The organism is Pseudomonas sp. NPDC089395 (genome assembly GCF_044749525.1).
Taxonomy (GTDB): domain Bacteria; phylum Pseudomonadota; class Gammaproteobacteria; order Pseudomonadales; family Pseudomonadaceae; genus Aquipseudomonas.
The window spans coordinates 1-40,450 of the sequence record NZ_JBIVID010000021.1; the positions used below are offsets into that span (position 1 = coordinate 1).

At 63.2% G+C, this 40,450-nt stretch carries 31 protein-coding genes and 2 pseudogenes; 25 read left to right on the top strand and 8 right to left on the bottom strand.

What is annotated here, in order from left to right:
• Positions 1-94: 94 nt before the first annotated feature.
• Entirely contained in the window at positions 95-496 is a 402-nt protein-coding gene (locus ACIPZG_RS26045; RefSeq protein ID WP_400718257.1) for a lysozyme inhibitor LprI family protein, read from the bottom strand.
• Positions 497-782: 286 nt separating this feature from the next.
• Here ACIPZG_RS26045 and ACIPZG_RS26050 point away from each other — a divergent pair, with 286 nt between their 5' ends.
• The 7 genes from ACIPZG_RS26050 to ACIPZG_RS26080 all read left to right on the top strand — a co-directional run bounded on the left by ACIPZG_RS26050 (position 783) and on the right by ACIPZG_RS26080 (position 10,033).
• Positions 783-1,760 carry a dipeptidase gene (locus tag ACIPZG_RS26050; protein ID WP_008091517.1) on the top strand — a complete coding sequence of 326 codons (978 nt, stop codon included), beginning with the start codon at positions 783-785 and terminating at the stop codon, positions 1,758-1,760.
• Between the two features lie 77 nt (positions 1,761-1,837).
• On the top strand, positions 1,838-2,368 hold the full coding sequence (locus ACIPZG_RS26055) for a DUF5943 domain-containing protein (protein WP_008091518.1): 531 nt from the start codon (positions 1,838-1,840) through the stop codon (positions 2,366-2,368).
• A 15-nt stretch (positions 2,369-2,383) separates the two neighbouring features.
• Positions 2,384-4,447: a dimethylglycine demethylation protein DgcA gene (gene dgcA, locus ACIPZG_RS26060; protein ID WP_400718259.1), complete on the top strand. Its 2,064-nt coding sequence runs from the start codon at positions 2,384-2,386 to the stop codon at positions 4,445-4,447.
• A 209-nt stretch (positions 4,448-4,656) separates the two neighbouring features.
• The gene (gene dgcB, locus ACIPZG_RS26065; protein ID WP_400718261.1) at positions 4,657-6,609 is read left to right on the top strand and encodes a dimethylglycine demethylation protein DgcB; all 1,953 of its coding nucleotides are present in this window, start codon (positions 4,657-4,659) and stop codon (positions 6,607-6,609) included.
• Positions 6,609-7,841, top strand: a complete 1,233-nt coding sequence (locus ACIPZG_RS26070) for an electron transfer flavoprotein subunit alpha/FixB family protein (protein WP_400718263.1) — start codon at positions 6,609-6,611, stop codon at positions 7,839-7,841. The genes dgcB and ACIPZG_RS26070 overlap by 1 nt, the downstream gene beginning before the upstream one ends.
• Before the next feature lie 10 nt (positions 7,842-7,851).
• On the top strand, positions 7,852-8,622 hold the full coding sequence (locus ACIPZG_RS26075) for an electron transfer flavoprotein subunit beta (protein ID WP_400718265.1): 771 nt from the start codon (positions 7,852-7,854) through the stop codon (positions 8,620-8,622).
• A 640-nt stretch (positions 8,623-9,262) separates the two neighbouring features.
• Complete coding sequence (locus ACIPZG_RS26080) at positions 9,263-10,033, top strand: RHS repeat-associated core domain-containing protein (RefSeq protein WP_400718267.1); 771 nt, start codon at positions 9,263-9,265, stop codon at positions 10,031-10,033.
• A gap of 46 nt (positions 10,034-10,079) precedes the next feature.
• Here ACIPZG_RS26080 and gbcA read toward each other — a convergent pair whose 3' ends face one another.
• A complete protein-coding gene (gene gbcA / locus ACIPZG_RS26085; RefSeq protein ID WP_400718269.1) occupies positions 10,080-11,372 on the bottom strand; it encodes a glycine-betaine demethylase subunit GbcA in 1,293 nt (430 codons plus the stop codon).
• Between the two features lie 272 nt (positions 11,373-11,644).
• Between gbcA and gbcB the strand changes: the two genes are divergently transcribed.
• Entirely contained in the window at positions 11,645-12,745 is a 1,101-nt protein-coding gene (gbcB, locus tag ACIPZG_RS26090; RefSeq protein WP_400718271.1) for a glycine-betaine demethylase subunit GbcB, read from the top strand.
• 125 nt (positions 12,746-12,870) lie between these two features.
• Here the strand turns inward: gbcB and ACIPZG_RS26095 are convergent, their stop codons facing one another.
• Positions 12,871-13,926, bottom strand: coding sequence for a methyl-accepting chemotaxis protein (locus tag ACIPZG_RS26095; RefSeq protein WP_400718305.1), 1,056 nt, complete (start codon positions 13,924-13,926; stop codon positions 12,871-12,873).
• 75 nt (positions 13,927-14,001) lie between these two features.
• Positions 14,002-14,496 (bottom strand): annotated as a pseudogene (locus ACIPZG_RS26100) (MCP four helix bundle domain-containing protein); the annotation flags it as partial.
• Between the two features lie 253 nt (positions 14,497-14,749).
• On the opposite strand from ACIPZG_RS26100, the gene ACIPZG_RS26105 reads away from it, so the two are divergent.
• From ACIPZG_RS26105 to ACIPZG_RS26120, 4 genes and pseudogenes are all read left to right on the top strand, one after another.
• Entirely contained in the window at positions 14,750-14,980 is a 231-nt protein-coding gene (locus ACIPZG_RS26105) for a hypothetical protein (protein WP_400718274.1), read from the top strand.
• Positions 14,977-15,279 carry a cell division protein ZapA gene (locus tag ACIPZG_RS26110; protein ID WP_400718276.1) on the top strand — a complete coding sequence of 101 codons (303 nt, stop codon included), beginning with the start codon at positions 14,977-14,979 and terminating at the stop codon, positions 15,277-15,279. Before ACIPZG_RS26105 ends, ACIPZG_RS26110 begins: the two co-directional genes overlap by 4 nt.
• Positions 15,280-15,478: 199 nt before the next feature.
• Positions 15,479-16,507: pseudogene (locus ACIPZG_RS26115) on the top strand (cache domain-containing protein); the annotation flags it as partial.
• A gap of 135 nt (positions 16,508-16,642) precedes the next feature.
• Positions 16,643-17,371, top strand: a complete 729-nt coding sequence (locus ACIPZG_RS26120; protein WP_400718307.1) for a methyl-accepting chemotaxis protein — start codon at positions 16,643-16,645, stop codon at positions 17,369-17,371.
• A 45-nt stretch (positions 17,372-17,416) separates the two neighbouring features.
• Here ACIPZG_RS26120 and ACIPZG_RS26125 read toward each other — a convergent pair whose 3' ends face one another.
• Positions 17,417-19,867, bottom strand: coding sequence for a penicillin-binding protein 1A (locus tag ACIPZG_RS26125; protein WP_400718309.1), 2,451 nt, complete (start codon positions 19,865-19,867; stop codon positions 17,417-17,419).
• Positions 19,868-20,048: 181 nt separating this feature from the next.
• On the opposite strand from ACIPZG_RS26125, the gene pilM reads away from it, so the two are divergent.
• The 11 genes from pilM to ACIPZG_RS26180 all read left to right on the top strand — a co-directional run bounded on the left by pilM (position 20,049) and on the right by ACIPZG_RS26180 (position 35,034).
• Positions 20,049-20,903, top strand: coding sequence for a type IV pilus biogenesis protein PilM (gene pilM, locus ACIPZG_RS26130; protein WP_400718278.1), 855 nt, complete (start codon positions 20,049-20,051; stop codon positions 20,901-20,903).
• Positions 20,903-21,439, top strand: a complete 537-nt coding sequence (locus ACIPZG_RS26135; RefSeq protein WP_400718280.1) for a PilN domain-containing protein — start codon at positions 20,903-20,905, stop codon at positions 21,437-21,439. The genes pilM and ACIPZG_RS26135 overlap by 1 nt, the downstream gene beginning before the upstream one ends.
• 155 nt (positions 21,440-21,594) lie before the next feature.
• The gene (locus ACIPZG_RS26140) at positions 21,595-22,434 is read left to right on the top strand and encodes a pilus assembly protein PilP (RefSeq protein WP_400718282.1); all 840 of its coding nucleotides are present in this window, start codon (positions 21,595-21,597) and stop codon (positions 22,432-22,434) included.
• Positions 22,385-23,632, top strand: coding sequence for a type IV pilus secretin PilQ (locus ACIPZG_RS26145; protein WP_400718311.1), 1,248 nt, complete (start codon positions 22,385-22,387; stop codon positions 23,630-23,632). Before ACIPZG_RS26140 ends, ACIPZG_RS26145 begins: the two co-directional genes overlap by 50 nt.
• A gap of 4 nt (positions 23,633-23,636) precedes the next feature.
• A complete protein-coding gene (gene aroK, locus ACIPZG_RS26150; protein WP_400640204.1) occupies positions 23,637-24,155 on the top strand; it encodes a shikimate kinase AroK in 519 nt (172 codons plus the stop codon).
• A gap of 94 nt (positions 24,156-24,249) precedes the next feature.
• On the top strand, positions 24,250-25,347 hold the full coding sequence (gene aroB, locus ACIPZG_RS26155; protein WP_400718285.1) for a 3-dehydroquinate synthase: 1,098 nt from the start codon (positions 24,250-24,252) through the stop codon (positions 25,345-25,347).
• Positions 25,348-25,362: 15 nt separating this feature from the next.
• Positions 25,363-26,964 (top strand): SPOR domain-containing protein, encoded by a 1,602-nt coding sequence (locus ACIPZG_RS26160; RefSeq protein WP_400718287.1) that lies wholly within the window; start codon positions 25,363-25,365, stop codon positions 26,962-26,964.
• A 373-nt stretch (positions 26,965-27,337) separates the two neighbouring features.
• Complete coding sequence (gene gltB / locus ACIPZG_RS26165; RefSeq protein WP_400718290.1) at positions 27,338-31,783, top strand: glutamate synthase large subunit; 4,446 nt, start codon at positions 27,338-27,340, stop codon at positions 31,781-31,783.
• Positions 31,784-31,889: 106 nt separating this feature from the next.
• Entirely contained in the window at positions 31,890-33,308 is a 1,419-nt protein-coding gene (locus tag ACIPZG_RS26170; protein WP_008093019.1) for an FAD-dependent oxidoreductase, read from the top strand.
• A 196-nt stretch (positions 33,309-33,504) separates the two neighbouring features.
• Positions 33,505-34,569, top strand: coding sequence for a uroporphyrinogen decarboxylase (gene hemE / locus ACIPZG_RS26175; RefSeq protein WP_008093137.1), 1,065 nt, complete (start codon positions 33,505-33,507; stop codon positions 34,567-34,569).
• 117 nt (positions 34,570-34,686) lie between these two features.
• Positions 34,687-35,034 (top strand): YgiW/YdeI family stress tolerance OB fold protein, encoded by a 348-nt coding sequence (locus ACIPZG_RS26180; RefSeq protein WP_400718292.1) that lies wholly within the window; start codon positions 34,687-34,689, stop codon positions 35,032-35,034.
• A gap of 101 nt (positions 35,035-35,135) precedes the next feature.
• Here the strand turns inward: ACIPZG_RS26180 and ACIPZG_RS26185 are convergent, their stop codons facing one another.
• Positions 35,136-36,380 (bottom strand): MFS transporter, encoded by a 1,245-nt coding sequence (locus tag ACIPZG_RS26185; RefSeq protein ID WP_400718294.1) that lies wholly within the window; start codon positions 36,378-36,380, stop codon positions 35,136-35,138.
• Positions 36,381-36,488: 108 nt separating this feature from the next.
• Here ACIPZG_RS26185 and ACIPZG_RS26190 point away from each other — a divergent pair, with 108 nt between their 5' ends.
• Together ACIPZG_RS26190 and ACIPZG_RS26195 are read left to right on the top strand one after the other, a co-directional pair.
• Complete coding sequence (locus ACIPZG_RS26190) at positions 36,489-37,388, top strand: LysR substrate-binding domain-containing protein (protein WP_400718297.1); 900 nt, start codon at positions 36,489-36,491, stop codon at positions 37,386-37,388.
• 162 nt (positions 37,389-37,550) lie between these two features.
• Positions 37,551-38,324, top strand: coding sequence for a ParA family protein (locus tag ACIPZG_RS26195; RefSeq protein WP_008093147.1), 774 nt, complete (start codon positions 37,551-37,553; stop codon positions 38,322-38,324).
• On the opposite strand, the gene trxC is transcribed toward ACIPZG_RS26195, so the two are convergent.
• Both trxC and selO read right to left on the bottom strand, forming a co-directional pair.
• On the bottom strand, positions 38,321-38,755 hold the full coding sequence (gene trxC / locus ACIPZG_RS26200) for a thioredoxin TrxC (RefSeq protein ID WP_400718299.1): 435 nt from the start codon (positions 38,753-38,755) through the stop codon (positions 38,321-38,323). The genes ACIPZG_RS26195 and trxC overlap by 4 nt on opposite strands.
• 56 nt (positions 38,756-38,811) lie before the next feature.
• On the bottom strand, positions 38,812-40,272 hold the full coding sequence (selO, locus tag ACIPZG_RS26205; protein WP_400718302.1) for a protein adenylyltransferase SelO: 1,461 nt from the start codon (positions 40,270-40,272) through the stop codon (positions 38,812-38,814).
• Positions 40,273-40,450: the final 178 nt, after the last annotated feature.

Sequence of the window (40,450 nt, forward strand, 5' to 3'; positions counted from 1 at the left end):
CAGCGGCCCCAAGATCTTCGCAGCAGCACAGATCTTGGGGCCGCTGCGCGGCCCTTTCGCGACACAAGGCCGCTCCTACAGGCGATAGCGGCACTTATTGCTGCCCGATGGTCTGCAGATACTCCGAGCGATCATCGCTACGCTGCGCCACGCAGGTATTCCACGCCGCTTCAAAGGCCTCGCTGCCCGGCTTCTCGGCATAGGTCTCGACCTTGCAGTCGGCATCGCGCAACTGCGCCCACAGCTTCTCGGCCGCCTCCATGCGCCCGGTGAGCGACGTGGCCTGATCCGCCTCGTCGGCATACTGGTCGCGAATACGCTGGATCAGCTCGTCATAGGCCGACTTCAACTCACGTTCGGCAGTCTGCTTGTTGAACGCCGCGCAGGCGTAAGTCTGCTGGTCGCTTTCAACGTTGTCGCATGGCGTGCTTTCTTCCTCACCAGCCTGCGCCCCACCGACGACGGCCAGCAGTACCAGCCATGCCATTGATTTCATCCGTTTTCCCCTTAACAGACTGACGAATGGCTGGGATTCTCGCTCAGCCAAAGGCAAGACGATAGCTTCCTGAAGAAATGTTCATGTAGGACCTGTGCAGGTCGTTATCGAGACTGTCTCTCATCCCCGAACGGCGGGCCAGACGGCCTGATGTCGCGCATTGACGCTTTCGGCAAACCCCCTGTCGTTTTTGCATCGGGGCGCCTTTGGGCACAGGCATATGCTGGCCCCAAAGCGCCGGCAGAAGGTTTGGCGCAGCCCAACTGAATAAAAAGGGGACAGCCTGATGAGCCCAGCCGAACTTCACGCCGACAGCATCGTCATCGACGGCCTGATCATCGCCAAATGGAACCGCGAACTGTTCGAGGACATGCGCAAGGGCGGGCTGACCGCGGCCAACTGCACGGTGTCGGTCTGGGAAGGCTTCAAGGCTACCGTCGACAACATCGCCGCCAGCCAGAAGCTGATCCGCGAGAACGGCGACCTGGTGATGCCGGTGCGCACCACCGCCGACATCCGCAAGGCCAAGGAACTGGGTAAGACCGGCATCCTCTTCGGCTTCCAGAATGCCCATGCCTTCGAAGACCAGATCGGCTACGTCGACGTGTTCAAGCAGCTGGGCGTGGGCATCGTGCAGATGTGCTACAACACCCAGAACCTGGTCGGCACCGGCTGCTACGAGCGTGACGGCGGCCTGTCGGGCTTCGGCCGCGAGATAGTCGCCGAGATGAACCGCGTGGGCATCATGTGCGACCTGTCCCACGTCGGCTCCAAGACCTCCGAAGAAGTCATCCTCGAATCGAAAAAACCGGTGTGCTACTCCCACTGCCTGCCCTCGGGGCTGAAGGAGCACCCGCGCAACAAGTCGGACGAAGAACTGAAGTTCATCGCCGACCACGGCGGCTTCGTTGGCGTGACCATGTTCGCGCCGTTCCTGGCCAAGGGCATCGACTCGACCATCGACGACTACGCCGAAGCCATCGAGTACACCATGAACATCGTCGGTGAAGACGCCATCGGCATCGGCACCGACTTCACCCAGGGCCATGGCCAGGACTTCTTCGAATACCTGACCCACGACAAAGGCTACGCCCGTCGCCTGACCAACTTCGGCAAGATCATCAACCCGCTGGGCATCCGCACTGTCGGCGAGTTCCCCAACCTCACCGAAACCCTGCTCAAGCGCGGCCACTCCGAGCGTGTAGTGCGCAAGATCATGGGCGAGAACTGGGTCAACGTCCTCAAGGACGTCTGGGGCGAGTAAGCCGCTCTCCAAGCCTGATAGCCCCTGCCAGCAACGCCGGGGCACCCACATGAAAATTTTTATGGAGTTGAGTTTCCATGGCCAAGATCGCCCCGCAATTGCCAATCGAAGTCGACAGCGAGACCGGTGTCTGGACCAGCGACGCCCTGCCGATGCTGTATGTGCCGCGCCATTTCTTCGTCAACAACCACATCGGCATCGAGGAAGTGCTGGGCGCCGACGCCTACGCCGAGATCCTCTACAAGGCTGGCTACAAGTCGGCCTGGCACTGGTGCGAGAAAGAAGCCGAGTGCCACGGCCTTGAAGGTGTGGCGGTGTTCGAGCACTACATGAAGCGCCTGTCGCAACGTGGCTGGGGCCTGTTCGAGATCCAGGACATCGACCTCGACAAGGGCACCTGCAGCGTCAAGCTCAAGCACTCGGCCTTCGTCTACGTGTATGGCAAGTGCGGGCGCAAGGTCGACTACATGTTCACCGGCTGGTTCGCCGGTGCCATGGACCAGATTCTCGCTGCCCGCGGCAGCAAGATCCGCACCGTGGCCGAACAGGTCTATGGCGGGTCGGAAGAAGGCCACGAAGATGGCCTGTTCGTTACAAAGCCGTTGTAAGCCGGAGAGAGCGTCATGGCATTCGAAGCAATGTTCCAGCCGATCCAGATCGGCAAACTGACCATCCGCAACCGCGTGCTCAGCACCGCGCACGCCGAGGTCTACGCCACTGACGGCGGCATGACTACCGACCGCTATGTGAAGTATTACGAAGAGAAAGCCAAGGGCGGCATCGGCCTGGCGATCTGCGGCGGCTCGTCGGTGGTGGCCATCGACAGCCCGCAGGAGTGGTGGGCCTCGGTCAACCTGTCGACCGACCGCATCATCCCGCACTTCCAGAACCTGGCCGACGCCATGCACAAGCATGGCGCCAAGATCATGATCCAGATTACCCACATGGGCCGTCGCTCGCGCTGGGACGGCTTCAACTGGCCGACCCTGATGTCGCCGTCGGGTATCCGCGAACCGGTACACCGCGCCACCTGCAAGACCATCGAGGTGGAAGAGATCTGGCGCGTGATCGGCAACTACGCGCAAGCCGCGCGCCGTGCCAAAGAAGGCGGCCTGGACGGCGTCGAGCTGTCGGCCGTGCACCAGCACATGATCGACCAGTTCTGGAGCCCACGGGTCAACAAGCGTACCGACGAATGGGGCGGCACCTTCGAGGGCCGCATGAAGTTCGGCCTGGAAGTGCTCAAGGCCGTGCGTGCCGAAGTCGGTGACGACTTCTGCGTGGGCATGCGCATCTGCGGTGACGAATTCCACCCCGATGGCCTCAGCCACGAGGACATGAAGCAGATCGCCGCCTACTACGACGCCACCGGCATGATCGACTTCCTCGGCGTGGTCGGCTCGGGTTGCGACACCCACAACACCCTGGCCAACGTCATCCCCAACATGAGCTACCCGCCGGAGCCGTTCCTGCACCTGGCGGCCGGCATCAAGGAAGTGGTCAAGGTCCCGGTGCTGCACGCGCAGAACATCAAGGACCCGAACCAGGCCACGCGCATCCTCGAAGGCGGCTACGTGGACATGGTCGGCATGACCCGCGCGCACATGGCCGACCCGCACCTGATCGCCAAGATCAAGATGGGCCAGGTCGACCAGATCAAGCAGTGCGTCGGTGCCAACTACTGCATCGACCGTCAGTACCAGGGCCTGGATGTACTGTGCATCCAGAACGCCGCGACCTCCCGTGAATACATGGGCGTGCCGCACATCATCGAGAAGACCACCGGCGCCAAGCGCAAGGTGGTGGTGGTGGTCGGCGCCGGCCCTGCGGGCATGGAAGCCGCCCGTGTGGCTGCCGAGCGCGGCCACGACGTGACCCTGTTCGAGAAGAAAGACCAGATCGGCGGGCAGATCACCATCGCCGCCAAGGCGCCGCAACGCGACCAGATCGCCGGCATCACCCGTTGGTACCAGCTGGAACTCGCGCGCCTGAAGGTCGACCTGCGTCTGGGCACCTTTGGCAGCGTGGAGGCCATCCAGGACCTGCGCCCGGACATCATCGTGCTGGCGGTAGGCGGCCATCCGTTCGTCGAGCAGAACGAGCACTGGGGCGCCGCCGAAGGGCTGGTGGTGAGCAGCTGGGACGTACTCGACGGCAAGGTCGCACCGGGCAAGAACGTGCTGGTGTACGACACCATCTGCGAGTTCACCGGTATGTCGACGGCAGACTTCATCGCCGACAAGGGTAGCCAGGTCGAGATCGTCACCGACGACATCAAACCGGGCGTGGCGATGGGCGGCACGACCTTCCCGACCTACTACCGCAGCATGTACCCGAAAGAAGTGATCATGACCGGCGACATGATGCTGGAGAAGGTCTACCGCGAGGGCGACAAGCTGGTGGCGGTGCTCGAGAACGAGTACACCGGCGCCAAGGAGGAGCGCGTGGTCGACCAGGTCGTGGTGGAGAACGGCGTGCGTCCTGACGAGCAGCTGTACTACGCGCTGAAGGACGGTTCGCGCAACAAGGGCCAGATCGACGTGGAGGCGCTGTTCGCCATCAAGCCGCAGCCGATCCTCAGCCAGCCGGGCGAGGGCTACCTGCTGTACCGCATCGGCGACTGCGTGGCCCAGCGCAACGTGCATGCGGCGATCTACGACGCCTTGCGCCTGTGCAAGGATTTCTGATCGCTCCGCCTCTCTAGAGACGGGACTGGCCCCCCTGTAGGAGCGGCCTTGTGTCGCGAAAGGGTCGCGAAGCGGCCCCAAGATCTTCGCAGCAGCACAGATTTTTGGGGCCGCTGCGCAGCCCTTTCGCGACACAAGGCCGCTCCTACAGGGGTCCGCGCCGCCTTTGAGACGGCGCAAGAATTCAGCTGTTGTTGTGGGAGCCTCCCATGTTGAACACCCTTCTACCCATCCTGCTGTTCGCGGCCCTAGGCCTGGCGGTGCTCGGCGCCCTGCGCCGGGTGCGCATGTGGCGACGTGGCCGGCCCTCTCAGGTCAATCTGCTCGGCGGCCTGCTGGCGATGCCGCGACGCTATCTGGTGGACCTGCACCACGTGGTCGAACGCGACAAGTACATGTCCAAGACCCACGTGGCCACCGCAGGCGGCTTCGTGCTGTCGGCCGTGCTGGCGATCCTGGTGCACGGCTTCGGCCTGCAGAGCAAGATCCTCGGCTACGCCTTGCTGGTGGCCACGGTCATCATGTTCAGCGGTGCCATCTTCGTCTTCAAACGCCGCCTGAATCCGCCCTCGCGCCTGTCCAAGGGCCCGTGGATGCGCCTGCCGAAAAGCCTGCTGGTATTCGCGGCAAGCTTCTTCATCGCCACCTTGCCGGTCGCGGGCATCCTGCCGGCCAACACCGGTGGCTGGGTGATGGTCGCCGTGCTGGGCCTGGGCGTGCTGTGGGGCGTGTCGGAGCTGTTCTTCGGCATGACCTGGGGCGGCCCGATGAAACACGCCTTCGCCGGTGCCCTGCACCTGGCCTGGCACCGCCGCGCCGAGCGCTTCGGAGGCGGCCGCTCCACCGGTCTCAAGCCGCTGGACCTGGAAGACCCGAACGCACCCCTGGGTGTGGAAAAGCCGGTGGACTTCACCTGGAACCAGCTGCTCGGCTTCGATGCCTGCGTGCAGTGCGGCAAATGTGAAGCCATGTGCCCGGCGTACGCCGCCGGCCAACCGCTGAACCCGAAAAAGCTCATCCAGGACATGGTCATCGGCCTGGCCGGTGGTACTGACGCGCAGTTCGCCGGCAGCCCGTACCCAGGCAAGCCGATCGGCGAGCACGGCGGCAGCCCGCACCAGCCGATCGTCAACGGCCTGGTCGACGCCGAGACGCTGTGGTCGTGCACCACCTGCCGCGCCTGCGTCGAGGAATGCCCGATGATGATCGAGCACGTCGATGCCATCGTCGACATGCGCCGCCACCTCACCCTGGAAAAGGGCGCGACCCCGAACAAGGGCGCCGAGGTACTGGACAACCTGATCGCCACCGACAACCCGGGCGGCTTCGCCCCTGGCGGGCGAATGAACTGGGCCGCCGACCTCAACCTGCAGCTGCTGTCGGAGGTGAAGACTACCGAGGTGCTGTTCTGGGTGGGCGACGGTGCCTTCGACATGCGCAACCAGCGCACCCTGCGTTCGTTCGTCAAAGTGCTCAAGGCCTCCGGCGTGGACTTCGCCGTGCTCGGCCTTGAAGAACGCGACAGTGGCGACGTGGCACGGCGCCTGGGCGATGAAGCGACCTTCCAGCAATTGGCCAAACGCAATATCCAGACCCTGGCCAAGTACAAGTTCCAGCGCATCGTGACCTGCGACCCGCACAGCTTCCATGTGCTGCAGAACGAATACGGCGCCCTGGGCGGCCACTACGAGGTGCAGCACCACAGCACCTATATCGCCGAACTGATCGCGGCCAAGAAGCTCAACCTCGGCCAGCACAAGGGTGGCAGCGTCACCTACCACGACCCGTGCTACCTGGGCCGTTACAACGGCGAATACGAAGCCCCTCGCGAAGTGCTCAAGGCGCTGGGGATCGAAGTGCGCGAGATGCAGCGTTCGGGCTTCCGTTCCCGTTGCTGCGGCGGTGGCGGCGGTGCGCCGATCACCGACATCCCGGGCAAGCAACGCATTCCCGACATGCGCATGGATGACATTCGCGAGACCGAGGCGGAGCTGGTGGCCGTGGGCTGCCCGCAGTGCACCGCGATGCTCGAAGGCGTGGTGGAACCGCGCCCACAGATCAAGGACCTCGCCGAGCTGGTCGCCGATGTGCTGATCGAAGAGGAAACCGCCGCGACCCCAAAGTCGCCAACGGTCAAACGTGAACCTGCGGAGGTGCACTGATGAGCGACATCATCCGCCGCGACCCACGCGCCGAGTGGATCGCCCGTAACCGTCTGCATCCGCTGCACGCGGCGATGCAGACGCAACAAACCCGCTGGATGGGCCCCAACGGCCTGCTGCGCAAGAACCCCCATGCCATCGCCGCCGGTTTCATCGGCCCCAATGGCATCAAGCGTATCGACCGCAGCGGTGCCCAGCAGGGCACCGGGATCGGTGGGCGGCGCAGCGCGGCTGCCGAAGTGCAATTGCCGCTGCACCAGGTGCCAGCGCCGGCGTTCTACATCGCCGTGGTGCCGGACATGGTCGGCGGCCGCCTGAGCAGCCACGACCGCGATCTGCTCGGCCTGGCCCATAGCCTGGCCGGCAGCGACGGCGCCGTGCTGGCCGTGGTGTTCGGCGAGCACAAGGAAAACAACTTTTCTACAGCCGGCGTCGACCGCTTGCTGGTCATCGAGGGCGAAGCCTTCGAAGGTTATGCACCGGAGCAGCTTGTTCAGGGCCTGCGGGCTGTGGATAACCAGTTCACCCCGCGCCATTGGCTGCTACCCGACAGCCGCAGCGGCGGCGGCGAACTGGGCCGTCGGCTTGGCGCCGCGCTGGGCGAGCGCCCGGCGACGCGGGTCTGGCAGGTCAAGGACGGCCAGTGCATTGGCCGTGCCGGTGCCGGTCAGCAAGACCTGCAGCGTGCGGTGCCACGCTTGATCCTGGGCGCTGCAGAGTGCGCCGAGCCGGTCAGTGAAACCCGTCATGAGGCGCTGCCGGTGGAGTTGTCCACAAGCGTGGCGCGCAGCCTGTCGCGCATCGAAGACCTTGGCGCGGTCGCCGTCGACCCGGCCACCATCGCCATGGCCGAGGCGGAGTTCATTGTCTCGGGCGGTAACGGGGTGAAGGACTGGGACCTCTACCACAAGGCCACGGCGGCCCTTGGCGCCACCGAAGGCGCCTCGCGGGTGGCGGTGGACGATGGCTTCATGCCGCGCAACCGCCAGGTCGGTGCTACCGGCACCTGGGTCACGGCACGGGTCTACATGGCTGTGGGTATCTCTGGCGCGATCCAGCACCTGCAGGGCATCGGCGCCTGCGACAAGGTGGTGGCGATCAACATGGACCCGGGCTGCGACATGATCAAACGGGCCGACCTGTCGGTGATTGGCGACAGTTCGGCGATTCTCCAGGCACTGATCGAGGCTGTGGATAATTTCCGCAGTGGCGGCCAGCGCGACGCGGCATAAGGGCATGAGCATGAGTACGAAAGTCATCAGCCTGGTTTCCATCGGTGCCCACCCCAGTTCCGGCCGCGCCCGCCGCGCCGAGCAGGATGCGCGTGCCGTGGAGCTGGGTTTGCAGCTGGCTGGGGATAACTTGCAGGTGGTGCATGCCGGCGACCCGAGGCAAGAGGCGCTGCGGGCTTACCTGGGTATGGGCCTGGATCATCTCGACGTGCTGGAGCAGCCGGCTGGCGCGGATGTACTGGCTGTGCTTGGTGACTACTTGCGCGATGCCGGTGCCCAGTTGGTCCTGACCGGTAGCCAGGCCGAAACCGGTGAAGGTTCGGGCATGCTGCCGTTCCTGTTGGCCGAGAAGCTTGGCTGGCCGCTGGTGGTGGGGCTGGCTGAAGTGGAGTCGATCGACAACGGCAGCGCCCAGGTCCTGCAGGCACTGCCCCGTGGGCAACGGCGCCGGCTGAAGGTACGGCTGCCGTTCCTGGCGACTGTGGATAACGCTGCACCCAAGCCACGTCAGAGCGCGTTTGGGCCGGCTCGCCGGGGTGTGCTGGCGGCGCGCAATGTGGCGATTGTCGAGGATGAACTGCTGGCGCAAGCCGAGCTACAGCCCGCGCGGCCACGGCCCAAGCGGCTAAAGGTGATCAAGGCCAAGAGCGGTGCCGACCGGATGAAGGCGGCGACGGCCAAGGCCAGCGGCGGGGGTGGCAAGGTATTGAAGGATGTTTCTCCACAGGAGGGCGCCGAGGCGATTCTCAAGCTGCTGGTGGAGGAGGGGGTGTTGCGTTGAACCTGTAGCGGCCTCATCGCCGGCAAGCCGGCTCCCACAGGGTCCCTGCACAAGTCTCAAGTACTGTGAATATCTTACTTGTGGGAGCCGGCTTGCCGGCGATGAGGCCGGTGCAGACAAACTTTGCCCACCGAATCTGTTCGCCAAGGTGTGGATAAAGTGTTCATCCATCGCTACAGCCACCATCTGCCAAGGCCTGCAAGCTTTTGAGCGAAAAATGACCAGTCCCCTCGCACGTGCTTGCCCAGTCCTCCGGCCCAGACGGGTTAAAGTTTCCCACAATCGCTGTTAGCGCCTCTGTGGATAATATGTTCGGTAGCTGCTGTGAGCCACGTATATCAAGGCTTGCACCGATTCGATCAAAAAACGCTCAATCCGTCTTTAAATCCTCTTGATCAATGGAAATCAGGGCTTTGAGTGGGTTACCCACAGCCTGGTGGCTGAACTGTAATCGGTTGCTCACAATCTCTGTTGGTGTCTCTGTGGATAAGGTGTATGGAGTCTGCTGTAGGCCAACAAGCCCGGGGCTTCGGCTGGCTTGATCAATTAATGATCAGAATTGTCCTGTCATTTCTGCCAGTAGGAAAGCGCACTACCCAGAGTTACGGTATTCGCAACCTAATACTTCTGTGGATAACCAATGAACCACTACTCATCTTATGGGTACACGAAACCGGACGTGCGGCTCATGCTCGGCTTCTGCGGCCAGTATTGCGAACCGTTGACGGGTAACTATCCCTTGGGCAACGGTCACCGTACTTACAGCCCAGGCTTGATGCGCTTTTGCGCTCCGGATTCTCTCAGCCCCTTTGCAGCGGGCGGGCTGAACGCTTATGCCTATTGCGCTGGCGACCCAATCAACCGCTACGATCCATCAGGCCAGTTCTTCGAGACGGCAGCGTTGTCTTTGAGGGCGTTGGGAATTGCTTCCAACACTGCCACCCTGGCCTACAACTTCATGGGGCCGGCGCCAACCAACAGGGTTGGGCTCAATGCTTCGCGCTTGAGCACTTTTGGTTCGGTCTTGAGCATAGGCAGCGCCTCAGCGCAATTTGCGGGCGTGCAAAGTGCCGTGTTCGGAACCAATGTCGGGACGGGGATAAGCTTGGCGGCTACCGCGACACGTGCTGCTTACGCGGCGGTCGGACCAGGTGCCAGGCCGTTGCAGCAGATAAGGGAGAACGCTGGCCTGCTGACCTCGGGGATTCCTGCGCAGGCCGCTCCGGATATAGAACTTACGCAGGTCAGAACGATTGCCTCACCATCGCTGCCGGTCAGGACGAGAGAAGTTGTACCTGCTCCGAGCATCAGTGAAGTTGAACCTGTTCCGAGTATCAGCAAGCCCTGGGTCATCGAGCAAACGTCTCAAGGCATGAGAAAACGTCCCATTAAGCGGCGTCCTTCGCTATGAGTGTCAGGGGTCGCTAGGCGGCCCCGACACGTACGAACAGAACCGCTTATTGCGCAACAACTTCCTTGAGATACGGCGCCGGCTCCGCCCCCAGGTTGGCCAGCACGCGCTCGCTGTACCAGTCGATGAAGTTCACCACACCAAACTCATAAGTCTTCGAATACGGCCCCGGCTGGTACGCGGTGGAGTTGATCCCCCGCTGGTTCTCTTCCGCCAGGCGACGATCCTGGTCGTTGGTCGCATCCCACACCTTGCGCATGCGCTCGGGGTCGTAGTCGACGCCTTCGACGGCATCCTTGTGCACCAGCCACTTGGTGGTGACCATGGTTTCCTGGGCGCTGATCGGCCACACGGTGAAGACGATCATGTGATCGCCCATGCAGTGGTTCCACGAATGCGGCAAGTGCAGGATACGCATCGAGCCCAGGTCCGGGTTCTGGATGCGGCCCATCAGCTTCTGGCAGGCCTGCTTGCCGTCCATGGTCATCGATACCGTGCCCTTGAGCAGCGGCATGCGCACGATGCGGTTACGCAGGCCGTGGCTCTTGTGCAGGTACGGGATCTTCTCGGCTTCCCAGGCGGCAGCCGAGGCGGCCACGTGGTCCTTGAATTCCTGGCTGGCGCGCGGATCGTTGGTGTCGTCCCACTCCAGCAGGGTTTGCAGCAGCTCCGGGTGCGAACCGCTGCAGTGGTAGCACTCGCGGTTGTTTTCCAGTACCAGCTTCCAGTTGGCCTTTTCCATCAAGGTGGTTTGCACCGCCACCTTGGTGTTCTCCATGTCGTACGGTTCCATGTAGTGTTCCAGGGTGGCCAGGAACTCGTCGATGGCGGGCGGGTTTTCCGCCAGGCTGATGAAAATGTAGCCACCGGCAACTTTCACGTTCACCGGCTTCAGGCCGTATTCCTTCATGTCGAAGTCGGCGCCCATTTCGGTGCCGGCGAACAGCAGGCGGCCGTCCAGCTCGTAGGTCCACTGGTGGTAATGGCACACCAGCTTGGCCACCTTGCCTTTCTCGCTGACGCACAGGCGCGAGCCGCGGTGGCGGCAGACGTTGTGGAAGGCATGCACCTTACCTTCGGCACCGCGCACCACGAGGATCGGGTTCTTGCCGATCTGCAGGGTGATGTAGTTGCCTTTTGCCGGGATCTCGCAGGTCATGCCGGCGATCAGCCATTCCTTTTGGAAGATCTCCTGCATGTCGATCTGAAACAGACGCTCGTCGGTGTAGAACGGCTGGGGCAGCGAGTAGGTGCGCTCGCGGGTCTGCAGCATCTCGGCGGTGGCCTTGCGTGCAGGTTCCAGTGGATCGCCCAGGCTCAGGGTTGCGGTGACGTCCATCGTGTATTCCTCGGGGCCGTGTACGGCCGGCAAAAGGTGGCTAATCGTTATTGTGGTGGCGCAGGTTCTTTTGCCGTGGAGTGTGCGTCCGAAGACGCCGCGAACCGTATCCATGGGCGACATGGCCGATTTGAATTACGACGCGCCAGCCCTTGTAGCACGGGGCTGGTCGCGATGAGCACGCCGATGTCGCAGGCAGGAATGTGCGTCGCGTTCAGCTTGCGCATTATCCCAGCCATAAAAAGGCCAATTGTCGGCCGCTGGAGAAGAACATGTCCGATACCTTCCTCAATCCGGTCACTACCCAGACCTGGGCCAACGGCCGCCACATCGTGCGCTGCGTCAAGGTCATTCAGGAGACCTGGGACGTTCGCACCTTCTGCTTCATGGCCGACCAGCCGATCATGTTCTTCTTCAAGCCAGGGCAGTTCGTCACCCTGGAGCTGGAGATCGAAGGCAAGCCTGTGATGCGCTCGTACACCATCTCCAGTTCGCCGTCGGTGCCCTACAGCTTCTCGATCACCGTCAAGCGCGTGCCCGGCGGGCTGGTGTCGAACTTCCTCCACGACACCATGCACGAAGGCGCCGAGCTGCCGGTGCATGGCCCGGTGGGGCTGTTCAACGCCATCGACTTCCCGGCGGGCAAGGTGCTGTACCTCTCGGGTGGCGTCGGTATCACCCCGGTGATGTCCATGGCGCGCTGGTTCTACGACACCAATGCCAATGTCGACATGGTCTTCGTGCACAGCGCCCGTTCGCCGAAGGACATCATCTACCACCGCGAGTTGGAGCAGATGGCCTCGCGCATCCCCAACTTCAGCTTGCACATCATTTGCGAGAAACATGGCCTGGGCGAACCGTGGGCGGGGTATCGCGGCTACCTGAACCAGCGGCTGATGGAGCTGATTGCGCCCGACTACATGGAGCGCACGGTGTTCTGCTGCGGCCCGACGCCGTACATGACGGCGGTCAAGCGCATGCTCGAAGCGGTCGGTTTCGACATGAAGAACTACCACGAGGAATCGTTCGGCGCGACGCCGGCGGAAGCCAAGGCCGACGCCGTGGAGCATGCCGAGCAGGCTGCCGACGCACCGGAAGTGGCTGCGTCGGAGCTGAACCTTGTGGAGTTCATTGGCAGCGAGAAGAGCATCCGCATCGCCCCGGGCGAGACCGTGCATGCGGCGGCGGCGAAGGTCGGGCTGATGATTCCGAAAGCTTGCGGCATGGGCATTTGTGGTACGTGCAAGGTGCTCAAGCTGGGGGGCGAGGTGGAGATGGAGCACAACGGCGGGATTACTGAAGAAGATGAGGCCGAGGGGTACATCCTGTCGTGCTGCTCGGTGCCTAAGGGGGACGTGCGGATCGATTATTGATCTGCGAAGGCATGGGGCTGCTTTGCAGCCCTTTCGCGACACAAGGCCGCTCCTACAGGTGACCGCGTGATCTTTGTAGGAGCGGCCTTGTGTCGCGAAAGGGCCGCAAAGCGGCCCCAGCATTATCAGGTGCGGAAACGGGCCACCAGGCCATTGAGGTCCACAGCCAACCGCGACAGTTCCGCACTCGCCGCGCTGGTCTGATGCGCCCCGGTCGCGCTCTGCACCGACAAGTCATTGATGTTCACCAGGTTGCGGTCCACTTCCCGCGCCACCTGAGCCTGCTCTTCAGCCGCACTGGCGATCACCAAGTTGCGCTCGTTGATCTGCGCCACCGCCCCGGCAATGCTGTCCAGCGCCAGCCCCGCGCCGCGAGCGATGTTCAAGGTCGAGTCGGCCCGTTCGGTGCTGGTGCGCATCGACTCCACGGCTTGTTCGGTTCCGCCCTGGATGCTGCCGATCATCCGCTCGATTTCGCTGGTCGACTGCTGGGTGCGATGGGCCAACGCGCGCACTTCATCCGCAACCACGGCAAACCCACGCCCCGCCTCACCGGCACGCGCGGCTTCGATGGCGGCATTGAGCGCCAGCAGGTTGGTCTGGTCGGCCAGGCCACGAATCACATCGAGCACCTTGCCGATATCGCGCGACTGCTCGGCCAGGTGCGTGATCAACTGCGCGGTGGCTTGCACGTCGCCACTCATGCGCTCGATGGCGCCCACGGTTTCCATCACCAGGTCGCGGCCATCGCCGGCCGAACGGCTGGCTTCGCCAGAGGCTTCGGAAGTGCTCACGGCATTGCGCGCCACTTCTTCCACGGCGCTGGTCATTTCGGTGACCGCGGTGGCGGCCTGCTCGATTTCGTTGTTCTGCTGCTGCAGGCCCCGGGCGCTCACGTCGGTGACGCAATTGAGCTCCTCGGCGGCCGAGGCCAGCTGGGTGGCGGAGCCGGCGATCAACTGCAGGGTGTCGCGCAGCTTGTCCTGCATGCGGGCCATGGCGCGCAGGAGGCGGGCGGCTTCGTCGGTGCCTTCGGCACGGATGAGGTAGGTCAGGTCACCGTCGGCGACCTGTTCGGCGGCCGTGAGCGCTTCTTCGATCGGCTTGACGATGCTGCGGGTGAGCAGGAAGGCGCAGAGGAAGGTCAGCACGGTGGCGGCAATCAGCAAGCCGATCACCAGGGCAAACGTCGCGGCGTACTGGCTGGCGGCGGTTTCGTTGGTCTGGCGGGTCTGGGCGGTGTTGATTTGCACCAGGGTGTCCATGACCTTGTTGATCTGCTCGGAATTGGCCAGCAGGTCGCGGTTGAGCAGGTCACGCAGTTCGTCGGTGCGGCCGGACTGGTTCAGGCTGCGCATGCGCGCTTCCAGCTGGCGGTACTGGTTGAGCAACTGGGTGTACTGGTCGAAGGCTGCCTGCTCGTCGGCGGCACCGATCATTGGCAGGTAGGCCTGGCGGGCGCGGTCGATCTGGGCGTTGCGCTGGTCCAGCAGGCTGAGGGTGTCGCGCTGCACTTCCGGCTCGCGGTTGAGCAGCAGGCGGTAGGAGAGGGTGCGCAGGCGCAGGTTCAGCGCGGTCAGTTCGTCCAGGGTCTTGATACTGGGGACGCTGACGTTCTCGATGGTCACACCGGCCTGTCGGATGTTGCCCATCTGCATGAGCGAGAAAATGCCGAGGCCGAGCATCAGCAGGCTGATCAGGGCGAAGCCGAGCAGCGCACGCGGGGCGATATTCATGTTGCGTAGAGACATGGGGCGAAGAAATCCGTGCGACAAAATAAGACGTACTGGTCTATCGGTCGTGACCGTGCAGTCTTGAGCGCGAGCGGGAAAATGTGTGAGCCAGCTATCGATTTACCTGACCGGCGGTTGATCCAAGTCGGAACAAGGTGCCACTTACCCTGTCAATCTGGCAGGCAGAAGCCTTATGAATCCGATATTTAATGGCGATGGCTGACACTTTTCTTTATCGTGTGCGCCCTTTGCAACAACCCGAGATATCCCCATGCTTGAAGCATCCCTGAATCAAATCGAGCAACTGGTCAGCGACCTGATGCAGAAAAACGCTCAACTCACCGAGCAGAACGCCGCCCTCGGCCAGGAACTGGCCCAGGCCAAGGAAGAGAACGAAACCCTGCAGCTGTCGCTGATGGAGCAGGAAGAGAAGCACGGCGCTACCGCTGCGCGCATCCAGGCGCTGGTTGACCGCGCCAGTGCGGGTGTCGTCGGCGCATGAGACTGCAAGCGCAGCCGATCAATGTCGTATCGATCCTCGGCAGCGACTATTCGATCAAGGCGCCCGAAGGCCAGGAAGAAACCCTGGCGCAGGCGGTGCGGATGCTCAACACCGCCCTGGCCGAGACCAAGCGTCTTTACCCGAGCCTGATCGGTGACAAGCTGCTGGTACTGGCCGCGCTCAACTTGTGTTCCAAGCAGGTCGAACTGCAAAAGGAACACCAGCAGACGCTTGAGCGGACCCAGGCGCAGATCGACGCCACGGTGGACGCTATCGTTCGGACCATCGCCGAACAGTAGGAGCGGATTCATCCGCGATGCGGTGGTGAATTCAACGCCGCTTCGCGGATAAATCCGCTCCTACAAGGTTCATCTGTTTGTTCCAGATCACTGGAATAACTGGATACTCAAGTGTATACACTTCCCGTAAAACAATAATTACGGGGAGCGGGGCATGCGTATCTGGCGTAAAAGCATCCAGTGGCAGTTGATCGCGAGCATGGGCGCCGCCCTGCTGGCGAGCATCCTGGTGGTGGTGGTGATTTTCACGGTGGCGCTCAACCGCCTGACCGAACGTTACCTGCTCGACACAGCCCTCCCGGCCAGCATCGAGGCCATCCGCAACGATATCGAACGTATGCTCGGGCAACCGCTGGTGGCCGCAGCCGACATTGCCGGCAATACCCTGCTGCGCGACTGGTTGGCGGCGGGTGAAGACCCTGCCCAGCGAGCCCCTTTCATCGAGTACCTGGAGGCCGCCAGGGCGCGCAATCAGGCCTTCACCACGATGTTCGCCGCCACCGACAGCGGCCACTACTACAACGAAAAAGGCCTCGATCGCACCCTCAGCCGCGACAACCCCAAGGACAGCTGGTTCTACGGCTACATAGACAGTGGTGCCCAGCGCCTGGTCAACATCGACATCGACGGCTCCACCGGTGAGCTGGCGCTGTTCATCGATTACCGCGTGGAAAAAGACGGCAAGCTGGTGGGCGTGGCGGGCATGGGCCTGCGCATGAGCGAGCTGTCGAAGCTGATCCATGACTTCAGCTTCGGCGAGCGCGGCAAGGTGTACCTGGTGCGTAATGACGGGCTGATCCAGGTTCATCCCGATCCGGCCTTCAGCGGCAGGCGCCAACTCGTCGAACAGCTCGACGCCAACGCCGCCAAGGTGCTGCTCAGTGGCGACCACGCCCTGCGCAGTAGCCGCTTTCAGCGCGATGGCGAGGATTACCTGGCCCTGAGTCTGCCCTTGCGCGACCTGAACTGGACCTTGGTCGCCGAGGTGCCCGAGGCGCAGATCTACGCACAGATGAACCAAGCCGTATGGCTGACCACCCTGATTGGCGGTGGGGTCGCGCTGCTCTCACTGTTGCTGGTGGTCGTGCTGGCGCGCGGGCTGGTGAAGCCGATTCGTCGGGTCACGGCGGCCCTGGTTCAGATTGGCAGCGGCGCGGGCGATCTCAGCCATCGCCTGGATGATTCTCGCCAGGACGAACTGGGCGACCTGGCCCGGGGTTTCAACCGTTTTCTCGACAGCCAGCGTGGACTGATCGGCGATGTGCTGCGCACCACCGAGCGCCTGCACCGTGCCGTCGAGCAGGTGACCCAGGTGGTGGACAACACCGCCGAGCGTTCCGGTCGGCAGCAGGAAATGACCGAGATGGTCGCCACGGCCGTGCATGAAATGGGCCTGACCGTGCAGGAAATTGCGCGCAACGCCGGCGATGCTGCACAGGCCTCGCAATCGGCACGTGACGAAGCCCTGCAGGCGCGTGACGTGGTGCGGCGGTCGATCCAGGGGATCGAAGGCATGTCGGGGGATATCGGCAAGGCGGCTGATGCGGTGAGCCAGCTGGCCGATGAGGTCGCTTCCATTGATGAAGTGTTGGCGGTGATCCGCAGTATTTCCGAGCAGACCAACCTGCTGGCGCTCAATGCCGCCATCGAGGCCGCGCGGGCAGGGGAGATGGGGCGAGGCTTTGCGGTGGTGGCCGATGAGGTCCGCACCTTGGCCCGGCGCACGCAGCTGTCCACCGATGAGGTGCAGCAGATGATCCAGCGGCTCAAGCAAGGGGCGGGTTCGGCGGTGACCTCGATGCAGGCGGGGCAGCAGGCGACGGGCAGTGGTGTGGCGTTCAGCCAGCGTACCGGGACATCGCTGGGGGCGATTACGGATCAGGTGGAGCACATCAGCGACATGAACCACCAGGTGGCGACGGCGACTGAAGAGCAGTCGGCGGTGACCGAGGAGATCAATCGGACGGTGCAGGGGATTTCGGATTTGGCGCGGGAGACGGCAGCGGAGGTGCAGGGGTGTCGGGAGGAATGTCAGGCATTGCGCGGGTTGGCCGATGACCTGGCGCGGCAGATGGGTGGGTTCAGGCTTTAGATCGCTGGTGGCCCTATCGCCGGCTTGCCGGCGATAGGGCCAATGTCAGAACAGATCCATCGGCGTCGCTTCATCCGCCGGTAGCGGGCTGCCCGGTGCCACGCCATTGCCCAGCTCATCCACCGACGGCGGCGAGTCTTCGGCCTTGAACAGCTCGAAGTAGGCATTCGGCGTGCTCGGCGAAGCCGCACGGCCACTGATCGGGTCGACGCGCAGGCTGAGGATGCCTTCCGGCTCGGCTGGCGGGTGGTTCGGCTTGTCCTTGAGCGCCGCACCCATGAAGCTCATCCAGATCGGTAGTGCCACTGTGCCGCCATACTCACGGCGGCCCAGGGTTTCCGGTTGGTCGAAGCCGACCCACACCGTGGTGACATAGTCGGCGTTGTAACCGGAGAACCAGGCGTCCTTGGATTCGTTGGTGGTGCCGGTCTTGCCTGCCAGGTCGGTACGGCCCAGGGCCAGTGCACGACGCCCGGTGCCCCGCTTGATCACATCCTGCAGCATGCTGGTGAGGATGTAGCTGGTGCGGCCGTCGATGATTTGCTCGGCCGCTACCGGTACCTGCGGTGCAGGTGCAACCTGGCCATAAGCCGAGGGGGCTTCGCCGGGCAGCGACGCCGTGCTGATCGGCTGTTCCGGTGCCGCCAGGCCTGCGTGGTCTTCGCTGGCTTGTGGCACGCGTGCCGGGTTGGCGGTGAACAGCGTCTCGCCGTTGCGGCTTTCGATGCGGTCGATCAGATAAGGGTTGATCTTGTAGCCGCCGTTGGCAAAGGTGCTCCAGCCCGTGGCGATCTCCATTGGGGTCAGGGTCGCGGTGCCCAGCGCCAGGGACAGGTTTGGCGGCAGGTCCTGCTTGTTGAAGCCGAACTTGGCGATGTAGTCGATGGTGCGGCCCACGCCCATGGCCTGCAGCAGGCGAATCGATACCAGGTTGCGCGACTTGTACAGTGCTTCGCGCATGCGGATCGGGCCAAGGAAGGTGTTGGTGTCGTTCTTCGGTCGCCAGACCTTGTCCAGGTACTCGTCGACGAACACGATCGGGGCATCGTTCACCAGGGTCGAAGCGGTATAGCCGCTGTCCAGCGCCGCGCTGTAGATGAACGGCTTGAAGCTCGAGCCTGGCTGACGCTTGGCCTGCATGGCGCGGTTGTAGTTGCTCTGCTCGAACGAGAAACCGCCGACCAGGGCGCGGATAGCGCCGTTGTAAGGGTCGAGCGTAACCAGTGCGCTCTGGGCCCCCGGCACCTGGCTGAACTTGAGCTTGCCGTCGTCCAGGCGCTGCAGGCGCACCAGGTCACCGACCTTGGCCACATCCGCCGGCGATTGCGGCGCACGGCCCTGCGAGTTGCTGCTGAGGAACGGGCGGGCCCACTTCATGGTTTCCCAGGCCACGTGCTCTTCCTGGCCGCTGCGGGTCAGGACCTGGATCCCGTTCTTGTCGACCTGAGTGACGATTGCCGGCTCCAGGCCGCCGAGGGTGCGCTGCTTGTTCAATTCCTGCAGCCAGGCAGCCTGGGTCTTGCCCGGGAAGCGCGCTTCGGGGCCGCGGTAGCCGTGGCGCTCATCGTAGTCGGAAAGGCCGTTGAGGACCGCCTTGTTGGCCATTTCCTGCATGTCGCTCGGCACCGTCGTGGTCACGCGGAAGCCTTCGGTGTAGGCATCGCTGCCATAGCGTCCGACCATCTCTGCACGGGCCATTTCGGCGACGTAGGGCGCGTTCACTTCCGGGGTGGGCACGTGATAGCTGGCATTGAGCGGCTCGGCCAGAGCGGTTTGATAGCTGGCTTCGTCGATCTTGCCGAGCTTGTACATGCGGCCGAGGATCCAGTCGCGACGCTCTTTCGCCCGCACCGGGTTAGCCAGCGGGTTGAAGCGCGAGGGCGCCTTGGGCAGGCCGGCGATCATCGCCATCTGCGCCAGGCTCACGTCGCGGATCGACTTGCCGTAGTAAACCTGCGCGGCGGCGTCGATGCCGTAGGCGCGGTTGCCCAGATAGATCTTGTTGACGTACAGCTCAAGGATCTCGTCCTTGGTCAGCTCACGTTCGATCTGCAGGGCCAGGAGAATTTCGTTGGTCTTGCGCGAGAAGCTGCGCTCGCTGGTGAGGAAGAAGTTCTTCGCCACCTGCATGGTGATGGTGCTGCCGCCGGTCTGGATGTGACCGGTTTTCACCAGCTGTGTCGCAGCGCGCATCAGGCTGCTCGGATCGACACCGTAGTGATTGAGGAAATTGTCATCCTCGGCTGACAGAAGCGCCTGGATGAATTGTGGGGGGATTTCCGCGAAGCGGATCGGCGAGCGGCGCATTTCGCCGAACTCGGCAATCAGCTTGCCGTCGCTGCTGTACACCCTGAGGGGGATCTGCAACTGGATGCTTCTGAGCGAATCGACCGACGGCAGGCTGGGGCTAAGATACAGAAACGCACCGCTCACGCCGAGTACGAGCGAGCAAATGACTGCGACGAAAGACCACCAGAAGAACTTCAGCAGGCGTATCAAGGCTTTTGGGTGTCCAGATTGAAGGGTGAATTGCGCACGGGGCCGGCGGACGAAAAACGCTGGGCATTATAAGCATTTTTCGCCTCGCCGGGTGACCGGCCAGGTGGCCCGCTGTACCGCCTGGCCGTGAACGGCTGGCGCTGATGCGGGTTTTTGGGGCAGCAACGAGGGAACAGCGATGCTTGGACGCTGGGGCAGGGATGCCGGTTCATTGCTGGGGGTGGAAATCACCTCTGATTCGATACACATGCTGCAAGTACGCCGGCATCGCGATCGCTGCGAGCGGGTCGCCTGGGCGCTTGAGCCATTCGAGCCGTTCGCTGGGGGCCACTGGTGGCAGGACCCAGACCGCATCGAGGCGGCCCTGCGGGGCGCTCATCGACGCTGTGGCGGCCGCCAGCGTCGGGTTGCGGTGGCGCTGCCTGCCTCGCAGGTGATCTGCAAACTATGCCAATTGCCCGCAAGTCAGACCGCAGCGCAGATGGAGGCTCAATTACTGGCCGACGCCGACACCTTGTTCCCCTTTCCTCTGGACGACCTGGTGATCGATTTCCATGCCATGGGCGCGTCGATGGGGCGATCGGGCTACCGGGATGTCATGGTGGCCGCTTGTCGACAAAGCACATTGCAGCCGCTCGAGGCACTGTTCGAGGCCGCTGGGCTCCAGCTGGATGCCGTGGAAGTCGACAGCATCGCCTTGCGGCGTTTGCTGCCGCAGCCCTTTACAGGTGCTTTGGCGCTGCTCCGCCTCGAACCTGACGGGATAACGCTGCATGGCTGGAAGCAGGATGGGTTGCCACAACGGCGCGAATTGCCTGCGCACGCTTCAGCGGAGTGGCTTGCCGAGTGGGTTGTCGACGAGCTGCAGGTGGATGAAGTCCTTGTATGCGGTGCTGCGCTGGGTGAACACGGTCGGTTCGTTGAGCTGAGCCGCCAGTTGAAAGTGCCGTGCCGCCCTTTGCCAACGGTCGCTGGGCTCGACTGCAACGATTGCAGCCTGGCTTGCGCGCTGGCGCTGGGAGGGTTGCGCTGATGGTGCGTCTGAACCTGATGCCATGGCGTGAGCGGCAGCGCCTGGCGGCGTTGCGGCGACTCCGATTGATGCTGCTTGGCAGCATGTTCGTGGGGCTTTGCGCCGTACTGCTCATGGATCAGTTGGTGCGCGAGCGTGCGCAGCGGCAGTCTATCGACAACAGCAACCGCCAAGCCGCCATGGCGGAGCTGGATGCGCAGCTGGCGCAACTGGCCCCTATCAACCGGGCTTATGAGGCGGCGCGGTCGCAAGCTGCGGTGCTGGCTGCCCTGCGGGCAGACCAGGGGCTTGTGACCGCGTTGTTCGCCGACCTGGAGCGGGCATTGCCGGAAGGTATCCAGCTGACAGAGCTCAAGCTCGAGCATTCGCGCCTGCGCCTTGTCGGCCTGGCTGCTTCGGGCGCGGTGGTGGCGCAGCTCATGCGCGAGCTTGAGCACTCCAATTTCTTGCTCGACCTTGCACTCGAGCGCGTGAAAAGCACGGACGAGGGCGATGAGTTTCTGTTGGTGGCACGATTGTCGGCGGCTTGGTCGTGAGCCCGCAGGTCTGGAAGCTATGGGTCGAACGCTCGCGAATTTCCGGGTATTGGCTGCCCTTGATCACGGCAGGGGTGGTACTTGCCCTCGGTGCCATGGTTCGCATGCCTGAGTGGCGGCACATTCAAACGGCTGGGCAGGCAATGCAGGAGGCCTTGGCGCTCGAACTGGCAAGCAAGGCCAGCCAGGTGTCCGGCTTGAGCCAAAGCCGTGCTGCCCTGGACGAGGCCGAGCAACTGCTGCAGAACGCCCGCTGGGAACTGGCGGCGGGCGATCGCATGAGTGATCTGCTCGAACAGCTGGCGCTCTCGGGGCATGCGCTGGGGTTGCAGTTCGAACAGTTGAACATACTTGAAGAGGTGCATAAGCCTGGATATCGGCAAACCCCGATGGATGTGCAAGTAGTCGGGCGTTATCCGGCGTTGCGTATGTGGCTGGACGACTGGCTTGGGCAAGTTCGCTTGTTGCGTGCCGAGGAAATGCATTGGGTCGCCGCCAAAGGCAGGCCCGGGTTTTTACGACTGCGTCTGCGAGTGAATGCCTACCAGGCTGATGCGCCGGTGCCCGAGCCCGCCTCGTTGGCGCAGATACCCGCCTGGGCGCCTGTACAGGTCGCAGACTTCGATCCCTTTGCTGCCTGGTCAGGGCGAACCTCCCGAAAAGGCTTGGGTGAGATCCCGCTGGCACAATTGGAAATGGTCGGCAGTTTGTCGCGCAGAGGGGAGCATGAGGCGCTGCTGGCGACTGCCGGACGGTTGTATCGTGTGCGCCGAGGCGAGCGCCTGGGGCGCGATGATGGCGTGGCGGTGCGCATCGATGAGCATCAGGTGGAGGTGCGCGAACGGTTGTTCGTGGCCGGCGAGTGGCGCGAGCGCACCACGTTCTTGGCGCTCAGGAAGGGCGCTGGCAGGGAGGCAAGTGGTCATGAAATGGCTGGCGATAGTGATGGTGGCGATGCTGATACCGGTTCAGCCGGGGCTGGCAGCGTCTTATAGGGGGGAGCCTGTTTCGTTGAATTTCCAGGATGTCGAGGTGCGTTCGGTGCTTCAGGTCCTGGCGGATTATGCAGGCATCAACCTGGTGGCCAGTGACCAGGTGCAAGGCAATATCACCCTGCGTTTGCAGGACGTTCCTTGGGATCAGGCCCTGGCGCTGGTGTTGCGGAGCAAGGGGTTGGCGCGGCGAGAGGAAGGCAATGTCTTGCTGATCGGGCCCGCGGGTGAGTTGGCTGAACAGTCGCTCGGCGAGTCCTATGGACAGGCCCTCGATGCCCAGTTGCAGCCCTTGCGCCGGGAGTTGATGCCAATCCATCACGCCAATGCCTCGGAGCTGGCGGAGGTGTTGCTGGCGACGCTTGCCGACGACGGCATCCTCACCGGTCGCGGTAGCCTGAGTGTCGATGCTCGTACCAATACCTTGCTGGTGCACCAACCCGAACAGCGCCTCGTCCAGTTGCGGCAACTGGTTACGCAACTGGATGTGCCGGTGCGCCAGGTGGCGATCGAAGCGCGCATCGTCGAGGCCAATGTCGATTATGAAAAGAGCCTGGGTGTGCGCTGGGGAGGTGCCCTGCATGAAGAGGCTGCGCAGTTGGGCAGGGATGTGTTCGTCGATCTGGGCGTGGAGAGGGCCGGCGCTGGGGTAGGCTTGGGCCTGTTGCGTGGAGGCGTACTGCTGGACCTTGAACTCAGTGCCATGGAAAAGAGCGGTAATGGCGAGATCATTTCGCAACCCAAAGTGGTCACCGCAGACAAGGAAACGGCCCGGATCCTCAAGGGCACCGAAGTGCCATACCAGGAGACCAGCAAGAGCGGCGCCACCTCCGTTTCCTTCCGAGAGGCCTCGCTGTCGCTTGAAGTCACCCCGCAGATTACCCCCGACGGCAAGGTCATCATGACGGTCAGGGTGACCAAGGACGAGCCCGACTTCGTCAATGCCCTGAACGACGTGCCGCCGATTCGCAAGAACGAGGTCAATGCCAAGGTCCGTGTGGCCGATGGGGAAACCATCGTCATTGGCGGCGTGTACTCGACCTCGCAAAACAATGTGGTCGACAAGGTGCCATTTTTGGGCGATCTGCCGTATGTTGGGCGGCTGTTTCGACGCGATGCATTACAAGAGAAAAAATCCGAGCTGCTGGTCTTCCTGACTCCGCGTATCATGAGTGACCAGGCGATTGCTGTGAGTCGTTGATTCTGTGCGAAATTTGATACTTGTAGGGCCCATGGGCGCTGGAAAGAGCACCATCGGGCGCCTGTTGGCCAAAGAGCTGCGCCTGCTGTTCAAAGATTCCGACAAGGAAATCGAACTGCGAACCGGCGCCAACATTCCGTGGATCTTCGATAAAGAAGGCGAACCGGGCTTCCGTGACCGTGAGCAAGCGATGATCGCCGAGCTCTGCGCGCTCGATGGCGTGGTCGTGGCGACCGGTGGCGGCGCAGTCATGCGCGCGGAAAACCGCCAGGCGCTGCATGCGGGCGGACGGGTCATTTACCTGCATGCTTCGGTGGAGCAGCAAGTCGGGCGCACCGCGCGCGATCGCAACCGCCCGTTGCTGCGCACCGCCAACCCGGAGGCGACTCTGCGCGCCCTGCTGGAAACGCGCGACCCGCTCTACCGTGAGATCGCCGACCTGGTGGTGGAAACCGACGAACGGCCGCCGCGCATGGTGGTGCTCGATATTCTCGAACGCTTGCAGCAGTTGCCGCCCCGCTAAGCCGGGACTATTCTCGGCCAGCGCCGAGGCGAGGTTCAACGTTACCGCGTGGGTCGCATCCATGACGCCGCGCCCAAGTACATTGTGGGGATACATGCAGACACTAAAGGTCGACCTGGGCGAGCGCAGCTACCCGATCTACATTGGCGAAGGCTTGCTGGACCAACCCGAACTGCTGGCGCCGCACATCGCCGGGCGGCAGGTTGCCATCGTTTCCAATGAAACCGTCGCGCCTCTGTATCTCGAACGCCTGAGCAAGACCCTGGGTGCCTATTCGGTGCTGCCAGTGATCCTCCCGGATGGCGAGGCCTACAAGAACTGGCAGACCCTGCAGCTGATCTTCGACGGCCTGCTCACCGCACGGCATGACCGCCGTACCACCGTGGTCGCCCTTGGCGGCGGGGTAATCGGTGACATGGCGGGCTTCGCAGCGGCCTGTTACCAGCGCGGTGTCGATTTCATTCAAGTGCCCACCACCCTGTTGTCCCAGGTCGATTCCTCGGTCGGCGGCAAGACGGGTATCAACCACCCGCTGGGCAAGAACATGGTCGGTGCGTTCTATCAGCCCAACGCGGTGCTGATCGATACCACCAGCCTCAAGACCCTGCCCCAGCGCGAGCTGTCGGCTGGCCTGGCCGAAGTGATCAAGTACGGTCTGATCTGCGACGAGCCGTTCCTCGGCTGGCTCGAAGACCACATGCAAGCTCTGCGCGCCTTGGAGCCCGCGGCCCTGACCGAAGCGATCCGCCGCTCATGCGCGGCCAAGGCCGCCGTGGTCGGCGCCGATGAGCGCGAATCCGGTGTGCGGGCGACCCTGAACCTTGGGCATACCTTCGGGCATGCCATCGAAACGCACATGGGCTACGGCGTCTGGTTGCACGGCGAAGCCGTGGCAGCGGGCACGGTGATGGCCCTGGAGATGTCAATGCGCCTGGGCTGGATCGACCAGCCCGCGCGCGATCGAGCAATCCGCCTGTTGCAGGACGCAGGTTTGCCGGTGGTGCCACCACAGGAAATGACCCCGGCGCATTTCATGGAGCATATGGCGGTCGACAAAAAGGTGCTCGACGGTCGCCTGCGGCTGGTGCTGTTGCGCCGGCTGGGCGAAGCCGTGATCACCGACGACTATCCGAAAGAGATTCTTCAGGCCACGCTGTCGGCGGATTACCGCGCGATCGTGGCCCAGCTTTGAGGTTGTGACAGCGCAATGACCAGTTTGCATGCCGATGAGGCGTTTCTCGACCATTTCCAGTTGAGCCACGATCCGTTCGCGCCGCGCGTGCCCGGTTTCAAGTTCTTCCCCGCCCAGCGCAAGCCTGTGCTCGGTCAGTTGCATCACCTGGCCCGTTACAGCCAGCTGATGCTGGTGGTTACAGGCCCCGTAGGCAGCGGCAAGACCCTGCTGCGCCAGGCCTTGGTGGCCAGCACCAACAAGCAGTCGGTGCAAAGCGTGGTGGTATCCGCCCGTGGCGCCAGCGATGCTGCCAGTGTGTTGGGGCAGGTTGCCCAGTCGCTGGAAGTGGCCCAGCCCGAGGTTCAGGCCATTCTGTCCAAGGTGGTGCAGCTTGCCCTGACCGGACAGGAAGTCTATTTGCTGGTGGACGATGCGGAACAACTCGACGAGTCGGCACTCCAAGCGTTGCTGGAGCTGGCGGCTGGTGTCCCGGAGGGGCGCCCGCACGTGTTCCTGTTCGGCGAGCCGTCGCTGATTGCCGGGTTGGATGAGATCCATGTCGAGGAAGAGCGCTTCCATGTCATCGAACTCGCCCCCTACAGCGAGGAAGAGACCCGCGAGTACCTTGAGCAGCGTCTGGAAGGCGCCGGCCGGGGCATCGAGGTGTTCACCCATGAGCAGCTCGTCGATATCCATGAAAACTCCGACGGTTGGCCTGGCAACATCAACCAGGTCGCCCGCGATACCTTGATCGAAGCCATGATCGCCAGCCGCACCGCGGTCAAGCGACCATCCATGGGGTTCAAAATGCCTAAGAAACACGTGCTCGCGCTGTCCGCTGTCGTCGTGGTCGCTGTTGGCGCCGCGGTGCTCATGCCCAAGAAAGGCGACAAGGCTCCTGAGGCACCCGCTGCCCAGGCCCAGTTGCCATTGGGCGACAAATCGAACAACCCCGCCATCGAGTTCTCCGGCTCGTCGCAGCCGATGCCGCTGCCGCTGGTTGGCCAATCCCAGCCGGTGATGCGTGAGCCACTGGCTCAGGCTGCTGGCATGGGCGACGGCGAGGAGGGCGGCCCAGCCGACAATACCGCGCTGCAGCCTGGCAACCCGCCGCCGACCGTGACCACCACTGCACCACCGCAAGGCGTTGCCGCGGGCCCGGCGCCGACCCTGGCCCAGGCGACCCCTGTAGCACCGTCACAACCGGTTGCGCCTGTGCAAAAGCCTGTCGCAACTCAGCCGGCCAAGGCGGTTGCCCCTGCCAAGCCGACTCCGGCGCCGACCCAGGTCGCCACGGCCAAGCCGGCCGCCAAACCTGCTGAAAAACCGGCAGCCGGTGGCAGTGCCAGCGGTGGCTGGTACGCAGGTCAGAAGCCTGGCAACTATGTGGTGCAGATCCTCGGCACCAGCTCCGAGGCCTCGGCCCAGGCCTTCGTCAAGGCGCAGGGTGGCGACTATCGCTACTTCAAGAAAAACCTGCAGGGCAAGCCGTTGTATGTGGTCACCTATGGCAGCTTCGCCAACCGCGACGCCGCGGTAGCTGCAATCAAGAACTTGCCAGCGAAGGTCCAGGCTGGTAAACCTTGGCCACGTACCGTCGCCAGCGTCCAACAAGAGCTGGCTTCGGCCCGCTGATACCTTCCGGGCGGCAACACCCCGCTGCCCAGTGGCTGAGCGATTACTGACTTTCGTCTAGCCTGCTGCGCCTGAGCGCGGCAGGCTTTTCTGTCCCAGGCTGCCGGCCACAAGCCCTTCTTGCAGTCATGGCTGAAACGCTTCAGACTCGAGCCGAGTTCCTATCACGGCGTGCGGCGCAAAAACATTCAAAAATGCGACATAAATTTTCAATGGTGAGACATGAAAATTTGTGAGTATCGCTGTCGCTGTGCAACAATGGTTTTCCATGGCCACCGCAAAAAAGCTGGCATTTGATCGGCGTGGATGGTAAGTGGTTGTACTAAAAAGAGATTTGCCTCCGTTGAGAGGTGAACCTGGTGAGAAAGTGTCTATGAAAACAGGTCTGTACCATCCCGAAGAATTCAAGGACAACTGTGGCTTTGGCCTGATCGCCCATATGACGGGCGAACCGAGCCACCACCTTCTGCAAACCGCCATGCAGGCGCTGACCTGCATGACCCACCGCGGCGGGATCAACGCCGACGGCAAGACCGGTGACGGTTGCGGTCTGCTCATGCAGAAGCCCGATCAATTCCTGCGTGCCGTGGCCCAGGAACACTTCGCCGTCGAGCTGCCCAAGCAGTACGCCGTCGGCATGGTGTTCTTCAACCAGGACCCGGTAAAAGCCGAAGCCGCGCGGGCCAACATGGACCGCGAAATCGTCAATGCCGGCCTCACGCTGGTGGGCTGGCGCAAGGTCCCGATCGACACCACCGTGCTGGGCCGCCTGGCCCTGGAGCGCCTGCCGCAGATCGAGCAGGTGTTCATCGGCGGTGAAGGCCTGAGCGATCAGGAATTCGCGATCAAGCTGTTCAGTGCCCGTCGTCGCTCGTCCGTGGCCAACGCCCATGACGCCGACCACTACATCTGCAGCTTCTCGCACAAGACCATCATCTATAAAGGCCTGATGATGCCGCGCGATCTCGCGGCCTTCTATCCAGACCTGGATGACGAGCGCCTGCAAACCGCGATCTGCGTGTTCCACCAGCGCTTCTCCACCAACACCCTGCCGAAGTGGCCGCTGGCGCAGCCCTTCCGCTTCCTCGCCCACAACGGCGAGATCAACACCATCACCGGCAACCGCAACTGGGCCATGGCCCGTCGCACCAAGTTCGCCAACGACCTGATCCCCGACCTCGAAGAGCTCGGCCCGCTGGTCAACCGTGTCGGCTCCGACTCTTCGAGCATGGACAACATGCTGGAGCTGATGGTCACCGGCGGCATCGACCTGTTCCGTGGCGTGCGCATGCTGGTACCGCCAGCCTGGCAGAACGTCGAGACCATGGACGCCGACCTGCGCGCCTTCTACGAATACAACTCCATGCACATGGAGCCGTGGGACGGCCCGGCCGGTATCGTCATGACCGAAGGCCGCCATGCGGTGTGCCTGCTCGACCGCAACGGCCTGCGCCCGGCACGCTGGGTGACCACCACCAATGGCTACATCACCATCGCCTCGGAAATCGGCGTGTGGGGCTACCAGCCTGAGGACGTCCTGGCCAAGGGCCGAGTCGGCCCAGGCCAGATTCTTGCCGTGGACACCGAGACCGGCCAGATCCTCGACACCGATGCCATCGACGACCGTCTCAAGTCGCGCCACCCGTACAAGCGTTGGCTGCGTCAGCATGCCCTGCGCATCCAGGCGACCTTGACCGACGACCAGGGCGCGGCCAGCTACGACAGTGACCAGCTCAAGCAATACATGAAGATGTTCCAGGTCACCTTCGAAGAGCGTGACCAGGTGCTGCGTCCGCTCGGCGAGCAGGGCCAGGAAGCGGTAGGCTCGATGGGTGACGACACGCCGATGGCGGTGTTGTCCCAGCGCGTGCGCTCGCCTTATGACTTCTTCCGCCAGCAGTTCGCCCAGGTCACCAACCCGCCGATCGACCCGCTGCGCGAAGCGATCGTGATGTCGCTGGAAATCTGCCTGGGCGCCGAGCGCAATATCTTCCAGGAATCCCCGGAGCATGCCTCCCGGGTAATCCTCAGCTCGCCGGTCATCTCGCCCGCCAAATGGCGCTCGCTGATGAACCTGGAGCGCGAAGGCTTCGACCGCCACCTGATCGACCTCAACTATGAAGAGCGCGTCGGCCTGGAAGCGGCCATCCGCAACATCGCCGACCAGGCCGAGGAAGCGGTGCGCAGCGGCAAGACCCAGCTGGTGCTGAGCGACCGCTACATCGCCCCGGGTAAACTGCCGGTGCACGCATCGCTCGCCGTCGGTGCGGTACACCACCGCCTGACCGAGCAGGGCCTGCGTTGCGACAGCAACATCCTGGTGGAAACCGCCACCGCCCGTGACCCGCACCACTTCGCCGTGCTGCTGGGCTTCGGTGCCTCGGCCGTGTACCCGTACCTGGCGTATGAAGTGCTGGCTGACCTGATCCGCACCGGCGAAGTGCTGGGCGACCTGGACGAAGTCTTCAAGTACTACCGCAAGGGCATCTCCAAGGGCCTGCTGAAGATCCTGTCGAAGATGGGTATCTCCACCATCGCCTCGTACCGTGGCGCCCAGCTGTTCGAAGCCGTGGGCCTGGCCGAGGAAGTGGTCGGCCTGAGCTTCAAGGGCGTGTCCAGCCGCATCAAGGGTGCGCGCTTCGTCGACCTGGAAGGCGACCAGAAGCTGCTCGCCGCCGAAGCCTGGAGCGCGCGCAAGCCGATCCAGCAAGGTGGCCTGCTGAAGTTCGTCCACGGTGGCGAGTACCACGCCTACAACCCGGATGTGGTCAACACCCTGCAGGCTGCCGTGCAGCAGGGCGACTATGCCAAGTTCAAGGAGTACACCACGCTGGTCGACCAGCGCCCGGTGTCGATGATCCGCGACCTGCTGAAAGTGAAAGTGGCCGACCAGGCCCTGCCGCTGGATCAGATCGAGCCGCTGGATGCGATCCTCAAGCGCTTCGACTCCGCCGGTATCTCGCTGGGCGCACTGTCGCCAGAAGCCCACGAAGCCCTGGCCGAGGCCATGAACCGCCTGGGGGCGCGCTCCAACTCCGGTGAGGGCGGTGAAGATCCGTCGCGCTACGGCACCCTCCGCAGCTCCAAGATCAAGCAGGTGGCCACCGGCCGCTTCGGTGTCACCCCGGAATACCTGGTCAACGCCGAAGTGCTGCAGATCAAGGTTGCCCAGGGCGCCAAGCCCGGCGAAGGCGGGCAGCTGCCAGGCGGCAAGGTCAACGGCCTGATCGCCAAGCTGCGCTATGCCGTGCCGGGCGTGACCCTGATCTCGCCGCCGCCGCACCACGACATCTACTCGATCGAAGACCTGGCCCAGCTGATCTACGACCTCAAGCAGGTCAACCCGCAGGCCCTGGTATCGGTCAAGCTGGTTGCCGAAGCAGGCGTTGGCACCATCGCCGCTGGCGTGGCCAAGGCCTATGCCGACCTGATCACCATTTCCGGCTACGACGGCGGCACCGGCGCTTCGCCGCTAACCTCGATCAAGTACGCCGGCGCCCCGTGGGAACTGGGCCTGGCCGAAACCCACCAGACCCTGCGCGGCAACGACCTGCGCGGCAAGGTGCGGGTACAGACCGACGGCGGCCTGAAAACCGGCCTGGACGTGATCAAGGCGGCCATCCTCGGCGCCGAGAGCTTCGGCTTCGGCACCGCGCCGATGATCGCCCTGGGCTGCAAGTACCTGCGCATCTGCCACCTGAACAACTGCGCCACCGGCGTGGCCACCCAGAACGACAAGCTGCGCAAGGACCACTACATCGGCACCGTCGACATGGTGATCAACTTCTTCACCTTCGTCGCCGAAGAAACCCGCGAGTGGCTGGCCAAGCTGGGCGTGCGCAGCCTCGGCGAGCTGATCGGCCGCACCGACCTGCTCGACGTGCTGCCTGGCGACACCGAGCGCCAGCACCACCTGGACCTGACCCCGCTGCTGGGCAGCTCGCACATTCCGGCCGACAAGCCGCAGTTCTGCGAAGTCGACAAGAACCCGCCGTTCGACAAGGGCGAGCTGGCCGAGAAGATGGTCGAGATGGCCCTGCCGGCCATCCGTGACCAGGCCGGTGGCGAGTACGCGCTCGACATCTGCAACTGCGACCGTTCCATTGGTGCCCGTATCTCCGGCGAAATCGCCAAGCTGTACGGCAACCAGGGCATGGCCGACAAGCCGATCACCTTCCGCTTCAAGGGCACTGCAGGGCAAAGCTTTGGCGTGTGGAACGCCGGCGGCCTGAACCTGCACCTGGAAGGCGATGCCAACGACTACGTCGGCAAAGGCATGACCGGTGGCAAGGTCACCATCGTGCCGCCTGCGGGCAGCCCGTTCAAAACCCAGCTCAGCGCCATCGTTGGCAACACCTGCCTGTATGGCGCCACGGGCGGCAAGCTGTTCGCCGCCGGCACCGCGGGCGAGCGCTTCGCTGTGCGAAACTCCGGCGCCCACGCGGTCGTCGAGGGGACTGGCGATCACTGCTGTGAATACATGACCGGTGGCTTTGTCTGCGTTCTGGGCAAGACCGGTTACAACTTCGGTTCTGGCATGACTGGCGGCTTCGCCTACGTGCTCGACATGGACAACTCCTTCGTCGACAAACTCAACCACGAGCTGGTGGAAATCCAGCGCATCAGTGGTGAGGCGATGGAGGCTTACCGCAGCCACTTGGCGCGGGTCCTTGCCGAGTACGTGGAGGAGACCGGCAGCGAGTGGGGGCGTGAGCTCTCGGAGAACCTGGACGACTACGTGCGGCGCTTCTGGCTGGTCAAGCCGAAGGCGGCCAACCTCAAGCAACTGCTGTCCAGCACCCGTGCCAACCCGCAGTAACAACAGCTGCAAGTGACGGCCCCGTGCGCGGGGCCCGTCGTGCTCAAGTGATCGTCTTGCAGCTTGCAGCCCAAGGCTGGCAACTGCGGTAAAGAGGTTTTGAAAAATGGCTGAACGTCTGAACAACGACTTCCAGTTCATCGAAGTGGGCCGCAAGGACCCGAAGAAAAAGCTGCTGCGCCAGCGCAAGAAAGAGTTCGTGGAAATCTACGAACCCTTCAAGCCGCAGCAATCCGTGGAGCAGGCGCACCGCTGCCTGGGCTGCGGTAACCCGTACTGCGAATGGAAGTGCCCGGTGCACAACTTCATCCCCAACTGGTTGAAGCTGGTTTCCGAAGGCAACATCCTGGCGGCGGCAGAGCTTTCGCACCAGACCAACACCCTGCCGGAAGTGTGCGGCCGCGTGTGTCCGCAGGACCGCCTGTGCGAGGGTGCCTGCACCCTGAACGACGGTTTCGGCGCGGTGACCATCGGCTCGGTGGAGAAGTACATCACCGACACCGCGTTCGCCATGGGCTGGCGCCCGGACATGTCCAAGGTCAAACCGACCGGCAAGCGCGTCGCGATCATCGGTGCAGGTCCTGCGGGCCTGGGCTGTGCCGACGTGCTGGTGCGCGCTGGCGTGACCCCGGTGGTGTTCGACCGCAACCCGGAAATCGGCGGCCTGCTGACCTTCGGCATCCCTGAGTTCAAGCTGGAAAAGACCGTGCTGAGCAATCGCCGCGAAGTCTTCACCGGCATGGGCATCGAGTTCCGCCTGAACACCGAGGTGGGCAAGGACATCACCCTGGAGCAGCTGCTCGCCGAGTACGACGCCGTGTTCATGGGCATGGGCACCTACACCTACATGAAAGGTGGCTTCCCGGGTGAAGACCTGCCGGGCGTGCATGACGCGCTGGACTTCCTGATCGCCAACGTCAACCGCAACCTGGGCTTCGAGAAGTCGCCGGAAGATTTCGTCGACATGCAGGGCAAGAAGGTGGTGGTACTGGGCGGTGGCGACACCGCGATGGATTGCAACCGCACCTCCATCCGTCAGGGCGCCAAGGCGGTGACCTGCGCCTACCGTCGAGACGAAGCCAACATGCCGGGCTCGCGCAAAGAGGTCAAGAACGCCAAGGAAGAGGGCGTGAAGTTCCTCTACAACCGCCAGCCTATCGCCATTGTCGGCGAGGACAAGGTCGAAGGCGTGAAGGTGGTCGAGACCCGTCTCGGCGAGCCGGACGCCCGTGGCCGTCGCAGCCCCGAGCCGATTCCAGGGTCTGAAGAGATCCTGCCGGCCGATGCCGTGGTGATCGCCTTCGGCTTCCGCCCAAGCCCAGCGCCGTGGTTCGAGCAGCATGGCATCCAGATGGACAGCCAGGGCCGTGTGGTGGCGCCGGAGAAGGGCAAGTTCAAGCACCAGACCAGCAACCCGAAAGTCTTCGCCGGTGGCGATATGGTGCGCGGTTCGGACCTGGTGGTGACCGCCATTTTCGAAGGGCGGACCGCTGCCGAAGGCATCCTGGACTATCTCGAAGTCTGATTTTGGCTGAACCGGCCTCATCGCCGGCAAGCCGGCTCCCACAATACCTGTGGGAGCCGGCTTGCCGGCGATGAGGCCGGTTTTGTATACAAAACTGCGTGATCCAACGCATCCAATAGACAAAACGCATGGTCTCAGCCGTGCCTTTTGCGCTGGCGTCTGAGAAAATGCCCGCACTTTTTTTCCGGATGCCGACATGACTGCCCTGAAGAACGATCGTTTCCTGCGTGCACTGCTCAAGCAACCCGTAGACGTCACCCCGGTGTGGATGATGCGCCAGGCTGGCCGCTATCTCCCGGAGTACCGCGCCAGCCGCGCCAAGGCCGGTGACTTCATGAGCCTGTGCATGAACCCGCAGTTCGCCTGCGAGGTCACCCTGCAGCCGCTGGACCGCTACCCGCTGGACGCGGCGATCCTGTTCTCGGACATCCTCACCATCCCCGACGCCATGGGCCTTGGCCTGTACTTCGAAACCGGCGAAGGCCCACGTTTCAAGAAAGTCATCAGCACCCCCGCCGACATCGAAGCGCTGCCGATCCCTGACCCGCAGAAAGACCTGGGCTATGTCATGGACGCGGTCAGCACCATCCGCCGCGAACTCAATGGCCGTGTGCCGCTGATCGGTTTCTCCGGCAGCCCATGGACCCTGGCCACCTACATGGTCGAAGGCGGCTCGTCCAAGGACTTCCGCAAGACCAAGGCGATGGCCTACGACAACCCGCAAGCCCTGCACCTGCTGCTGGACAAGCTGGCCCAGTCGGTCACCAGCTACCTCAACGGCCAGATCCTCGCTGGCGCCCAGGCCGTGCAGATCTTCGACACCTGGGGCGGCAACCTGTCGGCGGCGGCGTACCAGGAATTCTCCCTGGCCTACATGCGCAAGATCGTCAGCGGCCTGATCCGCGAGCACGAAGGCCGCAAGGTGCCGGTGATCCTGTTCACCAAGAACGGCGGCCTGTGGCTGGAAAGCATCGCCGAAGCCGGCGCCGACGCGCTGGGCCTGGACTGGACCTGCGAGATCGGCGATGCGCGCCGCCGTGTCGGTGACAAGGTGGCACTGCAGGGCAACATGGACCCGACGGTGCTGTATGCCAAGCCAGAAGCGATCCGCGCGGAAGTGGCGCGTATTCTTGCCAGCTACGGCAAGGGCACGGGCCACGTGTTCAACCTGGGGCATGGCATCACGCCGGAAGTCGACCCAGAGCATGCGGGCGTGTTCATCAACGCCGTGCACGAGCTGTCGGCGCAGTACCACCAGTGATCTGATGGCAGATACAGAAAACCCGGCCTGGCGCCGGGTTTTTTTATGGCATTAAGTTTCAATTCAGCGATCGTCGTTAATCTGGTCCCATCGAAACCGAAACAGGACCCGATTCCCATGAAAGCACGTTACCTCGCCCTGATCCTTGCCCCGCTCTTCAGCACCGCTGCCCTGGCAGCCGGTTATACCGGCCCGGGTGCCCAGCCAGTGACCAGTGTGGCTGCTGCCAATGATGCCGCCGATGACACGCCGGTAGTGCTGCAAGGCTTTGTGACCAAGAAGATCAACAACGACGACAAGTACGAGTTCAAGGACAACACCGGCACGATCACTGTTGAAATCGATGATGAGGACCTGCCGCCGACGCCGTTCAACGAGAAGACCAAGGTCAAGCTGACCGGCGAAGTGGAGAAGCACCTGATGAGCCGTGAAGTGGATGTGGATATTGTCGAGATCGTGAACTGATCCGAAGGCCCTATCGCCGGCAAGCCGGCTCCCACACCGATCACCGCTGACCTTGTGGGAGCTGGCTTGCCAGCGATGGGCTGCAAAGCAGCCCCAAATGCTCAGGCCTTCTTGGGCTCCAGCCTGCTCAGGTGCAACGCCACCATCAACGCCACCGCCAGCAAGCTGCCAATGAAAAGCCCGATACCGTTCCACCCCCAGTGATGCCAGAACACCCCACCCGCCGTACCCGCCACGCTCGACCCCGCGTAGTAGCAGAACAGGTACAGCGACGAGGCCTGCCCCTTGGCCTTCAGCGCCCGCCGCCCAATCCAGCTGCTGGCCACCGAGTGCGCACCAAAGAAACCGAAGGTGAACACCAGCATGCCCAGGATTATCAGCACCAGAGGCGTTGCCAAGGTCATCAGCAAGCCGCCCGCCATCACCACGATACTGGCCCAGAACACCTTGCGCCGACCCAGCTTGTCGGCCAGGGCGCCGACCTGCGCCGAACTGTAGATGCCCGACAGGTACACCACCGACAGCAAGCCGACCAGCGCCTGGTTCATGTGGTAGGGCCCCGCCAGCAGGCGGTAACCGATGTAGTTGAACAGGGTGACGAAGGCACCCATCAGCAGGAAGGCCTCAAGGAACAACCACGGCAGGCCGGCATCCTTGAAGTGCATGACGAAGCCATCCAGCAGCCTGCGGGGCTTGAGCGATTGCGCGCGGAAGTTGCGCGATTCCGGCAGCACCTTCCAGAACACCAGCGCCGCCACCAGGGCCAGGCCGCCGATGATCAGCATTGCCATGTGCCAGCTGACGAAGTCGATCAGTACCCCCGTGATCAGGCGGCCGCTCATGCCGCCGATGGCATTGCCGCCAATGTACAGCCCCATGGCCAGGCCGATGTGCTGTGGATGGATCTCCTCGCTCAGGTAGGTCATGGCCACGGCTGCCAGGCCGCTGAGCGACAGGCCGACCAGCGCCCGTGTCGCCAGTACCCATTCCCAGGTCGGCATGACCGCGCTGACCATGGTCGACAAAGCCGCGCACAACAGGGCGAAGACCATCACCGGCTTGCGCCCGATGCGATCGGAAATCGGCCCGGTGATCAACAGCCCGAACGCCAGCATGGCAGTGGATACCGACAGCACCAGGCTGCTTTGTGCGGCATTGATCGCATACTCCTGGGACAGCAACGGCATCATCGGCTGTACGCAGTACAACAAGGCAAAGGTGGCGAAGCCGCCGCTGAACAGGGCCAGCACGGTCTTCATGAAGGCAGGGGTGCCTTTTTCGATCCAGATGTCGTTCAGCGAGGCAGGTTCGGGGGCGGCGGGAAGGGGGGCTACAGCAGTTTTCACGGGCGGGTACCTCTCGTGCAATGCAAAAAGCTTATAGCTGGCTAATGATTAGATCCAATATATTGTTCGACCTGTTTGAGAGGTTTTGCGACCCAATCGGAGCTGATCATGGAACTGCGCCATTTGCGGTACTTCATCGCCGTTGCCGAAGAGCTGCACTTTGGCCGTGCAGCCCAGCAACTGGGCATTTCCCAGCCACCCCTGAGTCAGCAGATCCAGGCGCTGGAGCAGGAGCTGGGGGCGCGGTTGTTCGAGCGTACCAATCGTCGGGTCGAACTGAGCGAGGCTGGCAGGTTGTTCCTCGACGAGGCACGGCAGGTGCTGGCGCAGGTGGAGAAAGCGGCCGATGTGGCACGCCGGGCGCAATTGGGGGAGCTGGGCGAGATGAAGATCGGCTTCACCGCATCGGCGCCGTTCACCTCGAAGATTCCCAAGGCGATCCATGTGTTTCGCCAGCGTTATCCTGCCGTGCACCTGAGCCTCAAGGAAATGAGCAGCCGCGATGTGGCGGAGGGTGTGTTCGACGAGTCCATTGAAATCGGGCTGATGCGGCCAATGCCGCTGCCCGAAGGCCTGGTAGCCACCGAGCTGTTCCGCGAGCCTTTGGTGGCGGTGATCAATGCGTCGCATCCGCTGGCCGCGGGTACCGAACAGGGCGTGCACATGGCCGCGCTGGCCCATGAGCCTTTTGTGTTCTTCCCGCGCAGCTATGGCAGTGGTTTGTACGCCCAGCTGCTGAACCTGGCGCGGCAGGCAGGGTTCAGCCCGCACTTCACCCAGGAAGCGGGCGAGGCGATGACCATCATCGGGCTGGTGTCGGCAGGCCTTGGGGTGTCGGTATTGCCGGCTTCTTTCCAGCGTATGCGCATCGAAGGCGTGGTCTACAGGACCTTGCTCGACGAGGGCGCGACGTCGGCCGTGTGGCTGGTACAACGTGAGCGCGGCAGCTCGGCGATGGCCAAGGCCTTCGCCGAACTGGTCACCGACGCGACTTCCGCTATCAATTGAGGTGCAGCGGCCAGTGCCACGCGCCGAGCATCTCGGGCGGCGAGGGTGCACAGTTTTCGCGCGGGGCAGGGTAGCGTTGCCGTCAACGTCCGGCAAATGCCACTGGCCATTGCCGCCGCGCCGCCACATACTCGGTCATTCGTTGATACACGGAGGTCTCTCATGCGGCGCGTGGTGTTCAATCAGAAAGGTGGCGTAGGCAAGTCGAGCATCGCTTGCAACCTGGCGGCGGTCAGCGCCAGCGAAGGCTATCGGACCTTGCTGATCGACCTGGATTCTCAGGCCAACTCGACTCAATACCTGACCGGGCTCACCGGTGAAGACATCCCCATGGGTATTGCCGATTTCTTCAAGCAGAGCCTGTCCAGCGGGCCGTTCAGCAAGAAGAACAAGGTCGATATCTACGAAACTCCGTTCGACAACCTGCATGTGGTCACCGCCACGGCGGAGCTGGCCGACCTGCAGCCCAAGCTTGAGGCCAAGCACAAGATCAACAAACTGCGCAAATTGCTCGACGAGCTGGACGAGGATTACGAGCGGATCTACATCGACACGCCGCCTGCGTTGAATTTCTATGCGGTATCGGCACTGATCGCCGCTGATCGCGTGCTGATTCCTTTCGACTGCGACAGTTTCTCGCGCCAGGCCCTATATGGCCTGCTGGCTGAGATCGAAGAGCTCAAGGAAGACCACAACGAAGACCTGGTGGTCGAAGGGATCGTGGTCAACCAGTTCCAGTCCCGTGCCAGCCTGCCCCAGCAGATGCTCGACGAGTTGCTGGCCGAAGGTTTGCCGGTGCTACCGGTGTACCTGGGCAGTTCGGTGAAGATGCGCGAGTCGCACCACGCCAGCCTGCCGCTGATCCACCTGGAGCCACGGCACAAGCTGACCCAGCAGTTCGTCGAGTTGCATTCCCTGCTTGAAGAGAACGCCTAGACCCCCTGACTACGCAGCCACTCCAGCAACGACTGGAGTGGAAACGCTCCAGCCTGGCGGCTGACTTCGCGGCCATTCTTGAACAGGATCAGGCTGGGGATCGAGCGGATGCCCAGTTGCCCGGCCAGGTTGCGGTTGGCTTCGCTGTCGAGCTTGGCCAGGCGGCAGCGGCCTTTGAGCTGGCCGGCGGCCTGTTCGAAGGTGGGGGCGAAGGACTTGCACGGGCCGCACCAGTCGGCCCAGACGTCGACCAACAGCGGCAGGTCGCCTTTGATCTGGCTGGCGTAGCTGCTTTCGCTGAGGTCGAAGGGTTTGCCGAGCAGCACATCCTGTTTGCAGCGGCCGCATTTCGGGGCATCGCCCAGGCGCGTGGCGGGCAGGCGGTTGAGGCCGTTGCAGTGAGGGCAGGGGAGCAGTATCGGGTCGGTCATGTCAGTTCCTTGTGGTGTTTGATCGGGCCCTATCGCCGGCTTGCCGGTGATGAGGCCTATGAGGAGCAGCTGATTTCCAGATGCTTGCCCCACTCCGGTGGTCGCTCGGCATAGGCCTGCATCCCGGCTTGCTCCTCGAACGGCCGGCTCAGCACCTGATGCAGCCGACGCACTTCACTGTAATCCCCCGCTTCGGCCGCTTCGATGGCTTTCTGCGCCAGGTAGTTGCGCAGCACATACAGCGGGTTCACCGCATGCATGCGCTCGCGCCGCCCCTCGGCGTTGCCGGCTTCGCGCTCGCAGCGGGCCAGGTAGTCCGCACCCCAGGCGTCGAAACCGGCCAGGTCGATGAAGTCGTCGCGCACCACGGTGAGGGCAGCGGCCACGGGTTGATCGCCCAGCTTGCGGAAGAACAGGTTGTAGTCCACGCCGCCGCTCTGCATGCACTGCAGCAGGCGTTCGACCAGCGCCATGTCGTCGTCTTCGGCGGTGGTAAGGCCCAGGCGCCGGCGCATCAGGTCCAGGTAGTGGGCCTGGTACAGCGGCAGGAACAACCCCAGCGCTTCTTTCAGCGGATCGACCTCGATGACCGTGGTGAGCGCCTGGGCCAGTGCGCTGAGGTTCCAGTGGCCGATCGGCACCTGGTTGGCGTAGCTGTAGCGGCCGCGATCATCGGAATGGTTGCAGATGAAGTTGGCGTCGAAGTCGTCGAGGAACGCGTAGGGGCCGAAGTCGAAGGTGATGCCAAGAATCGACATGTTGTCGGTGTTCATCACCCCATGGCAGAACCCATAGGCCTGCCAGCGGGCGATGAGTTCGGCATTGCGCTCGACGATGGTGCGGAACATGGCCAGGTAGGGCTGTTCGGCATCGCGGCATTCGGGGTAGTGCTGCTCCAGCACGTAATCGATCAGCACCCGCTGCTGTTCAGGCTGCTTGGTGTAGTAGAAGTATTCGAAATGCCCGAAGCGCACGTGGCTCTGCGCCAGGCGCGTGAGCATGGCTGCACTTTCGCGGGTTTCGCGCCATACCGGGGTGCTCGAACCGATCACGCACAGTGCCCGACTGGTCGGGATGCTCAGCGCATGGAGGGCTTCGGAGGCGAGGAACTCGCGAATCGAAGAGCGCAGCACGGCGCGCCCGTCTCCCATGCGCGAGTACGGGGTCTGGCCGGCACCCTTGAGGTGCAAGTCCCAGTGCTCGCCCGCGTCGCTGAGCACTTCGGCCAGCAGCAGGCCGCGACCATCGCCCAGGCGTGGGTTGTAGGCGCCGAACTGGTGGCCGGAATAGACCATCGCCCGTGGGTCGGCCGCTTCCCAGAGTTTCTGGCCGCTGAACAGCTCGGCGAAGATCGGCAGCTCGGCTTGCGCGGGGTCGAGGTCGAGCAGGGCCATGGCCGACTCGCTGGCTACCACCAGGCGAGGGTCTGCGATGGGGTCGGGCAGCACCTGGGTGGAGAACGCGTCACCCAGGCGGGCGAAGCGGTTGTCGAAGCTGAGTTGGTCGAGGGCTTTCACGGGGCTGCTCCTGGGGATCGGTGCTTGGGGGCCGCTTGGCGGCCCATCGCGGATAAATCCGCTCCTACAGGCTCAGCGGTGAATGAGCTGCACCCCAAAAGTTGGACGCTGAGTGTGTAAGGCTACGCGGCCTGGGCTCTGTAAGCCACAGGGCTCAGGCCGCCGAGTTTCATCTTGA

Bases quoted from the DNA above. Each gene is read 5' to 3' on its own strand.
- ACIPZG_RS26080 (WP_400718267.1), top strand. From the start codon at position 9,263: ATGAACCACTACTCATCTTATGGGTACACGAAACCGGACGTGCGGCTC.
- ACIPZG_RS26190 (WP_400718297.1), top strand. From the start codon at position 36,489: ATGGAACTGCGCCATTTGCGGTACTTCATCGCCGTTGCCGAAGAGCTG.
- ACIPZG_RS26045 (WP_400718257.1), bottom strand. From the start codon at position 496: ATGAAATCAATGGCATGGCTGGTACTGCTGGCCGTCGTCGGTGGGGCG.
- ACIPZG_RS26170 (WP_008093019.1), top strand. From the start codon at position 31,890: ATGGCTGAACGTCTGAACAACGACTTCCAGTTCATCGAAGTGGGCCGC.
- ACIPZG_RS26195 (WP_008093147.1), top strand. From the start codon at position 37,551: ATGCGGCGCGTGGTGTTCAATCAGAAAGGTGGCGTAGGCAAGTCGAGC.
- ACIPZG_RS26180 (WP_400718292.1), top strand. From the start codon at position 34,687: ATGAAAGCACGTTACCTCGCCCTGATCCTTGCCCCGCTCTTCAGCACC.
- aroB (WP_400718285.1), top strand. From the start codon at position 24,250: ATGCAGACACTAAAGGTCGACCTGGGCGAGCGCAGCTACCCGATCTAC.
- pilM (WP_400718278.1), top strand. From the start codon at position 20,049: ATGCTTGGACGCTGGGGCAGGGATGCCGGTTCATTGCTGGGGGTGGAA.
- hemE (WP_008093137.1), top strand. From the start codon at position 33,505: ATGACTGCCCTGAAGAACGATCGTTTCCTGCGTGCACTGCTCAAGCAA.
- ACIPZG_RS26105 (WP_400718274.1), top strand. From the start codon at position 14,750: ATGCTTGAAGCATCCCTGAATCAAATCGAGCAACTGGTCAGCGACCTG.
- gbcB (WP_400718271.1), top strand. From the start codon at position 11,645: ATGTCCGATACCTTCCTCAATCCGGTCACTACCCAGACCTGGGCCAAC.
- ACIPZG_RS26160 (WP_400718287.1), top strand. From the start codon at position 25,363: ATGACCAGTTTGCATGCCGATGAGGCGTTTCTCGACCATTTCCAGTTG.
- ACIPZG_RS26070 (WP_400718263.1), top strand. From the start codon at position 6,609: ATGAGCGACATCATCCGCCGCGACCCACGCGCCGAGTGGATCGCCCGT.
- ACIPZG_RS26055 (WP_008091518.1), top strand. From the start codon at position 1,838: ATGGCCAAGATCGCCCCGCAATTGCCAATCGAAGTCGACAGCGAGACC.
- ACIPZG_RS26075 (WP_400718265.1), top strand. From the start codon at position 7,852: ATGAGTACGAAAGTCATCAGCCTGGTTTCCATCGGTGCCCACCCCAGT.
- ACIPZG_RS26120 (WP_400718307.1), top strand. From the start codon at position 16,643: ATGGTCGCCACGGCCGTGCATGAAATGGGCCTGACCGTGCAGGAAATT.
- ACIPZG_RS26135 (WP_400718280.1), top strand. From the start codon at position 20,903: ATGGTGCGTCTGAACCTGATGCCATGGCGTGAGCGGCAGCGCCTGGCG.
- gltB (WP_400718290.1), top strand. From the start codon at position 27,338: ATGAAAACAGGTCTGTACCATCCCGAAGAATTCAAGGACAACTGTGGC.
- gbcA (WP_400718269.1), bottom strand. From the start codon at position 11,372: ATGGACGTCACCGCAACCCTGAGCCTGGGCGATCCACTGGAACCTGCA.
- dgcB (WP_400718261.1), top strand. From the start codon at position 4,657: ATGTTGAACACCCTTCTACCCATCCTGCTGTTCGCGGCCCTAGGCCTG.
- ACIPZG_RS26050 (WP_008091517.1), top strand. From the start codon at position 783: ATGAGCCCAGCCGAACTTCACGCCGACAGCATCGTCATCGACGGCCTG.
- trxC (WP_400718299.1), bottom strand. From the start codon at position 38,755: ATGACCGACCCGATACTGCTCCCCTGCCCTCACTGCAACGGCCTCAAC.
- dgcA (WP_400718259.1), top strand. From the start codon at position 2,384: ATGGCATTCGAAGCAATGTTCCAGCCGATCCAGATCGGCAAACTGACC.
- ACIPZG_RS26145 (WP_400718311.1), top strand. From the start codon at position 22,385: ATGGTGGCGATGCTGATACCGGTTCAGCCGGGGCTGGCAGCGTCTTAT.
- ACIPZG_RS26110 (WP_400718276.1), top strand. From the start codon at position 14,977: ATGAGACTGCAAGCGCAGCCGATCAATGTCGTATCGATCCTCGGCAGC.